A 40,483-nucleotide genomic window follows, 5' to 3' on the forward strand; every position below is an offset into this window, starting at 1 on the left:
CTGGGAGTTATGGGTGTGGCTCTGGCGACTGTGAGCTGCCAGGGAATCAGCTCCTGCCTGGTAACTATTATGCTGATGAAAGAACATCCGTTATTCCAGCTGAAACTCCGGGAGATCCGTTTTTACAGAGTTTCTCTTCAGTCTGTCCTTCGGATTGGGATTCCGGCGGCACTGGAGGCAACGATGTATACGATCGCGAATCTGATCATCCAGGTATTTGTAAATGCACTAGGAACCGATACGGTTGCTGCATGGGGAACCTTTGCAAAGATCGATGCGGTTTACTGGATGGTTGTAAATGCATTTGGCATTTCCATTACAACCTTCGTCGGACAGAACTACGGAGCAGGTAAAGTAAAAAGAATGCGAAAAAGCGTAGGAGTCTGTCTGGGAATGTCGTATGCCGGTGCTTTTCTTGTGAGCGGGACTCTGTATGCACTGGCAGGTCCGCTTTACAGACTGTTTACCACAGATGAAAATGTTGTGCGGATCGGTGTGGATATGATGCACTTCCTTCTTCCGTCTTATTTTATGTATGTAGTCATCGGAATTCTTTCCGGCGCACTTCGCGGAGCGGGCAGAGTTCTGGTTCCGATGCTGCTTACCTGCGGCGGAGTCTGTCTTATCCGTATTATATGGATGTTCGGTGTATTTCCGGGACATCCGGGAATTAATACGATTATGCTGAGTTATCCCGTATCCTGGGGAATCACGGCAGTTTTGTTTGTTATCTACTATTTCAGAAAGTTTCCAAAAGTAAAAAACGTACAGGAGTGATTGAATAGAATGAATGTTTTGAATCTGGAGCACATCAGTAAAGTTTATGGAGATAAAGTGATCTTTGATGATATTTCCTGCGGAATCCATCAGGGAGACAAGATCGGTATCATCGGAATCAACGGAACAGGAAAAACAACGTTTCTCAGGATTCTTGCCGGTCTGGAAGAAGCAGATGAGGGTCAGGTGATCACACAGAACGGACTTCGTATTACCTATCTTCCTCAGCATCCGGAATTTCCGGAGGGTGCGACGATTCTTTCCTATGTGACACAGGGACAGAAAGACAAGAGCTGGAATCCGGAGACAGAGGCGCATATGATCCTCAATAAACTGGGAATCGAAGACCACGAAGAAGAAATCGACCATCTCTCCGGCGGCCAGAAGAAACGTGTCGCACTGGCAGCTGTTCTGGCAAACCCGACGGATGTCCTGATCCTTGACGAGCCGACCAACCATCTGGACAATGAGATGGCATCCTGGCTGGAGGATTATCTGAACCGTTTCAAGGGCGTTGTGATCATGGTGACACATGACCGTTATTTCCTTGACCGTGTGACAAACAAGATTCTGGAGATCAGCCATGGAAAGATTTACAGCTATGAGGCAAAATATTCCGACTTTCTGGAACTCAAGGCGCAGAGAGAAGAGATGGAGATGGCTTCCGAGCGTAAGAAACAGAGCATTCTCCGTATGGAGATCGAGTGGGCGAAACGTGGCTGCCGTGCAAGAAGCACCAAGCAGAGAGCCCGTCTTGACCGTCTGGAAGCAATGAAGAATTCCACAGCCCCGGTACGTGACAAGAATGTGGAGATTGATTCGGTAGAGACCAGAATGGGCAAAAAAACGATCGAGCTTCATCATATTTCCAAGCGTTTTGGTGACAAAGTCTGCATCAATGATTTTGATTATATCGTACTCAAAAATCAGCGCCTTGGTATCATCGGACCAAATGGCTGCGGAAAGTCCACACTTCTCAAGATCATCGCGGGCATCGTACAGCCGGACAGCGGTGAGGTGGAGATCGGGGATACCATCAAACTGGGATATTTTTCTCAGGAGATCGAGGATATGAACAGCAGCCAGAGAGTGATCGACTACATCAAGGATGTGGCAGAATTTATCCCGACCAGGGACGGACTTATCAGTGCATCGAAACTTCTGGAGCAGTTTCTTTTTGATCCGGCCATGCAGTATGCACCAATCGAGAAGCTTTCCGGTGGAGAGAAGAAACGCCTGTATCTTCTCAAAGTGCTGGCAGCAGCACCAAATGTCCTTCTTCTGGATGAGATCACGAACGATATCGATATTCCTACTCTTACGATCCTGGAGGACTATCTGGATTCGTTTGCCGGAATCGTTATTGCGGTGTCTCATGACCGTTATTTTCTTGATAATCTGGCCGACCGTATTTTTGAATTTGACAGAAATGGAAATCTTACCCAATATGAAGGCGGTTATACCGATTATCTGGAGGCAAAGAAACGCAGCGAGGGAATCGATGTCGAAGAAAGTGGAGCTTCCGGAGCAGTAAAAAATGATTCTGAAGCGCCAAAGACAGAGAAAGATTCTGTGAAGACCTGGAAACAGAACCGTCCGGTCAAACTGAAATTCAGCTACAAAGAACAGCGGGAATATGAGACGATCGATGATGATATTGCGGCTCTGGAGGCCCGTATTGAGAAGCTGGATGCGGATATTATGGCAAATGCGACCAATTCCGGCAAATTAAATGAACTTACACAGGAAAAAACACAGGCAGAAGCACAGCTGGAAGAAAAGATGGACCGCTGGGTATATCTGAATGATCTCGCAGAGCAGATCGAGGCGCAGAATAATAATTAATCAGAAAGAGATAATGAATTGCGCGGTTTTTATTGATTTTCACGGTATTCTTTAGTAAGATAAAGAGATAAATCTTTTTCTGCCGTGAGCAGGAATGATTTTTTCAGAACAGATTTGTAGATTTGACATAAAGAAATAAGCAGGAGGACAGATTATGGCAGAATTAGTAAAAGTAGTTGTAGATGCCATGGGCGGCGACTATGCACCGGTGGAACCTGTGAAAGCTGCTGTAGAGGCAGTAAAAGAACGGGATGATATTCAGGTGATCCTGACAGGTGTGGAAGACGTGGTTCAGGCAGAACTTAAGAAATATCCGGATTATCCGAAAGACAGGATCCAGGTGGTGAATGCCACAGAAGTGATCGAAACCGCAGAGCCTCCTGTATTTGCGATCCGCAAGAAAAAAGACTCTTCGATTGTAGTCGGACTTAAGATGGTCAAAGAAAAGAAAGCCGATGCTTTCGTTTCTTCAGGAAGCACAGGTGCTGTTCTGGTCGGAGGCCAGGTACTTGTCGGACGAAGCAAAGGTGTAGAACGTCCGCCTCTTGCCCCGCTGATCCCGACAGCCAAGGGAGTATCCCTCCTGATCGACTGTGGTGCCAATGTAGACGCAAGACCGTCCCATCTGGTACAGTTTGCCAAGATGGGTTCTATCTATATGGAAAATGTAGTAGGCATCAAGAATCCGCGTGTTGCTATCGTAAATAACGGCGCAGAGGAAGAGAAGGGAAATGCACTGGTCAAAGAAACTTTCCCTCTTCTCAAGGAGATCGAAGGCATCAACTTCATCGGAAGCATTGAGGCAAGAGATATTCCGGCAGGTTATGCAGATGTCATCGTCTGCGAGGCTTTTGTCGGAAATGTCATCCTCAAATTGTATGAAGGTGTCAGCTCCGAGCTGATCCACAAGATAAAAGAAGGAATGATGAGCACCTTAAAGAGCAAGATCGGTGCGCTCCTCGTGAAACCGGCACTGAAACAGACACTCAAGAGCTTTGACGCGACAGAGTACGGCGGAGCACCGCTTCTGGGTCTCAAAGGACTTGTAGTCAAGACACATGGAAGTGCGAAATCAGTCGAGATCCGCAATGCGATCTTCCAGTGTGTGCAGTTTAAACAGCAGAAAATAAATGAAAAAATCGCCGAGCGTATTCTTCCGCCTCATTATGAAGCCCCAGAAACACCGGCAGCAGAAAAAGAAGGACAGAAATAATATGGAAGAATTGGAACAGATCATAGGATATACTTTTCAGAATAAGAAACTTTTGAAACAGGCACTGACACACAGCTCCTATGCCAACGAGAAAAAGCTTGGCAAACTTGGGTGTAATGAACGTCTGGAATTCCTGGGCGATGCGGTACTGGAACTTGTCAGCAGTGATTTCCTGTATGCACGTTTTCCGCAGATCCCGGAGGGAGAACTCACCAAAAAGAGAGCCAGCCTTGTGTGCGAGCCGAGCCTTGCCTACTGTGCGAGACAGTTCGGACTCCCGAAATTCCTTCTCCTTGGACGTGGAGAGAACATGACCGGAGGACGAAACAGAGATTCTATCGTATCCGATGCGACCGAGGCACTCCTTGGCGCGATTTACCTTGACGGCGGATTTGAGCCGGCGAGAGAGTTTGTGCTGAATTTTATCCTGAATGATATCGAGAGCAAGCAGCTTTTCTATGACAGCAAGACGATCTTACAGGAGATCGTTCAGGAGAAAGGACTCCAGCCGGTAGAGTATATTCTCACAGAGGAAAAAGGTCCGGATCATGACAAGCAGTTCAGCGTAGAAGTAAGAGTAAACGGTGAAGTGTACGGATGTGGCACCGGCCACACCAAAAAAGCCGCAGAGCAGGCGGCAGCTTACCAGGCGATCCAGGAGAAAAAGCTGGAAGCTGTAAGCGTCAAATGAAATAAATTGCAGGTGAACTATGTATTTAAAAAATATTGAAGTATATGGCTTCAAATCGTTTGCCCAGAAGATCAATTTTGAATTCCACAACGGGATCACCGGTATCGTCGGACCGAACGGAAGTGGAAAGAGCAATGTCGGCGATGCCGTCCGCTGGGTTCTCGGAGAACAGAGCGCGAAGCAGCTTCGAGGCGGCAATATGCAGGATGTCATTTTTTCCGGTACAGAGTCCAGAAAGCCCTTAAGTTTCGCATCGGTGGCGATCACACTGGATAACAGCGACCACAAGCTTCCAGTGGATTTTAATGAAGTGACTGTCGCGAGACGGCTGTACCGTTCCGGGGAAAGTGAGTATCTGATCAATGGCAGCAGTTGTCGCCTGAAGGATATCCAGGAGATGTTTTATGACACCGGTATCGGTAAGGAAGGCTACTCCATCATCGGACAGGGACAGATCGACAAGATCTTAAGCGGCAAGCCAGAGGACCGCAGGGAGCTTTTTGACGAGGCAGCGGGAATCGTAAAATTCAAACGAAGAAAAAATACCACGATCAAGAAGCTGGAAGAAGAACGCCAGAATCTTGTCCGTGTGACAGATATCTTGAGCGAGCTGACCAAACAGCTCGGTCCATTGGAGAAACAGTCCGAGACAGCAAGGATCTATCTTGCCAAGCGGGAGGAACTTAAGACACTGGATGTCAATCTTTTCCTTCTGGAATACGAGCAGAGCGTTCAGAATCTGGAAGAACTGGAGCAGAAACTTTCGAATGCCCAGAGAGAACTTGACGAAGCCCAGAAAGCCTATGACCGCACCAAAACAGAATACGAACGTCTGGAAGAAGAACTGGAAACGCTGAATGAGCGTCTGGATTCTCTTAAAGAGGAACAGCAGCAGAATGCCCTTGGAAAGCAGCAGTTTGAAGGTCAGATGCAGGTCCTCGAGGAGCAGATCCTTGCGGGCAGACAGAGCAGTGAACATTTCAAATCCCGACTGGCAACGCTCAAGGAAGAACTTGCACATCGCCGGGAAGAGCAGGAAAACTTAAGCGAAGAGAAACTGACGATTCACGAAAAGTTAAAAGAGATCCGAAAGAATCTCAAGGAGGAAGAGAAAGAACTCGAAAATATTGCTTCCAATGTAGAAGAATGCACCAGTGCGGTGGAGGACGGCAAGAATGAGATCATCGAGATCCTCAACAGCCGTGCCACGACCAAGGGAAAAGCGCAGCGATTTGATGCGATGATCGAGCAGCTCGATATCCGTAAGGCAGAAGTAAGCCAGAGGATTCTTCGCTTAAAGAGCGAGGAAGAAGTCCTCGAAAATGATCGCAGCCGTTATCAGCAAGCTTATGACGAGATCACAGCTTCGATCCAGGAAGGCAATGAGGAATGTACCCATTTAAGTGGAGAAGTACAGAAACTTCAGACGAAACTGCAGGAACAGAGCAGGGAGATAGAGGCAGGACAGACCGCCTACCACAGAGAGGCATCCCGTCTGGAATCCCTGCGGAATATCACAGAGCGTTATGACGGTTATGGCAACAGTATCCGGAGGGTCATGGAACAGAAGGCAAAAGAACCGGGTATCCGGGGCGTTGTCGCAGATATCGTCCATGTGCAGAAGGATTACGAAGTTGCGATCGAGACAGCACTTGGCGGAAGCATCCAGAATATCGTAACGGACAATGAACAGACGGCGAAGCGGATGATAGGTTTCCTGAAGCAGAACCGTTATGGCCGTGCGACCTTCCTTCCACTGTCGAATATCAGCGGAAGAGGCGGCTTTACACAAAGAGATGCGCTGAAGGAACCGGGAGTGATCGGAACGGCGAACACACTGGTCCAGGCAGATGCAGAATACAGTGAACTGGTACAGTATCTTCTCGGCAGGGTTCTGGTGGTGGACAATATCGACCATGCGATCGCGATCGGCAAGAAATACCGCCACAGTCTCCGAATGGTCACGATCGAAGGTGAATCCTTAAGCCCGGGCGGTTCCATGACCGGTGGTGCGTTCCGTAACAACAGCAATCTCCTCGGCCGCCGCCGTGAGATAGAGGAGCTGGAAAAAAACGTCGCACTTCGTAAGAAAGAACTGGAAACGACCCAGCGATCGATCCTTAAAAACCGTGAACAGCGAAATAAACTCCGTGACACGATAAACGAACTCCAGCAGAAGCTCCGTGGACAGTACATCGAGCAGAATACCGCGAAGATGAACCTCGAACAGCTTCAGGAAAAGGCACAGGAGATCCAGAAAAATTACCGTCAGATCGACCGCGATCAGGATGAGCTGAGACATCAGGCATCGGAGATCCGTGAGGATCATAAGAATATTGCAAAAGAGCTCGAAGATTCCCAGAAAGACGAGAAAGAGCTGGAAACCTTTATCGAGACGAAGCAGGCCGAGCTGGATGAATGGAAAGCAGAAGAGACTGCCAAACAGAAGAAACTGGAGCAGATTCGTCTGGATTCTTCCGCGCTGGAACAGCAGGAACATTTCCTTCAGGAAAACTTAAGCCGACTGCAGTCAGAGATCGAGGCTTTTGAAAGGGAATCCGAGGACCTGCTTACCAGTCTCGCCCAGAGCGGAGATGAGATCACCCGAAAAGAAGGCGGCATCCAGGACCTCAAAAAAGCGATCGAAGACTGCCGCAAAAAAGACGAACAGCTTCTTGTACAGAGACAAAAATGCGAGGCAGAGAAGGAAGAGAGAACCGAAAGCCACAAGGCATTTTTTGAAAAAAGAGACCGTCTTTCTGAGAAAACCACACTTCTGGACAAAGAATGTTTCCGTCTGCGCAGTCAGGCAGAAAAGGTCGAAGAACAGCGGGAAGGACGGATCTCCTACATGTGGGAAGAGTATGAGATCACTCCAAATAACGCGCTTTCTTACAAAAAAGAAGAGCTCGATGATTTTCAGGAGATCAAAAAAGACGTTACCCGCATCAAAGAGGAGATCCGCAGGCTCGGTTCCGTCAACGTCAATGCGATCGAAGATTACAAAGAACTTCTCGAACGTCACACTTTCCTGACGACCCAGTATACGGATCTTGTCAAGGCAGAGGAGACACTGGAGAATATCATCCAGGAACTGGATGAGGGAATGCGGAAGCAGTTTGCCGAGAAATTCCAGGATATCCAGAGGGAATTTGACAAGGCATTTAAGGAACTGTTCGGTGGAGGAAAGGGAACGCTGGAACTGGCAGAGGGAGAAGATATCCTCGAAGCCGGTATCCGGATCATCTCACAGCCGCCGGGCAAAAAACTTCAGAATATGATGCAGCTTTCCGGTGGAGAGAAAGCTCTGACCGCGATCGCGCTTCTGTTTGCGATCCAGAACCTGAAACCGTCCCCGTTCTGTCTTCTCGATGAGATCGAGGCGGCACTGGATGACTCCAACGTTGGACGCTTCGCATCTTATCTTCAGAAGTTGACGAAAAATACACAATTTATTATAATAACACATAGACGCGGCACGATGAATGCCGCAGACCGGTTATATGGTATCACCATGCAGGAGAAGGGCATATCCACCCTGGTTTCCGTAGACCTGGTCGAGAACCAGTTAACCAGATAACGAGGAGGTATGAAAATGGCTGAAGAAAAAAAAGGATTTTTTAAACGTCTGGTCAGCGGCCTTACCAAAACAAGAGACAATATCGTTGCCGGATTTGATTCGATTTTCAGTGGTTATTCCAGCATTGATGAGGATTTTTATGAGGAACTCGAAGAAATCCTTATCATGGGAGATATCGGGATCAACGCAACATCAGCAATCATAGAGAAACTGAAAGAACAGGTTTCCGAACAGCATATCAAGAACCCGGCAGAGTGCAAGCAGCTTTTGATCGACGGGATCAAAGAGCAGATGCGTGTTGACAGTACAGAATACGCATTCGAAAACCAGAAATCTGTGATCCTTGTGATCGGTGTCAACGGAGTAGGAAAGACAACTTCTGTTGGTAAACTTGCCGGCAAACTCAAAGATCAGGGAAAGAAAGTCATCCTTGCAGCAGCAGATACCTTCCGTGCGGCAGCAGGTGAGCAGCTTGCACAGTGGGCAAACCGTGCAGGTGTCGACCTTATCGGCGGACAGGCAGGAGCAGACCCGGCATCTATCGTATATGATGCGGTGGCAGCAGCCAAGGCAAGAAATGCAGATGTCCTGATCTGTGACACCGCAGGAAGACTTCACAATAAGAAAAACCTTATGGAAGAACTCCGCAAGATCTACAGGATCCTTGAGAGAGAATATCCGGAGGCATATCTGGAAACGCTGGTCGTTCTCGACGGAACAACAGGACAGAATGCCTTGGCACAGGCAAAGCAGTTTGCAGAAGTTGCCAACGTAAACGGAATCATCCTTACCAAACTGGATGGCACAGCAAAAGGTGGTATTGCAGTGGCGATCCAGTCAGAGCTTGATATTCCGGTCAAATACATCGGTGTCGGCGAGCAGATCGATGACCTGCAGAAATTCGATGCAGATGTGTTTGTCAATGCACTGTTTGACGTAGACGAGAAAGATCTTGATACAGAAGAATAAATAAACTGTTCACAGAAACAGAACGAGGAGGAGCAAAAGATGCTTACATTAGAGAGCTTTGAAGAGGCAGCAGAGATCGTAAAACAGGTAACACAGGAAACAAAGCTGATCAAGAGTGCATATTTTTCAGAACTGACAGGAAACAAGGTTTTCCTGAAACCGGAGAACATGCAGCGTACCGGCGCATACAAAGTGCGTGGCGCATACTACAAGATCAGCACACTTTCCGAAGAAGAGAGAGCGAAGGGACTGATCGCTGCATCCGCAGGAAACCATGCACAGGGTGTTGCTTATGCAGCACATAAATTCGGTGCAAAGGCAGTCATCGTTATGCCGACTACCACACCGCTTATCAAAGTAGAGCGTACCAAGAGCTACGGCGCAGAAGTCATCCTCAAAGGGGATGTTTACGACGAAGCCTGTGCTTACGCGCTGGAACTGGCAGAAAAAGAAGGATACACTTTCATCCATCCATTCGATGATCCGGCTGTTGCAACAGGACAGGGAACCATCGCCATGGAGATCGTTCAGGAGCTGCCGCTGGTAGATTATATCCTGGTTCCAATTGGAGGAGGCGGACTGGCAACAGGTGTTTCCACTCTTGCCAAGCTTCTGAACCCGCACATCAAAGTCATCGGTGTAGAGCCATCCGGAGCTGCCTGCATGAAAGCTTCCATTGAGAAAGGCGAAGTTGTCACTCTTCCTCATGTAAATACCATTGCAGATGGTACTGCAGTACAGACACCGGGCGAGCACATCTTCTCGTACATCCAGGAGAATCTGGATGACATCATCACGATCGACGATGATGAGCTGATCGTTGCTTTCCTTGATATGGTAGAAAACCACAAGATGATCGTTGAGAACTCTGGACTTCTGACAGTTGCAGCACTCCGTCATCTGAACTTCACTGGCAAGAAAGTCGTATCCATCTTAAGTGGTGGAAATATGGACGTGATCACCATGTCTTCTGTTGTTCAGCATGGTCTGATCCAGAGAGACAGAATCTTTACTGTTTCTGTCCTGATCCCGGACAAGCCGGGTGAACTGGTACGTGTTGCATCCATCATTGCAGAAAACCAGGGCAACGTCATCAAACTGGATCACAATCAGTTTATCAGCACCAACCGTAACGAGGCAGTGGAACTTAAGGTAACACTGGAAGCATACGGAACAGAGCACAAGAATAAGATCGTTCAGGCTCTGGAAAAAGCAGGATGCAGACCGAAAGTGATTCGCGCAAGTCTGTAAAGTATAAGAAATTCTGATAAAAGAAAAGCAGGGGATTCAGACCGGGGAGGTCCGGATCCCCTTTTGGCCAAATAGAATAACCACTTAAAAAGGGGGTAATTTTTTATGACATATGTATCAGAAGATTATATAAAAGCATATAAAATGGGCAAAAAAGATTATCAGGCAAGGATGATGCGAGGCGAAGTCCCGACGCTTAAAGTCCTTGATGATATCCTCCCGTCCAGAGGTTCTTATTCTGAAGTTCCGCTGGGACTTGTCCAGATCCCGATCGATCAGATCGTAGGAACAAAGAGCGGCGGCAGAAGCAGTGCGTTTTCCGGAAATTTCATGCCGATCCTCAGGGAAAACACGGAGTTTGCCTACAAATGGAGTGTACTGATCGACAGTCACCTCAAAGAAGGAATCCATGACCCGGTCAAAGCTTATGAGTACATGAATAAGTTCTATATCGAAGAGGGAAACAAGCGTGTCAGCGTCCTGAAATACTGTGATGCTGTCTCTGTTCCTGGAAACGTGACAAGGATCCTTCCTGCAAGGACTGACCAGAAGGAAAACAAGATCTACTATGAATTTGTGGATTTTTATGCGCTTTCTCAGATCAATTATATTTATTTTTCCAAACTGGGAAGTTTTGCGAAGCTGCAGGAAGCAGTAGGAAAAGGCCCGAAGGAACTCTGGACGGACGATGACAAGCTGAATTTCAGTTCTGTATATTCCAGGTTTGCAGCAGAATATGAGGCTGCCGGCGGTAAGAAGCTTTCGATCACGACGGGGGATGCATTCCTGGCATTTCTAACAGTTTATGGTTATGAAGCGCTCTGCCAGAAGACAGTAAGCGAACTCAAGACCCTGGTCGCAAAGAGCTGGGAAGAGTTTGAACTTCTCGAACATGACAATGTCATTGACCTGAAACTTGACCCGAACAAGGAGAAAAAGCCTCTGCTCAACCGCCTGCTTCCACTCAGTGCACCGAAACTTAAGATCGCTTTTCTCTATGCAAAGACACCGGGAACTTCCGCATGGACTTATGCACATGAACTGGGAAGGCTTCATCTGGAGCAGACTTTCCCAGAGGAAGTTACGACCATGTGCTATGAGAATCTGACACCGGAACTTGCAGAAAAAGCGATCTCCGATGCGATCCAGAAGGGCTGCAATATCATTTTCACAACGACACCGGAGTTTGTACAGGCAAGTGTGCAGGCCGCGATCGCCAATCCGAATGTAAGGATCCTGAACTGTTCGCTGAACACTTCCCACCGTTACATCCGTACCTATTATGCGCGTATGCATGAAGCGAAATTCCTGATGGGAGCGATCGCCGGTGCGATGGCGGAGAATGGCCAGCTTGCGTACATTGCAGATTATCCGATCTTTGGAACGATCGCAAATATCAATGCCTTTGCCCTGGGCGCCAAGATGGTGAACCCGAGAGCAAAGATCTATCTGGAATGGTCCACGCTTAAGGATGTTGACCTGGGACGTACAATGGAAAATGTGCAGAAAAAGGGTGTGACTGTCGTTTCCGGTAAAGATATGGTGATCCCGGAAGAGACTTCCAGATATTTTGGACTTTATCATCTGGAAAACGGCGAGCCGCACAATATCGCCATGCCTCTGTGGCACTGGGGTAAATTTTATGAGCAGCTGATCCGCACGATCATGGATGGAACCTGGAAATATGACGATAATTATGAAACAAAAGCGATCAACTACTGGTGGGGACTTTCTGCTGGCGTTGTAGATGTCATCCACTCCCAGAATCTGCCGATCGGAACGAGACGTCTGATCCAGCTTCTCAAAGACAATATCACAAGGGGAGAATTCAATCCGTTCTCGGGAGTTCTGTACTCTCAGGATGGAATGGTACAGTCAGATCCGAACAAGGCTCTTTCGCCGGAAGAGATCATCACCATGGACTGGCTGGCAGAAAACGTTGTCGGCTCGATCCCGACACGCAAAGAATTAACAGATCAGGCCAAACCGGTTACACAGCAGTCTGGCCTTGAGAATTAGAGGGGAAACGCAAATAAATGAAAATACTTGCCATAGCAGATGAAGAATCCAAGTATCTGTGGGACTATTTCGAAAAAAGCAAACTGGAAGGAATCGATCTTATCATTTCCTGCGGAGATCTGGACCCGAGATACCTTTCCTTCCTTGCCACATTTACATCGGCACCGGTGCTCTATGTTCACGGAAACCATGATGACAAATACGAAAAGATCCCACCGGAAGGCTGCATCTGCATTGACGACAAACTTTTTGTCTATGAAGGAATAAGGATTCTGGGGCTTGGCGGCTCCATGAGATACAAACCAGGTGTCCATCAGTACACGGAATGGGAAATGCAAAAAAGGGTGCTGAAACTCTACCCGAAGATTTGGTTTCGGGGAGGTTTCGATATCCTCGTGACCCATTCCCCTGCCTACCAGCTAAACGACGGCAGAGACCTCCCGCACCAGGGCTTCAAGATCTTCCGCCGCCTTATGGGAAAATACCACCCCAAATACTTCCTCCACGGACACGTCCACATGTCATACGGAAGAAAACACAAACGCTACGACAAATACGAAGAAACCAACGTGATCAACGCCTTCGACCGCTGCGTCTTCGAATTCGAAGCCGAAGAACCCGGGAAGGAGCTGGAATAAAGAGATTATTTGTCAAGAAAAAACACTTGATATAGATTCCTGAGAAAGGCAGGAAATACAAGGCTTTGCGGGAGATGGAATTTGATTCTGTGACAAATTTGTGACAAATGGAGAAAAATTCATAGAAATACCGAGATCAGGCATATTGATTTCCAGAAATACATATGCTATAATTGCCATAGGCAAAAAAAGAAGTAATAATGTTCAATGCAAAGCGAAAGCCCTCAGTACTGGGAATACTGGGGGCTTTCTTTTTGTGCTTTTAGGGTGCGCTAACCGAGGCTAGTTGCTGTTGTTATCGCTTGTCTAACCATTTGTTGATGAGGTGGCAAACCACACCAGCCGCAACAGCGATTAAAAAAGAAGTAATTGGATCCAATACAAAGCACCTCCCCTCTGTTGCCAGATTTGGGAGCAGTAACGTATATAGTATAGCATAAATAAGAACAAATTGCTCTTTGGCGCGTGAGCTAAAATCATAACAGCAAGAAAAATACTATGAGAAGGCTGGTGAAATTATGTTAGCAGTAACTTATTCTATAATCAGAAATAAGTTAAAGGATTATTGCAATCAGGCAACAGACAATCACGAGACAGTCATTGTTACTCGTAAAGGTGAAAAGAACGTTGTAATCATGAGTCTTGAAAAATATAATCAGTTCGAAAAGGCTGCCCGCAATGCAGAATATCTTGCCATGATAGATCGAGGAATTACTCAGTTGTTAGCAGGAAAAGGCCAGGAGCATGAACTAATTGAGGCGGATGAATGAGTTCTGATTAATGTTCAATGCAAAGCAAAATCCCTCAGAGTGGCAGATCTGAGAGACTTTTTTGGGGGAGGATTTTGAGAAAGAATGGGATAAAGGTTATCTGGTTGTAATGGCGAAGTACAAAAATCTGAATGAGGTAGAGTAGTATATTGATCTTGTTCCGATTCTTCAAAATTTATATTATGATGTAGATGAATTCCTTACACCGGTAAAGGAGGTTCAGATTGACTATGCAGCTTGATATTAAAAAGATAGCAGATGCAGCAGATATGATCATTAATGGGTATGCGTATACTCAAGAGGGAAAATATATTCGTATGCTTAATCTGAATAAACCAAACCATGCAGCGGTTATATATGATAATAAGATAGTGGAAACTAATATGGATGATATCGAAAATCAGATAGTACTGGATTATTATTTGAACAATAAGCAGTTTATGGAGGATTAGCCATGCCCAAACAGGCAAGTTATTTAGCGAAATGTCAATGATACAGTACACTAGTGACAGAAAACTGACAGAAGCAGGATCAGCGAAATTCTTTGTAAAAAATAATGGAGATACAACTTTAGAAAGACAGGGAAGTTTGACTGACCGTGAAGTAAGAAAAATCAGAGCTTTTATTAAAGAACACTATAAAGAAATGTACCTGAAATGGATTGAGATTGCTGATACCGGTTTTTATGGTGAAAAATAGTAAACATTAAGCAATTATAAAAAGATATGTGAATTTTGTGGTAAAGATGAAATAAGAAAAATTAACTTTGTCAAGAAAAAACACTTGACACCCGCACCAAAATAAGTTATGATACCCAAGGTGGTTACAAATGGAAAAAATTGTGGAACAGACATTGTTATATGATTTTTATGGAGAATTGCTTACAGAGCGGCAGCAGCAGGTATATGAGAGCGTTGTTCTGGAGGATTATTCTCTGAGTGAGGTGGCAGAGGAACTAGGGATCAGCCGCCAGGGTGTTCATGATATGATCAAGCGCTGCAATCATACACTGGAAGAATACGAGGGCAAGCTTCATCTGGTAGAGAAGTTCCTGAGTATCAGAGAGCAGGTCCGTCGGATCAAACAGATCGCAGCCACTTATCAGGCACAGGAGATCACAGAGATCTCCAATGAAATTTTAGAGGAGTTATAACGCATGGCATTTGAAAGCTTGACGGAAAAATTGCAAAATGTATTCAAAAAGCTGAGAAGTAAAGGCCGACTTACAGAGGAAGATGTTAAGATTGCTCTGAAAGAAGTCAAGATGGCTCTTCTTGAGGCGGATGTAAACTTTAAGGTCGTGAAGCAGTTCACGAAATCTGTACAGGAACGTGCAGTCGGACAGGATGTAATGAACGGACTGAATCCTGGACAGATGGTGATCAAGATCGTTAATGACGAACTTGTAAGCCTGATGGGAAGCGAGACAACAGAGCTTCCACTGAAACAGGGAAATGAGATTACCGTACTGATGATGGCAGGTCTTCAGGGTGCAGGTAAGACAACCACAGTTGCCAAACTTGCAGGCAAGCTCAAATCCAAGGGAAAACGACCGCTCCTAGTCGCATGTGACGTCTATCGTCCGGCAGCGATCACACAGCTTCAGGTCAATGGCGAGAAGCAGGGCGTAGAAGTTTTTTCCATGGGAGACAAGCAGAACCCGGTTGACATTGCAAAGGCAGCAATCGAGCATGCCAAAGCCAATCAGCAGAATGTAGTTCTTCTCGATACCGCAGGCCGTCTTCATGTTGATGAAAACATGATGCAGGAACTTGCAGATATCAAGGCGAACATACAGGTAGATGCAACACTTCTCATTGTAGATGCAATGACAGGTCAGGATGCGGTAAACGTAGCCAAGACTTTTGTTGATAAGGTCGGGATCGATGGTGTGATCCTTACCAAGATGGATGGCGACACCCGAGGCGGTGCGGCACTTTCCATCAAAGCAGTAACCGGAAAGCCGATCCTCTATGTAGGTATGGGTGAGAAGCTTTCAGATCTGGAGCAGTTCTATCCGGAACGTATGGCTTCCAGAATCCTGGGAATGGGAGATGTGATGAGCCTCATCGAGAAAGCAGAGGCGGCACTCGACCAGGATCAGGCAGCAGAAATGCAGAAGAAGCTCAAAAAGATGGACTTCGACTTCAACGACTATCTGACCAGTATGGAGCAGATGAACAAGATGGGCGGTATCGGCAGCATCCTCAACATGCTCCCGGGAATCGGCAACAAGGCCAAGGATCTCGAGGACATGATCGATGAGAAAGCACTTGACCGTACCAAAGCGATCATCCTTTCCATGACACCGGCAGAGCGGACCAATCCGGGAATCCTCAATGTATCCCGCAAGAACCGCATCGCCAGAGGCGCAGGAGTTGACATCGCAGAAGTCAATCGTCTGGTCAAACAGTTTGAGCAGAGTAAGAAACTCATGAAACAGATGCCTGGAATGATGGGCGGTAAAATGGGTAAAAGAGGCGGCTTCAAGCTTCCTTTTTAAATAAATCAACCAATAAAAATACAAAGATATCATAATGGAGGAAACAAAAAATGGCAGTTAAAATCAGATTAAGAAGAATGGGACAGAAAAAAGCACCTTTTTATAGAATCGTAGTTGCAGATTCCCGCAGTAAACGTGACGGAAAATGCATCGCTGAGATCGGAACATACGACCCGAACATCGAGCCAAGCGCATACAAAGTAAACGAAGAAGAAGCTAAAAAATGGCTTGCTGCTGGTGCTCAGCCAACAGACGTTGTTGCAAGAATCTTCAAAGAGGCCGGAATCGAGAAATAAGAAATACTTTACGGAAGGTATTTCTAAAGTCCTGTCATAGACAGTACAGGGAGGTATGTAATGAAAGAATTAGTTGAAGTAATTGCAAAATCTCTTGTCGAGCATCCGGATGAGGTGGTAGTCACCGAAAACGAAAAAGAAGATGCAGTTATCATTGAACTGAAAGTAGGCCCTTCCGACATGGGAAAGGTCATCGGAAGACAGGGACGTATTGCCAAGGCAATCCGTACAGTAGTTAAGGCGGCTTCTTCAAAGAGCAGCAAAAAAGTAATTGTAGACATTCTGCAATAAAGAAAGAATCGGAGCTGTGGAAACATAGCTCCTTTTTACATCTTAAAGGGAGTTTTTTATGGAAGATTTATTAAAGGTCGGAGTGATCACTACCACACATGGAGTGAGAGGCGAAGTAAAGGTATATCCTACCACAGACGATGCAGAGCGTTTTCTGGATCTGGATTATGTGATGCTGGATACAGGAAAAGAATACCGCAGACTGGATATCAAGAACGTAAGATTTTTCAAAAACCTTGCGATCCTCAAATTTGACGGCATCGACAATATCAATGATATCGAGAAATACAAAGGATGCAGTCTCTGGATCCCGAGAGAAGAAGGCCAGGAGCTCGGAGAGGATGAGTACTATATTGCGGATCTTCTGGGAATGAATGTGGTATTAGAAGACGGAACAGAATTCGGGACACTCAAAGATGTCATGGAGACAGGAGCAAATGATGTCTATATCATCAACTCCAAAGAACACGGCGAAGTGCTCCTTCCGGCGATCAAAGAGTGCATTTTGAATGTAGATCTGGAAAGCAATACAATGACCATACATTTGATGAAGGGACTTATATAAATGAATTTTCATGTTTTGACACTTTTTCCGGAAATGATCCAGCAGGGAATGAACACCAGCATCATCGGACGCGCAATCACAGGAGGCTATCTTTCTGTGGAAGCCATCAACATCCGCGATTATGCGTTCAACAAACACCAGAAAGTCGATGATTATCCTTACGGCGGCGGCGCAGGTATGCTGATGCAGGCAGAGCCTGTCTACCTCGCTTACCAGTCCATCGAGGAAAAAATCGGCTACAGACCGCGCGTGGTCTACCTGACTCCACAGGGCAGCGTCTTTAACCAGACTATGGCGAAAGACTTTGCCAAAGAAAAGGATCTGGTTTTCCTGTGCGGACATTACGAAGGGATCGATGAGCGTGTACTTGAAGAAGTAGTCACAGATTTGGTTTCCATCGGCGATTACGTGCTCACAGGCGGCGAGCTTCCGGCAATGGTCATGATGGATTCCATTTCCAGAATGGTCCCGGGAGTCTTAAGCAACCAGGAATCCGGCGAGACGGAATCTTTTGCCGGAAATCTTCTTGAATATCCACAGTACAGCCGTCCAGAAGAATGGCACGGCAAAAAAGTCCCTCCTGTCCTTTTATCGGGACACCATGCCAATATCGAAGCATGGCGGAGAGAGCAGTCCATCCTGCGCACGGCGAAAAACCGACCGGATCTTCTCAAGAAGGCAGACCTCACCAACAAAGAATGGAACCAGGTCCGCCAGTGGAGAAAACAATGGAAAGAAGAAAAAGAACAGAACGATAAGGAGTAATTATGAAAACATCAGATTTTTATTATGATCTTCCGAAGGAACTGATCGCACAGGATCCGCTGGAAGACCGCAGTTCTTCCAGGCTTCTTCATCTTTCTATGAAAGACGGATCCATGGAACACAGACATTTTACAGACATTCTGGACTATCTGAATGAGGGAGACTGTCTGGTCATCAACGATACGAGAGTTATCCCGGCGCGTCTGTACGGACACAAGGAAGAGACAGGAGCCCTGATCGAGATCCTGCTTCTGAAACGCCGCGAGAATGACATCTGGGAATGTCTCGTAAAACCAGGCAAGAAAGCAAGACCGGGCGCAAAGATCACTTTTGGAGACGGAATCTTAAAGGGTGAGATCATCGACATCGTTGATGAAGGAAACCGCCTGATCCAGTTCCACTATGACGGAATCTTTGAGGAGATCCTGGATCAGCTTGGCGAGATGCCTCTGCCTCCGTACATCACACATAAATTAAAAGACAAGAACCGTTATCAGACCGTATATGCCAAGAACGACGGCTCCGCAGCAGCACCGACAGCCGGACTTCACTTCACGAAAGAACTTCTGGAGCAGGTGAAGGCAAAGGGCGTCAAGATCGCACATGTGACACTTCACGTAGGACTTGGAACCTTCCGTCCGGTCAAAGTAGATGATGTAGAACAGCATCATATGCATTCAGAATTCTATATGGTAGAAGAAGATCAGGCAAAACTCATCAACGATACCAAGAAAGCAGGCGGACGTGTGATCTCCGTAGGAACCACAAGCTGCCGTACCCTGGAATCAGCAACCGGTGAGGACGGGATCCTTCTCGCAGGAAGCGGCTGGACAGAGATCTTTATCTATCCGGGCTACAGATTCAAGATGATCGACGGACTAATCACCAACTTCCACCTGCCGGAATCCACCCTGATGATGCTGGTTTCCGCTCTTGCAGGCAAGGAAAACATTATGGCAGCTTATGAGGAAGCAGTACGCCAGAAGTATCGCTTTTTCTCCTTCGGCGACGCCATGCTCATCCTGTAAATCTTGACAAATTAGGGACAAGCTATTTCTCACAAAGAGGACTACCCTTTTTTCTCCATATTTGCTATAATAGGCATATTGGAGGAAAGAGGGTTTTATTTTTTTATCTTCTAACACCGTGGCAGAATAAAATACCAAAAGGAGAAGGATATATATGGATACACCAACAATCGCACAATATTATAGAGAAACAGACCCGGCTAAACGTAAGGAACTTCTGGAGCAGGCAATTGCCGAGGAAGGCGCTACAGAGGAGAATCAGGCCCGCAGGGAGATCTGGGATGCCCGCTACAGCATGAAATCTGATCTTGGAGGTCAGGCAGATGGTTATCTGAAGTTCTGGATGACGATCGAATTCAACCGTACTTCCGGAAACAGATGGTTTACTTCCAAAGGTGCGCGTAAGGGACTTCAGAAGGAACTGGATCAGGTGCACTTTCATGAACTTGCAGCGAAAAGTGAACTGCACAGAGAACTCATTTATCGGGAGTGCGAACACCTTGTGAAGTTGTACATGGATCTCTGCCAGACAGACAAGAGTTATAATACAATACTCTGCGGACTTGTGACAATGAAGAAGGATGATGTCAAATCAAAACTTCAGAGAGATATTTATGAGACTGCTGTCAAAGTACCGAGAGAACTTGATATGGAACAAGAACTGGCACTGCTCACTAGAGCTGCCCGCAAAGTCTACGAGGATTATTTCCCGGGCGAGGGCGGACTGCCGGAATAAATTCCGCAAAATAACAAATACTACATATAAAAAACGGAGGCATCAATGAATTTAAACGAAGTGACTGCATACGAAGTCATCCAGAAAAAAAAATTAACTGATATCCGTTCTACAGGCTACCTGCTCCGGCACATCAAGACCGGAGCGAGGGTAATGCTCATTGAGAACGATGACGAAAACAAAGTGTTCAATATCGCTTTTCGAACTCCGCCGAAGAACAGCACAGGCGTTGCCCACATTCTGGAGCACAGCGTGCTTTGCGGATCCAGAGAATTTCCACTGAAGGATCCTTTTGTGGAACTGGTCAAAGGCTCTTTGAACACTTTTTTGAATGCCATGACTTATCCGGACAAAACCTGCTACCCGGTGGCAAGCTGCAACGATCAGGATTTCCAGAACCTGATGCATGTTTACCTGGACGCAGTTTTTTACCCGAATATTTACAAGAAAGAAGAGATCTTTCGCCAGGAAGGATGGAGCTACCATCTGGAACAGCCGGAAGGACCACTGACATACAACGGGGTTGTTTACAACGAAATGAAGGGAGCTTTTTCCTCTCCGGACGATGTCCTGGAGCGTGACATCATGAACTCTTTGTTCCCGGATATCACCTATGGCTGTGAATCCGGCGGAGATCCTGACAATATCCCGGATTTAAGCTACGAGGAGTTTCTTGATTTCCACAGAACGTATTATCACCCATCCAACAGCTATATTTATCTGTACGGAAATATGGACATGGTGGAGAAACTTGACTTTATCGACAAACATTATCTTTCCGCTTATGACAGCCTAAACGTAGATTCCGAGATCAGAGAGCAGAAGCCTTTTGCCGCAATGCAGGATCTGACCATGGAATATCCAGTTGCAGAGAGCGAGGGTGAGGAGGACAATGCATACCTTTCTTACAACGTTGTAGTGGGAACTGCTATGGACAGCCTCACCAGCATTGCATTTGAAGTCCTGGATTATGCACTCTTAAGTGCGCCGGGCGCACCGCTCAAGCAGGCACTTCTTGATGTCGGCATCGGTAAGGATATCTACGGTGCTTATGAGGATGGTATCCGTCAGCCATATTTTGACATTATCGCAAAGGGCGCAAATGCGGACAAAAAAGACGAATTTGTTTCCGTTATCCGCAAAGTCCTTCAGGATGTCATCACATCCGGAATTGACAAGAAAGCTCTGGAAGCCGGAATCAACTGCATGGAATTCCGCTACAGAGAGGCAGATTTCTCTTCCTATCCGAAGGGGCTGATCTATGGACTCGATATCCTTGGCAACTGGCTCTATGACGATGAACATCCATTTGCACAGGTAGAACTGATCCCGGTATTTGAGAAGCTGAAATCCCTCAAGAACACAGGATACTTCGAAGAACTGATCCGGAAATATCTCCTCGATAATCCACACGGATCTGTACTGACCCTTGTACCATCCAGAGGTCTTGCTGCAAGAAAGGCAAAAGCCCTGGAGGACAAACTTGCTGACTACCTGAATGGAATTTCCGAGGAAGAAAAACAGCAGATGGTACAGCGCACGAAGGATCTTGAGGCATACCAGGAAGCTGAGGAAGATCCGGAAGCAGCCAAATGCATTCCGATGCTTAAGCGCGAGGATATTCGCAAGGAAGCAGATAAATTCTACAATGAAGAACTGGATGTGGACGGAAGTCTTTTCCTGTATCACGACGTTCCGACCAATGGAATCGGCTATCTGGATCTGATGTTTGACCTTAAGAGCCTTTCACCGGACAAAGTACTATATCTCGGACTCCTGAAATCCGTACTCGGTTATGTGAATACTGCACATTACACCTATGGAGAACTTTCAAATGAGATCAATGCCGAGACAGGCGGGATCGTGTGCGGCGTGGAAGTGTTTGATCGCGCAGACTCTGTCGATGAATACCGTGCATTCTTCGGAGTGAAGGGCAAGGTAATGTACCCTAGGACAGATGTTATGTTCCGCATGATCCGTGAGATCCTCAATACCTCTGATGTGACAGACACCCGCAGACTTCATGAGATCATCTCAAGAGTCAAATCAAGAGCACAGTCAAGTCTGGTGAGTGCAGGACATTCCACAGCTGTACTCCGTGCTGCATCCTATGGTTCACCGATGGCTGCGTTCCAGGATGCGATGGCAGGAATCGCTTACTACCAGTTCATCGAAAAACTGGATAAGGAATTTGAAGAGCGCAAGGATGAGATCATTGAGAACCTTAAATCCCTGATGACTGAGATCCTCCGCCCGGAAAACTTAAGCGTCAGCTACACCGGCGAGAGAGAATCTCTGGAAACGATGCAGAAACAAGTCAGAGAATTAAAGAAAACTCTTCATCAGGAAGCAGTCGAAACTTCTCCGGCACCGATGATCTGCGAGAAAAAGAACGAAGGCTTCATGACCTCCGGACAGGTACAGTACGCGGCACAGGCAGGAAACTTCCGCAAGAAAGGCTTTGCATACACAGGTGCACTCAATATCCTCAAAGTCGCTTTAAGCTACGATTATCTCTGGATCAACATCCGTGTCAAAGGCGGCGCTTATGGCTGCATGAGCGGATTCAAATACAGTGGCGAGAGCTTCTTCGTATCTTACCGTGATCCGCATCTGAAACGCACTTACGATGTTTTTGCAGGAATCCCGGATTATGTACGTGGATTTAAGGCTGACGAGCGTGAGATGACAAAATACATCATCGGAACGATCAGCGGCAAAGACGTACCGAAGACTCCGCAGATGAAAGGCAATGCATCCAAGGGAGCATACTTCTGCGGCGTGACAGAAGAGATGATGCAGAAAGAACGTGACGAGATCCTGAATGCACAGGCAGAAGACATCCAGGCACTGGCTCCGCTGATCGAGGCGATCCTGTCCGATGAAGAGATCTGTGTTGTAGGAAGTGAACCAAAAGTACAGAAAGAAGAGACACTCTTTGGAAGCATCAGCCCGCTGATCAACGGCTGATCCAGGGAGCAGTTTAGGAGTAAATATGAAAGATAATTTTAAATCCGGATTTACAGCGATCATCGGTCGTCCAAATGTCGGAAAATCCACATTGATGAACCATCTGATCGGTCAGAAGATCGCGATCACATCCAAGAAACCGCAGACGACCAGAAACCGTATCCAGACCGTATATACCTGTGAGGACGGTCAGATCGTCTTCCTCGATACCCCTGGTATCCACAAGGCAAAAAACAAGCTGGGCGAGTACATGGTCCAGGTAGCAGAGAGAACACTCAAAGATGTCGATGTGATCCTCTGGCTGGTAGAGCCGACGACCTTTATCGGCGCAGGAGAACGTCACATTGCAGAGCAGCTTAAGGGCTTACATCTGCCGGTCATCCTTGTGATCAACAAAGTCGATACCGTTGACAAGGACGAGATCCTCAAGGCGATCGACACCTACCGCAAACTTTATGAATTTGATGAGATCATTCCATGCTCTGCACTGCGCAACCAGAACACAGAGGATATCGTCCCGTGCATTCTGAAATACCTGCCATACGGACCGATGTTCTACGATGAGGACACCGTAACAGACCAGCCGCAGAGACAGATTGCCGCAGAGATCATCCGTGAGAAGGCACTTCACGCGCTTGATGCTGAGATCCCGCACGGAATCGCAGTCGCTATCGACAGCATGAAAGAGCGTCCTGGCAAAAATAACCTCGTAGACATCGAAGCAACGATCATCTGCGAGAGAGACTCTCACAAAGGAATCATTATCGGCAAACAGGGTGCCATGCTCAAAAAGATCGGCAGCAATGCCCGCTATGAGCTGGAACGCATGCTGGATGCCAAGGTCAACCTGAAGATCTGGGTCAAAGTCCGCAAAGACTGGCGTGACAGTGACTTTATGATTAAAAACTTTGGTTACGACAAGAAGGAAATCTGATAAATGAGTGATCTGATCACCGTGCAGGGAGTTGTGATCTCTGCGATGCCGATCGGCGAATATGACAAGAGAATCGTTCTGCTGACCAGAGAGAGGGGCAAGATCTCCGCTTTTGCCAAAGGTGCAAGACGGCCGAACAGCCCGTTTCTGGCAGCAGCAGATCCTTTTGTGTTTGGAACTTTTACCCTGTTTGAAGGCAGGAGCAGCTATAATCTGAACCAGGTGTCCGTATCCCACCATTTCGTAGAACTGGCGGCGATGCAGCCTGGGGTCTATTATGGCTATTACTTCCTGGAACTGGCAGATTACTTCGGGCGTGAGGGGACGGACGAGAGGGAGATGATGAACCTTCTCTATGTCACAGTCAAAGCCCTTTTGAATCCGAAGATGGACAACCGTCTGATCCGCTGCATCTTTGAACTGCGGACGATGGTAGAGGAGGGACTCTGCCCGGAGCTTTTTCAGTGCGCGCAGTGCGGGCGTGAGGAGATTTCGGAAGGACAGGTGTTTTTTTCGCAGGATCTCCACGGCATCCTGTGCCAGAAATGCGCATCCGGACAGAAAGGAACTCTTCGGATTTCGCCTTCGGCACTTTATGCCATGCGCTTTATAGCGACAGCACTGATGGGAAAGCTGTATACTTTTACTGTGAAGGATGAAGTGCTTCTGGAACTGGAGCACATCATACATAGATATACGGCTGTAAACACGGACAAAAGGTTCCGAAGTCTCCAGATTCTGGAGGTTATGAAATAAAAAAGTTGAAATATATTGAAAATGCGGTATAATGAGAACACTTAGGTTTTCACCAATAAAACAATGAGGAGAGATATCATGGAAAAAACAATGGAGAAAATTGTTGCTCTGGCAAAAGCCAGAGGATTCGTTTATCCTGGTTCAGAAATTTATGGAGGTCTTGCAAATACCTGGGACTACGGTAACCTTGGCGTTGAACTCAAGAACAACGTAAAGCGCGCATGGTGGCAGAAATTTGTTCAGGAATCCCCGTACAATGTCGGTGTAGACTGTGCGATCCTGATGAATCCGCAGACATGGGTAGCATCCGGTCATCTTGGCGGATTCTCCGATCCTCTGATGGACTGTAAGGAATGCCACGAGCGTTTCCGTGCAGACAAGCTGATCGAGGATTTCTGCGGAGAGCATGACATTGCGATCGAAGGAAGCGTAGATGCATGGTCCCAGGAGCAGATGATGAACTTCATCAAGGATCACGAAGTTCCGTGTCCGTCCTGCGGCAAGCACAACTTCACAGATATCCGTCAGTTCAACCTGATGTTTAAGACATTCCAGGGTGTAACTGAGGACGCCAAGAACACTGTTTACTTAAGACCTGAAACAGCACAGGGTATCTTTGTAAACTTCAAGAACGTACAGAGAACATCCCGTAAGAAGATTCCGTTTGGTATCGGCCAGATCGGTAAATCTTTCCGTAACGAGATCACACCGGGTAACTTCACATTCCGTACCCGTGAGTTCGAGCAGATGGAACTTGAATTCTTCTGCGAGCCGGATACAGACCTTGAGTGGTTTGCATACTGGAAGAAATTCTGTCTTGACTGGCTGAGCTCCCTTGGCCTTAAGGATGACGAAGTCCGTTACCGTGACCATGACAAGGAAGAACTGAGCTTCTACAGCAAGGCTACTACAGACGTAGAGTTCCTGTTCCCGTTCGGATGGGGCGAGCTGTGGGGAATCGCTGACAGAACAGACTATGACTTGACACAGCATCAGAATGTATCCGGTCAGGATCTGACATACTTCGACGATGAGAAGAAACAGAAATACATTCCTTACGTTATCGAGCCTTCACTTGGTGCTGACCGTATGGTACTTGCATTCCTGTGCAGCGCATACGATGAGGAAGTTCTGGATGCAGAGAAGAACGACGTTCGTACAGTCCTTCACTTCCATCCGGTACTGGCTCCGGTCAAGATCGGTGTCCTTCCGCTTTCCAAGAAGCTGAACGATGGTGCAGAGAAAATCTTCCAGCAGTTAAGCAAGAAATACAACTGCGAGTACGATGACCGTGGAAACATCGGTAAACGTTACAGAAGACAGGATGAGATCGGTACTCCGTACTGCATCACTTACGACTTCGAATCTGAGAATGACGGAGCAGTTACTGTCCGTGACCGTGACACCATGGAGCAGGTTCGTGTCAAGATCGATGAGTTGGAAGCATACTTTGCTGACAAATTTACATTCTAAGTTCTGAGGACTCAGAAACTTTCATAAGAGAATGACGACAGGCATTCGCTGTGCACTGCGCTGATACGCAGACACGGCAGATGCCTGATTTTTTTGTGGCATTCTTCTATTTCTTTTATAATCCATACAGCATATACAAACAAAACTATACAAAATAGATAATAAAAACAAAAGATATATACAAAAACATATAAAAATACACAAATCTTCTTGACGAAAACGGATAATATTGGTAAAATTTAACTATTATATATCCGACAACAAAAAAGGAGATGACAGTATGGCAAAAAAACGCAATATCATTGTAGGACAGTCCGGAGGTCCTACCGCAGTAATCAATTCCAGTCTTGCAGGTGTGTACAAGAACGCCATTGAGCGAGGTTTCGACAAGGTATATGGAATGCTGCACGGAATTCAGGGACTTCTGGATGAACAGTATATCGATCTTTCCACACAGATCCACTCAGAGCTGGACATTGAGCTTCTCAAGAGAACCCCGTCCGCGTTCTTAGGTTCCTGTCGTTTTAAACTTCCTGAGATCCACGAAGATAAGACCATCTATGAGAAGATCTTTGGTATACTGAACCGTCTTGATATTGATGCGTTTATCTATATTGGCGGAAATGACTCCATGGACACTATCAAGAAACTTTCTGATTTCGCGATCCTGACCGGCCAGAAACAGAAATTCCTTGGCGTACCGAAGACCATTGACAATGACCTTGCACTGACCGACCATACACCTGGTTTTGGAAGTGCAGCCAAATACATCGGAGCTTCCACCAAGGAAGTGATCCGTGACGCACAGGGTCTTACCTACAAGAAAAGCATGATCACAATCATGGAAGTCATGGGACGAAATGCAGGATGGCTCACCGGCGCAACAGCACTTGCAAGAACAGAGGACTGCGACGGACCGGACCTTATCTACCTTCCGGAAGTTGCATTTGACATTGAGAAATTCCTTGTCAAAGTCAAAGATCTCCTCAAGAAGAAATCTTCCGTTGTGATCGCCGTATCCGAGGGAATCCGCCTCGCTGACGGACGCTACGTCTGCGAACTTGGAAGCTCCGGAGATTACGTGGATGCATTCGGCCACAAACAGCTCGCAGGAACCGCGACATACCTTGCCAACTTCCTGGCAGCAGAGTGCGGCTGCAAGACAAGGGCCGTAGAGCTTTCTACCTTACAGAGAAGTGCTTCCCATATGGCATCCCGTGTCGATATCGACGAGGCATTTATGGTAGGCGGTGCTGCAGTGAAGGCCGCAGATGAAGGCGACACCGGCAAGATGATCGTCATCGACCGTGTTTCCGATGATCCGTACATGGCAAAAACAGGCATCTATGACGTGCACAGGATCGCCAACGAAGAGAAGGTCGTTCCGAGAAACTGGATGAACAAAGATGCGACTTATGTGACCAAGGATTTTGTCGATTATATCAGCCCGCTGATCCAGGGAGACTACCAGCCGATCATGGTAAACGGTCTCCCGAGACACCTTGTGCTCAACCTTAAGAAGAAACGTTAAAGTAAAATATGAAATGGGGAAAGGTTTTTACATATTATGACAAAAACTTTCCCCATTTTTTGACAGTTTAACCTTGACTATTTGTACTAAAGTCTATACAATAATTATGTGCGTAAAACATAATTTTTTTATGTAAAAGAACAAATAATTAGGAGGAAATGTAAAAATGGCAAAATGGGTTTACATGTTTACAGAAGGTAACGCTGATATGAGAAACCTTCTGGGTGGTAAAGGTGCTAACCTTGCTGAAATGACAAACCTTGGTCTTCCGGTACCGCAGGGCTTCACAATCACAACAGAAGCTTGTACTCAGTACTATGAAGATGGAAGACAGATCAACGACGAGATCATGGGTCAGATCATGGAAGCAATCACCAAAATGGAAGGAGTTACCGGTAAGAAATTCGGTGACAAAGAAAATCCTCTGCTTGTTTCCGTTCGTTCTGGTGCCAGAGCATCCATGCCTGGTATGATGGATACTATCCTGAACCTTGGCTTAAATGAAGAAGTAGTTAATACTCTTGCTGAAAAATCAAACAACCCACGTTGGGCTTGGGACTGCTACAGAAGATTCATCCAGATGTACTCTGACGTAGTTATGGAAGTTGGTAAGAAATATTTCGAAGAGCTGATCGACGAAATGAAAGCTAAGAGAGGCGTTAAACAGGACGTTGAGCTTACAGCTGAAGACCTCAAAGAACTTGCAGAACAGTTCAAAGCTGAATATAAAGAAAAAATCGGTGCTGAATTCCCAACTGATCCGAAGGAACAGTTAATGGGTGCTATCAAAGCCGTATTCCGTTCTTGGGACAACCCGCGTGCAAACGTATATCGTCGTGACAACGATATCCCATATTCCTGGGGAACCGCTGTTAACGTACAGATGATGGCATTCGGTAACATGGGAGATGACTGTGGTACAGGTGTTGCCTTCACACGTGACCCTGCTACAGGAGCTAACGGTCTGTTCGGTGAATTCCTGACAAACGCTCAGGGTGAAGACGTTGTTGCTGGTGTTCGTACACCTATGCACATCACCGAAATGGAACAGAAATTCCCGGAAGCATTCGTACAGTTCAAACAGGTTTGCAAAACTCTGGAAGACCACTACAGAGATATGCAGGACATGGAGTTCACTGTAGAGCACGGTAAACTTTACATGCTGCAGACACGTAATGGTAAGAGAACTGCTCAGGCTGCTCTGAAGATCGCTTGTGACCTTGTTGATGAGGGAATGAGAACAGAAGAAGAAGCTGTAGCAATGATCGACCCACGTAACCTTGATACTCTGCTTCATCCGCAGTTCGATGCAGCTGCTCTGAAAGCTGCTACACCGATGGGCAAAGGTCTTGGAGCTTCTCCAGGAGCTGCTTGCGGTAAGATCGTATTCACAGCTGATGACGCTGTTGAATGGGCAGAAAGAGGAGAGAAAGTCGTTCTGGTTCGTCTTGAGACATCTCCAGAAGATATCACAGGTATGAAATCTGCTCAGGGTATCCTGACAGTTCGTGGTGGTATGACTTCTCACGCAGCAGTAGTTGCCCGTGGCATGGGTGAGTGCTGTGTATCCGGATGCGGTGATATCGCTATGGATGAAGAAAACAAGAAATTCACACTGGCTGGTAAAGAGTTCCACGAAGGAGACTTCATCTCCATCGATGGTACAACAGGTAACATCTACGACGGAATCATCCCGACTGTAGACGCTACGATCGCTGGTGAGTTCGGCCGTATCATGGCTTGGGCTGACAAATACAGAACTATGAAAGTTCGTACAAACGCAGATACACCGGCTGACGCTAAGAAAGCAGTTGAGCTTGGTGCAGAAGGTATCGGTCTTTGCCGTACAGAGCATATGTTCTTCGGTGAGGGACGTATCGATGCATTCCGTGAAATGATCTGCTCCACAACAGTAGAAGAAAGAGAAGCAGCACTTGCAAAAGTTCTTCCATATCAGCAGGAAGACTTCGAAGGACTGTTCGAAGCACTGGAAGGCAACCCGGTTACTATCCGTTTCCTGGATCCGCCGCTTCATGAATTCGTTCCTACAGAAGAAGCTGACATCAAGAAACTTGCTGACGCTCAGGGCAAAACTGTTGAAGAGATCAAGACAATCATTGATTCTCTCCATGAGTTCAACCCGATGATGGGTCATCGTGGATGCCGTCTTGCAGTTACCTATCCGGAAATTGCCAAGATGCAGACAACAGCTGTTATCCGTGCAGCAATCAAAGTTCAGAACGCTCATCCGGATTGGACAATCAAACCGGAGATCATGATCCCGCTTGTTGGCGATATCAAAGAGCTTAAATATGTTAAGAAATTCGTAGTAGAAACAGCAGACGCTGAGATCAAAGCAGCTGGTTCCAACCTTGAGTACGAAGTTGGTACTATGATCGAGATCCCGAGAGCAGCTCTTACAGCTGATGATATCGCTAAAGAAGCTGACTTCTTCTGCTTCGGTACAAACGACCTTACACAGATGACATACGGCTTCTCCCGTGACGATGCAGGTAAATTCCTGAACGCTTACTACGATGCTAAGATCTTCGAGAACGATCCATTCGCTAAACTTGATCAGGTTGGCGTTGGTAAACTCATGAAGATGGCAATCGAGCTCGGAAGACCGGTTAACCCGAACCTTCATGTAGGTATCTGTGGAGAGCACGGTGGAGATCCGTCCTCTGTAGAATTCTGCCACAAGATCGGTCTTAACTATGTATCCTGCTCACCGTTCCGTGTACCGATCGCTCGTCTGGCAGCAGCTCAGGCAGCAATCGCTGAGAAGAATGCATAAGGAATAGATTGTTCTAAATTAGTATAGATTCTAAATTTATACATTGTGTCCAAACGGAGTAATACCGACCCCCACAGATTCATTCTGTGGGGGTCTTTTAAACTCATTAACATAAAATGGGGGGAGTAATCTTGAAAAATAACAAATACGAAATCGACATGTGCAATGGCTCAATCATGGACAAGCTGATCTCGTTTTCGCTGCCATTGATGCTGTCCGGTATTTTACAGCTGATGTTCAATGCTGTGGACATCATTGTTGTGGGGCAGTTTGCGGGAAGCGAATCGCTTGCTGCGGTTGGCTCGACGACAGCTCTGATCGCTGTTTTTACGAATTTATTTATTGGAGTCTCTCTTGGAGCGAATGTACTTGCTGCACGTTTCTATGCTTCCGGCAAGCATAAGGAGATGTCTGAGACCGTGCATACCGCCATTACACTTGCTCTGGTAAGCGGTATTATTATGGCGTTCGTCGGACTGATCTTTTCCAGGCTGGCACTTGAGATCATGGGTACGCCGGATAACGTTATTGCTCATTCGACGCTGTACATGCGTATTTATTTCCTGGGAATGCCATTTTTCATGCTTTACAATTACGGTGCAGCTATTCTGAGAGCGGTTGGAGACACAAAGCGTCCGCTGTTTTATCTGATCATATCAGGGGTTGCAAATGCCTGCCTGAATATGCTTCTTGTCATTGTTTTTCACATGGACGTGGCTGGTGTTGCAATCGGAACAGTAGTTTCCCAGTGCATTTCCTGTATTCTGGTACTGCGCTGTCTGTATCGTTCGGAAGGAAGCTATCAGCTTCGTTTCTCGAAACTCACGATCAAAAGTTTTTATCTGAAACAGATCTTTCAGGTAGGGATCCCGGCAGGAATCCAGAGCACAGTCATCAATATTTCCAATGCACTGCTGCAGTCTTCCGTAAATTCCTTTGGATCGATCGCCATGGCAGGTTATACGGCAGCCAATAATATCTTTGGATTTCTGTATGTGTCTGTCAATGCGGTTACGCAGTCCTGCATGAGTTTTACAAGCCAGAATTATGGCGTACGCAAGACGAAGCGTATGGACAAAGTCCTGATGGACTGTATCATTTTGTCTTTTGCAGTTTCTTTTACCCTGGGATGCGGCGCGTATTTCTTTGGCGATAAATTGCTGAGACTGTATACAAGTGACCCGGATGTTATCCAGTGCGGTATTGAAATCCTTGCATACACAACAGTTCCTTATTTCTGCTGTGGTATCATGGATCTGATCCCGGGAGCACTCCGCGGAATGGGTCGCTCCGGTGTACCGATGATCCTGTCGATTATAGGAACCGTAGGAACACGTATCGTGTGGATCTTCGGATTATTTCCACACTACAGAAGCCTGTCGTTCCTCTTTATATCTTATCCGGTATCCTGGATCATCACGATCATTCTGCAGGTGATCTGCTATTATTTTGTAAGGAAAAAAGTACATAAGACGATATTAGGAATGTGACGGACCGATTAAGTCCGTCACGTTTGTTTATCAGGGAATCTCAAAAAAAGCTGCGGTCGGAGCCGGACGATGGTAGAAGTAGCCCTGGGCGTAACGACAGCCCATGGAGGTGAGAATATCTGCCTGTTCCTGTGTTTCCACACCTTCGGCAAGGATTTCGATGGTAAGTGCTTAAATCTTGGGTAGCTTTACTATCTGCGTTTTGAGCCTCATAATGATAGCAAATAGGTTTTTACTACACTCCGTTTGATAGGAGATAGAATTTTACTATATTTGGAGGTTTCATTATGAGTAATAAACGTGCTCCAGGGCGCTCCCTGGACGAATGGATGGAACTGGTAACTGAATGCAGGCAAAGCGGTCTGACAGATGCTGCATGGTGCAATGAGCATGGGATATCACCCAGCTGTTTTTACAATGCAGTTACCCGTCTCCGAAAGAGGGCCTGTCAGATACCTGATCCGGCTGGAAAAGCCAGCACGGTTGATCTTACATCCCATAAACAGGATGTGGTCCAGATTGCGATAGAACCAGAGTCTTCTCCGGCAGAGCTGATTCCTGATAACAGGAGCGGCTCTATGCATCTTGACAATTCACATACGATTGAAATCAAGGCAGACGGCTTACTTATTCGAATGAGTAATGAAATCAAGCCAGTGCTTCTGAAAGTACTTATGGATGCGCTGAGGGATTCCTTATGTTAGCCGATATCTCAAGTGTTGATGCAATCTATATCGTTTGCGGCAGAACGGATATGCGCAAGTCCATTGACGGATTATGTGCAATCATTCAGGAACAGTTTTCGATGGAGATCGACCATGCACTCTTTCTTTTCTGCGGCCGCAAATGTGACCGGATCAAAGCCATTTTAAAAGAACCTGACGGGATCGTTATGATCTACAAAAGACTGACCGCCCAGGGATCTTACCGGTGGCCCAGGAATAAATCTGAGGTCCGGAATCTTACATGGCGGGAGTTCGACTGGCTGATGTCTGGCATTGATATTGAGCAGCCCAAAGCGATCAAGGCAACGTAAAAAAGGTGCACATAAAACTCTTGCTTTTTGCTGTATTTTCGGCACTTTTAAGGTCTGGTAAATCCGCTGTTTTGCTGGGAAAAGCCACTGTTTTCTGGTATAATGGAAACATCAGAAACAGGAGGAAAAAGCAGTGGCAGACAGTTCCAAAGATATCCAGCTCCGTGAGCTGAAGGACATGATAAGCGATCTGAAAAAAATGATAAAAACGCTTCAGGCAACTGTCGACGCTGCTAATAAACGGGAAGAAGCTCTCACCCAGGAACGCGATAACCTGAAAGAAGAAATAGATCTTCTTCGAAAAAAACTGTTTGGCACCTCCAGCGAAAAAAAGAACTCTCGATATTCCAGGACAGTTAAACTTTTTCAACGAGGCTGAACTGGAACAGGATCCGGAGGCTGCAAAAGCAGAGGATCTTGAAACAATTCTTCCGGAAAAAACAGCAAAAAAGCGAAAAGCAAGAGCTACAGATGCGGAGCGTTTTAAGGGAGTTCCTATTGAAAAAAAGTATCTGGAACTTTCTGAGGAAGAGAAACTCTGCCCTGTCTGTGGTACCCCACTGAAAGAAATCGGGGAAGAGTTTGTCCGCCGGGAACTGGTTTTTGTACCGGCAAAACTGAAAGTATATGAATACTACAGTAAGAGCTATGAGTGCCCGCAGTGCAGGCTTCAGGATATTCCGGTTATCAAAAAAGGAAAAGATGGTAGAGCTCATATGCTTTATGGAATGGCTTCTGCCGGAACGGTTGCCTGGGTAATGTACCAGAAGTTTTGTAATGGTCTTCCATACTACCGTCAGGAAAAAGACTGGAAATAGTATGGCGTAGAGATCACCAGAGCTACTATGGCAAACTGGGTGATCCGAAATTCTGAAGCATTTTTTCTTCCTATGTATGAATACTTCCACAGGAAACTTCTGGAACGATGATTCGCGATGGCAGATGAAACGCCACTTCAGGTTCTGCATGAACCGGAACGCCGTGCACAGACCAAGTCATATATGTGGCTGTTCCGCAGCGGTGAAGACGGAGGACCACCTATTATCCTCTATAAATACTCGGAGACCCGAGCCGGAGATAATGCCGTAGATTTTCTTCACGGCTTCAAGGGTTATCTGATGTGTGATGGCTATAGTGGATACAATAAAGTTCCAGATGCCAAACGCACAGCCTGCTGGGCACACATCAGAAGATATCTGACAGATGCCATTCCCAAGGGAAAGGCTCTGGATTATACCCAGCCATCCGTACAGGGAATGCTGTACATTAACCAGCTCTTCCACCTGGAAGATGTGATCAGATCAAAGTATTCTTCCTTCGATGCTATCAAAAAGGTTCGTCTTGAAAAAGGAAAGCCGATAGTAGAAGGCTTTTTGTCGTGGCTTGATCAGCAAAGCCCTATCCGTGGAAGCAGAATGGATAAAGCTGTCACCTACATTCAGAATCGCCGCTCCTATCTGTCCACCTATCTGGAAGACGGCCGCTGCAGTTTTTCTAATAATCTCAGCGAAAATGCGATCCGCCCGTTTACAGTAGGCCGTAAAAACTGGCTGTTCTGTGATACACCAAACGGAGCCCAGGCCAGTGCCATCGTGTACACAATGGTAGAAATGGCAAAGGCCAATGGAGTAAACGTCTATCACTATCTTACCTATCTGCTTGAAAAACTTCCTGGCAGTAAGATGAGTGATGATGAATTAGAACTTCTGTCGCCGTGGAATGAGAGTGTCAAAGTGGAGATCGAACATCGTGTAAACGACTCAGATCAATCATATGTGAATTGTCAAGGTGCTCCGACTACTGAAAAGTAGTCGGGGAATTTTTTATCATACCGGAAATTTAAGCGCTTACGTTTTTTAGTCATTCCCTTAACAATGATGTGGGATCCAATGACCTCATCGCAGTATGCGAAAGCATTATCCCGGTTAAATTCATGGATGCCGTTATCATCAAACCATTGGGATACCGCATCCCATTCTGATGTGAGAGCATTTGCATGGTGAGCGTGATACTCTCTGTCATGCACTTCATCCTTACATAATCGTATAAGTTCTTTTAGATTTGTAATCATGGAACAATCCTCCTTTCAGTTCCATGATACAATACCTGATTGTTATGTAAAGAAATCTATGCTGAAGTTCAACGTATATGGGTTTTAGCAGACATTTCTTTACATAAAAAATATCTTGTCATAACCTTTTGATTTCCCGCTCCGGACAGGGGCATGACGGATTGTGATCCCAAGCCTGGACAGGGAAAACCTCAGTTGTCTGGCAATGTACTGTGAACCGTTATCAAAGTAGCAGGCATCAAATTTTCCTGCCTTGAGTATGGCTTTATGGAAAGTATCTTCCACGATGGATTCTTCCTGGTTATCGTAAAACCTTGAATGGAGTACGTAACGGGAATGGTCATCAATGGCTGAGGACAGATACGTCTGTACCATTGCGCCGTTTTTTCCAATGGGGAGTTTGATCCCATATTTGATGTCCCCCTGTATCAGCATCATCCGGTGTGGTTTACAGAAACGTTTGGATGAACTGTTCCGGGCATCCCGGTACATCTGCATCTGTTTCTGACCGAATCCGGCATTATAGAGATGCCTCTGCATGGTGGAGCGTTTCAGTGTCCCCACAGGTGCCCAGCCTTCCAGTTCCAGGATGTAAATGATCTGGTTTACAGACCGTGTCGGCACTTCCCTTTTCAGCTGGACTGCCTGTTCCAGGATCTCCTTAAAGTTATCCGGCAGCTTTGCGGAATGCTGTTTCGGACGCTCTGCCGGTTTCAGTCCGGAAAACCCCTCTTTTTTGAAAGCAGCTTCATAACGGTACAGGCTCCGCAGGGAGATCCCGTTCCTGGATGCGATGCCCTCCCTCATCTGGAGACGTTTTGCCGGATCAAGGGAGCCTTCCAGTAATGGTGCGATCAGCATGTAGCGTTCCAGGGCTTTCCCGTCGCGCCATTGGTTATCTTTTGTTATATTCATGGTCATTATTCCTCCTTTGAGAGGAACTTACCATATCTTATGAATGACAGCAAAACAAAGCCGGTGCATAGGGAAAACTGTATCACGGGACAAGAAAACCGCCGGAATCATAGATGAATTTCAGTATCGTTTCCAGCCAGTTATACAGGGAACTGCGAAGCATTTCAAGCAGCGGCACGCCGGACATCAGCAGTTCCTCACTGAATCCCGGCAGACGGTGGCCGACAGACCTTAAATAACCATCTATCCTTAACGTATTTTTCATCAGTCAGTGATGCCAACGGTGCATAGTCATCTCACAGGGATAATCCGCAGAATCTTCATCATATGGAGTAACCTGCCCATCCAGGACACCGGATATGACTTCAGCAGTGTAATGTTTGTATGGGACCAGAAAATCCGGCAGTTCCCGGTGAAAGATCCCACATTTCGTGCATTTCATCCGGCGGATGATACAGATATGACGTTCATGCCCTTCCTGTAGCAGGATCCTTTTGCAGGAATCCCTGTAGGAGAGCTCTTCCATACAGACTGGACAGTAGGATATGGCGCTGCTCTTAATTAAAAATATCGTCTTCCTCATTGTACGAAACGGAATAATCTGATATAATAATCATGGTTTCAAAACCATGATCCCAGAGTATACGTCTTGTCAGGAAGGATGCTCTGGGATCCCTTTCTTTACTGTATTAATGACAGTATACAGGGTAAATCAGAGACAGGCAACAAGGTCTTTGTATTGACATCTAAAGTTAGCATCAACAATGGATAAGAAAGAGTAATCTATTTCATAATGATAAAAGGTAAGAGAATGAATATTATTATATGTGATGATGAAAAAAGTACGTGTGGAGAATTGGAAAGAATGCTAATGGAATATGCACGTAAGAATGGAATCTGCTTCAATATAGAAGTGTTTTTCACTGGTGATAGTTTAGCTGATTATTTGGATAAAGAAGTAGTAGATGTTTTGTTTTTGGATATCGAAATTCCAGGGCTTGATGGAATTATGGTTGGAGATTATATTCGCAGAAAGTTAGAAAATGAATCGATTTTCATTGTGTACATATCTTCAAAGGAACAATATGCATTACAGCTATTCCAAAACAGACCCTTTGATTTCCTGATCAAACCATTAGAGAAGACAAGGATTTTTAATGTTATGGATAACATTTGCCGTATTGCTGGAAAGACGAGCAGAGATTTTGAATATCAAAATAAAGGAACTACATTTCGTATACCTTGTAGAGAAATTCTATATTTTCAGAGCTATGGCCGGAAGATCAATATTGTCATGAGAAATGAATCCAGGAGTTTCTATGGAAAATTAACTGATGTTGAAAAAAATGTACCGTCAGGGCTATTTTTGAATATTCATAAGTCGTATTTAATTAATTTTAATTATGTTGTTGAGTACACATATGAATGGGTAAAAATAATCAATGGGGATATTTTAAATATCAGTAAAGTGAATAGATCTGAAATCCGTAGAAAGATATTGGAGATAGAATGTGATGGACATGGGGAATTTAAATAATATATTACTTGAAATATTAGCTACCGGGGTAAGATTTTATGCCATAAAATGTTTTATAGATATTTTTTTATCGAAAGATGAATATCAATGCAAATATACATGGGTTCTTTATGTAATTGCATGCTTGTGGACAAGTATTATTTATGAAATATTTAAAATGCCTGTATTGAATATAATTTCAAATTTAACAGCAATTTTTTTATTAGTTTGTCTGTACAAGGTGAAAATGTCAAGAAAATTGCTCATTACGGTCATGATATATGCGGTAAATGTATTAGTTGATAGTATTGTAGTGCTTTCGTTTACAAAATATACGGTTGGAGATTCGGTAAATCAGATTTATGAATGTATAACAAGCCTTGTGATTTTGATTATAGCGATCGCACTGGAGCGTACTATTCCTATAGAAAAGGATATTTATCTTCCTGTTGTTTATAGGATTTCTTTAGGTGCCGTACCGGTAATAAGCATTGGGTGTTTGTACTATATGGTCATAACCGGAACGAAATTAAAAATGACAGTCGTTGTTGTTGCTGCCTGCATATTGTTCATTAATATTTTAATTTTCTATTTATATAATTCATTGATTCAGTTTTATTCTGCACATATTGAGAAAAAAATGCTGGAACAGATGGTAGAAGTATATTCTTATCAGCTGGACGTTGCTAGAGAGTCTCAGAAACAGGTGAACTCGCTTAGGCATGACATGAAGCATCATATTATTGAATTGCAGTCTATGTTAAAGAATACTAATAATCCAGAAATAATAAAATATTTGCAGGACATGGAAAAATTTATGTTGAATCCAAAAGAATACGTTTCAACAGGAAATAAAGAGATTGACGGTGTGTTAAATTATCTGTTGAGAAACGCCGAGCAGGTTCTAAAAGATGTGGATATTAAAATAAGGGTACCGGAAAAAATTTACTGGAACGATTTTAATATTTGTGCAATACTTGGAAATTTAGTTGATAATGCAGTACGTGAAGCAAGTAAATCAGAAGAAAAGTATTTAAAAATTGATATTCAGACAAAGAAAGGAATCATGCTGATTCATGTGAAAAATAGTTATTCGGGGAGAATCATTGAGACGGGGAATAAAATTCAAACTTCACAAAAAGAGGTGGCCATTCATGGTATAGGTCTGGAAAATGTGAAAAAAATAGTGAAATCAAATGGTGGAGAAATTGAAATTGGATATACGGAAAATTATTTTGAGGTAAAAATTTTATTGTATTTGTCTAATATTAAATAAGTTTTATTTGAGACTCTTGAGATTGAAAGGAATTCAACGAAAGAGTCTCCTTTTATATAACAACCATTTTTAGCAATAAAAAGTCTATTTTTTACAAGCTTCAAATTGAAAGGAATAAATGTGCTATGATGCAGGTATTAAATAACAAGGAGGTTCACAATATGAACAAGAAAGTAGTTGAATATGGAAAAAAAGTAATTGGTAAATTGGCAAAGACAATTGCGGTTAAAGATGCTAATACAACTTGTCCTTTTCTGGGATATCAGCCAGATCTTCCGGATTCTGTAAAAAAACTAGGTAAAACTAAACCTAGAAAGTGAAATAGTAGAATTATCTTTGGTAAACATCAGAGATTATTACTAGAAGGATAATCATATAAGGACAGGAGACATATATATTGTCGGAGAAAATAGCGAGAAGCATAGGGAAAAATTCAGAGGAAATAGAGATAATTCAGTATGGATTACATCAGGCGTTTTTTATGCTGATTAATTTCATAACAATCATTATATGTGGGCTATTATGGCAGGAACTGATATTTTCTCTGGTTCTTTTTACCGCAATTTATTTTATAAGACCATATGCCGGAGGATATCATGCTGATACAGAGATACGTTGCTACTTTTTGTCGGTAGGTGTTATGAATTTAGCAATGATGTGTAGACATATATGGAGTGGAACAGAAAGCACATTTTATTGTATTTATTGGATTGCGGGTATATTTATATGGATAAATGCTCCTGTTACGAATCCAAGAAATAAATTGAGCGAAACAGAAATAGCAGCATATGCAAACAAAACTAAAATGTATCTGATTATTTTTAGTGTGCTGTTTGTATTAGCTGTTTTTGGGAAGAAACAAATTTTGCTGGATGGGATTTTATACGCAACTCTTTGTATTGCAATGGCTATGATATCAGGAAAAGTGAAATATAGTAGAAAGCTAGAACAGTGAGATGATTTATACGCATACAGATGAAGTGGATATTATTTTAAGCATGAGGAGCATTTTTGTAATTCAAAATGAAGAACGGAAATGATTAAAAAATAATTATATTACAAAGTGTAGAAAGTCAGATTGGATTTGGTGAATTAGAACAAATACAATCGTGCGGAACAGGTGGTTTATGTACTTGTAGAGCTTATGATAATAGTTGTACGGATAAGAAAAGACGAAAGGAGCATATTTATGCAAAATAGAAAATTTAAAAAATTATCAACTTTTATAGCTGTTACAATGCTGTCAGTAGCAACAGTGGGAACAACAGCTTTTGCTAGTCCGCAGATGTTGTTTGATTCTGAAGAAGGAATAGGCATAGAGGTACATTGCTCAAATCCTAATGCTAGAAGTGAAATTAATGATAACCATACCAGTGTTTTGGGCGGGACACTATGGACCACATGGAGAACTAAAACATATAGAGCTAATTATGATCATGCTAAAAAAGAACATAGATGTACAGCTCAAAATGGTAATGGTGTAACATCTCGAAGTGACTGGACTGTTGCAGGAAGGACTGCTCGAACTGACTTCATCTCACAAACACTTGCTAATAATAGAAGCTATGCAAGTACTAAATAAAAAGTTCGTTTCTAAGAAAAATAAACATTTATCTATTTATCCAATTATAAAGCTCCTCACAATTGTACGAAACTGCTATGACTCTCCATTAAATATATGACATTAGAAGAAAGAATTGCTTGATTACCCCTTGTGAAAGCCTTAACTTGACCCATAAGTAATCATAGATATTTATATGTTCCCATGTTATACTAAAGAA

The 40,483-nt window shown here is 45.0% G+C and carries 39 protein-coding genes and 2 pseudogenes (1 of these 41 running past the window's edge); 36 read left to right on the forward strand and 5 right to left on the reverse strand.

Translation table 11 applies throughout. From position 1 onward, the window contains the following. From DWX28_RS08105 to DWX28_RS08235, 28 genes and pseudogenes are all read left to right on the forward strand, one after another. Positions 1-777: the 3' portion of an MATE family efflux transporter gene (locus DWX28_RS08105; protein WP_118252396.1), read on the forward strand. It extends 570 nt beyond the left edge of the window; 777 of the gene's 1,347 nt are visible here — the last part of the coding sequence; the start codon falls outside the window, past its left edge; its stop codon occupies positions 775-777. Between the two features lie 9 nt (positions 778-786). Next, a complete protein-coding gene (locus DWX28_RS08110; RefSeq protein ID WP_118252397.1) occupies positions 787-2,622 on the forward strand; it encodes an ABC-F family ATP-binding cassette domain-containing protein in 1,836 nt (611 codons plus the stop codon). A 154-nt stretch (positions 2,623-2,776) separates the two neighbouring features. After that, complete coding sequence (gene plsX, locus DWX28_RS08115; RefSeq protein ID WP_118252398.1) at positions 2,777-3,835, forward strand: phosphate acyltransferase PlsX; 1,059 nt, start codon at positions 2,777-2,779, stop codon at positions 3,833-3,835. Between the two features lies 1 nt (position 3,836). Next, positions 3,837-4,526, forward strand: coding sequence for a ribonuclease III (gene rnc, locus DWX28_RS08120; RefSeq protein WP_227222598.1), 690 nt, complete (start codon positions 3,837-3,839; stop codon positions 4,524-4,526). Positions 4,527-4,545: 19 nt separating this feature from the next. Then, positions 4,546-8,106: a chromosome segregation protein SMC gene (smc, locus tag DWX28_RS08125; protein ID WP_118252400.1), complete on the forward strand. Its 3,561-nt coding sequence runs from the start codon at positions 4,546-4,548 to the stop codon at positions 8,104-8,106. Between the two features lie 15 nt (positions 8,107-8,121). After that, positions 8,122-9,075, forward strand: coding sequence for a signal recognition particle-docking protein FtsY (gene ftsY, locus DWX28_RS08130; RefSeq protein ID WP_173905703.1), 954 nt, complete (start codon positions 8,122-8,124; stop codon positions 9,073-9,075). Positions 9,076-9,114: 39 nt separating this feature from the next. After that, positions 9,115-10,326 (forward strand): threonine ammonia-lyase, encoded by a 1,212-nt coding sequence (gene ilvA / locus DWX28_RS08135; protein WP_118252402.1) that lies wholly within the window; start codon positions 9,115-9,117, stop codon positions 10,324-10,326. Between the two features lie 105 nt (positions 10,327-10,431). After that, positions 10,432-12,345, forward strand: coding sequence for a BMP family ABC transporter substrate-binding protein (locus DWX28_RS08140; RefSeq protein ID WP_118252403.1), 1,914 nt, complete (start codon positions 10,432-10,434; stop codon positions 12,343-12,345). A 17-nt stretch (positions 12,346-12,362) separates the two neighbouring features. Further along, entirely contained in the window at positions 12,363-12,983 is a 621-nt protein-coding gene (locus DWX28_RS08145) for a metallophosphoesterase family protein (RefSeq protein ID WP_118252404.1), read from the forward strand. A 518-nt stretch (positions 12,984-13,501) separates the two neighbouring features. After that, complete coding sequence (locus DWX28_RS08150) at positions 13,502-13,753, forward strand: type II toxin-antitoxin system Phd/YefM family antitoxin (protein ID WP_118252405.1); 252 nt, start codon at positions 13,502-13,504, stop codon at positions 13,751-13,753. Between the two features lie 145 nt (positions 13,754-13,898). Further along, positions 13,899-13,994 (forward strand): annotated as a pseudogene (locus DWX28_RS20755) (DUF7724 family protein); the annotation flags it as partial. Next, entirely contained in the window at positions 13,984-14,205 is a 222-nt protein-coding gene (locus DWX28_RS08155) for a DUF7723 family protein (protein WP_118252406.1), read from the forward strand. The pseudogene DWX28_RS20755 and the gene DWX28_RS08155, both read left to right, overlap by 11 nt. Positions 14,206-14,236: 31 nt before the next feature. After that, positions 14,237-14,452 (forward strand): DUF4160 domain-containing protein, encoded by a 216-nt coding sequence (locus tag DWX28_RS08160; protein WP_243002381.1) that lies wholly within the window; start codon positions 14,237-14,239, stop codon positions 14,450-14,452. Positions 14,453-14,582: 130 nt separating this feature from the next. Further along, positions 14,583-14,906 (forward strand): YlxM family DNA-binding protein, encoded by a 324-nt coding sequence (gene ylxM, locus DWX28_RS08165; protein ID WP_022215428.1) that lies wholly within the window; start codon positions 14,583-14,585, stop codon positions 14,904-14,906. Positions 14,907-14,909: 3 nt separating this feature from the next. Then, positions 14,910-16,256, forward strand: a complete 1,347-nt coding sequence (ffh, locus tag DWX28_RS08170; protein ID WP_022215427.1) for a signal recognition particle protein — start codon at positions 14,910-14,912, stop codon at positions 16,254-16,256. 50 nt (positions 16,257-16,306) lie between these two features. Continuing rightward, a complete protein-coding gene (gene rpsP, locus DWX28_RS08175; RefSeq protein WP_005424344.1) occupies positions 16,307-16,552 on the forward strand; it encodes a 30S ribosomal protein S16 in 246 nt (81 codons plus the stop codon). A 60-nt stretch (positions 16,553-16,612) separates the two neighbouring features. Beyond that, positions 16,613-16,843: a KH domain-containing protein gene (locus DWX28_RS08180; protein WP_005424345.1), complete on the forward strand. Its 231-nt coding sequence runs from the start codon at positions 16,613-16,615 to the stop codon at positions 16,841-16,843. 58 nt (positions 16,844-16,901) lie between these two features. Then, a complete protein-coding gene (gene rimM, locus DWX28_RS08185; protein ID WP_022215426.1) occupies positions 16,902-17,408 on the forward strand; it encodes a ribosome maturation factor RimM in 507 nt (168 codons plus the stop codon). Then, complete coding sequence (gene trmD, locus DWX28_RS08190) at positions 17,409-18,173, forward strand: tRNA (guanosine(37)-N1)-methyltransferase TrmD (RefSeq protein WP_022215425.1); 765 nt, start codon at positions 17,409-17,411, stop codon at positions 18,171-18,173. A 2-nt stretch (positions 18,174-18,175) separates the two neighbouring features. Beyond that, positions 18,176-19,201, forward strand: a complete 1,026-nt coding sequence (gene queA / locus DWX28_RS08195; protein WP_022215424.1) for a tRNA preQ1(34) S-adenosylmethionine ribosyltransferase-isomerase QueA — start codon at positions 18,176-18,178, stop codon at positions 19,199-19,201. Between the two features lie 154 nt (positions 19,202-19,355). Further along, a complete protein-coding gene (locus DWX28_RS08200) occupies positions 19,356-19,937 on the forward strand; it encodes a DUF6553 family protein (protein ID WP_118252407.1) in 582 nt (193 codons plus the stop codon). A 45-nt stretch (positions 19,938-19,982) separates the two neighbouring features. Next, on the forward strand, positions 19,983-22,907 hold the full coding sequence (locus DWX28_RS08205) for an insulinase family protein (RefSeq protein ID WP_118252408.1): 2,925 nt from the start codon (positions 19,983-19,985) through the stop codon (positions 22,905-22,907). 25 nt (positions 22,908-22,932) lie between these two features. Further along, the gene (gene era / locus DWX28_RS08210; RefSeq protein WP_022215421.1) at positions 22,933-23,841 is read left to right on the forward strand and encodes a GTPase Era; all 909 of its coding nucleotides are present in this window, start codon (positions 22,933-22,935) and stop codon (positions 23,839-23,841) included. 3 nt (positions 23,842-23,844) lie between these two features. After that, positions 23,845-24,597 carry a DNA repair protein RecO gene (gene recO / locus DWX28_RS08215; RefSeq protein ID WP_118252409.1) on the forward strand — a complete coding sequence of 251 codons (753 nt, stop codon included), beginning with the start codon at positions 23,845-23,847 and terminating at the stop codon, positions 24,595-24,597. A gap of 78 nt (positions 24,598-24,675) precedes the next feature. Beyond that, positions 24,676-26,070 carry a glycine--tRNA ligase gene (locus DWX28_RS08220; protein WP_118252410.1) on the forward strand — a complete coding sequence of 465 codons (1,395 nt, stop codon included), beginning with the start codon at positions 24,676-24,678 and terminating at the stop codon, positions 26,068-26,070. A 280-nt stretch (positions 26,071-26,350) separates the two neighbouring features. Further along, on the forward strand, positions 26,351-27,601 hold the full coding sequence (locus tag DWX28_RS08225) for a 6-phosphofructokinase (RefSeq protein WP_118252411.1): 1,251 nt from the start codon (positions 26,351-26,353) through the stop codon (positions 27,599-27,601). A gap of 166 nt (positions 27,602-27,767) precedes the next feature. Continuing rightward, positions 27,768-30,398 (forward strand): pyruvate, phosphate dikinase, encoded by a 2,631-nt coding sequence (ppdK, locus tag DWX28_RS08230; RefSeq protein ID WP_118252412.1) that lies wholly within the window; start codon positions 27,768-27,770, stop codon positions 30,396-30,398. Positions 30,399-30,514: 116 nt separating this feature from the next. Next, positions 30,515-31,888, forward strand: coding sequence for an MATE family efflux transporter (locus tag DWX28_RS08235; protein WP_199611808.1), 1,374 nt, complete (start codon positions 30,515-30,517; stop codon positions 31,886-31,888). Between the two features lie 30 nt (positions 31,889-31,918). Here DWX28_RS08235 and DWX28_RS20760 read toward each other — a convergent pair whose 3' ends face one another. Next, positions 31,919-32,029, reverse strand: coding sequence for a hypothetical protein (locus DWX28_RS20760; RefSeq protein WP_243002383.1), 111 nt, complete (start codon positions 32,027-32,029; stop codon positions 31,919-31,921). Between the two features lie 146 nt (positions 32,030-32,175). On the opposite strand from DWX28_RS20760, the gene tnpA reads away from it, so the two are divergent. From tnpA to tnpC, 3 genes and pseudogenes are all read left to right on the forward strand, one after another. After that, on the forward strand, positions 32,176-32,592 hold the full coding sequence (gene tnpA, locus DWX28_RS08245; RefSeq protein ID WP_118252414.1) for an IS66 family insertion sequence element accessory protein TnpA: 417 nt from the start codon (positions 32,176-32,178) through the stop codon (positions 32,590-32,592). Then, complete coding sequence (gene tnpB, locus DWX28_RS08250) at positions 32,586-32,924, forward strand: IS66 family insertion sequence element accessory protein TnpB (RefSeq protein ID WP_117689872.1); 339 nt, start codon at positions 32,586-32,588, stop codon at positions 32,922-32,924. Before tnpA ends, tnpB begins: the two co-directional genes overlap by 7 nt. A gap of 133 nt (positions 32,925-33,057) precedes the next feature. Next, positions 33,058-34,735, forward strand: a pseudogene (gene tnpC, locus DWX28_RS08255) (IS66 family transposase). On the opposite strand, the gene DWX28_RS08260 reads toward tnpC, so the two are convergent. The 4 genes from DWX28_RS08260 to DWX28_RS20765 all read right to left on the reverse strand — a co-directional run bounded on the left by DWX28_RS08260 (position 34,708) and on the right by DWX28_RS20765 (position 36,493). After that, positions 34,708-34,995 carry a hypothetical protein gene (locus DWX28_RS08260; protein WP_118252415.1) on the reverse strand — a complete coding sequence of 96 codons (288 nt, stop codon included), beginning with the start codon at positions 34,993-34,995 and terminating at the stop codon, positions 34,708-34,710. The pseudogene tnpC and the gene DWX28_RS08260 sit on opposite strands and share 28 nt — an antisense overlap. A 99-nt stretch (positions 34,996-35,094) precedes the next feature. Next, a complete protein-coding gene (locus DWX28_RS08265) occupies positions 35,095-35,910 on the reverse strand; it encodes a DDE-type integrase/transposase/recombinase (protein WP_243002385.1) in 816 nt (271 codons plus the stop codon). A gap of 82 nt (positions 35,911-35,992) precedes the next feature. Next, on the reverse strand, positions 35,993-36,175 hold the full coding sequence (locus DWX28_RS19285) for a hypothetical protein (protein WP_147342090.1): 183 nt from the start codon (positions 36,173-36,175) through the stop codon (positions 35,993-35,995). 3 nt (positions 36,176-36,178) lie between these two features. Beyond that, positions 36,179-36,493 carry a DUF6431 domain-containing protein gene (locus DWX28_RS20765; protein WP_442857732.1) on the reverse strand — a complete coding sequence of 105 codons (315 nt, stop codon included), beginning with the start codon at positions 36,491-36,493 and terminating at the stop codon, positions 36,179-36,181. Between the two features lie 228 nt (positions 36,494-36,721). Here DWX28_RS20765 and DWX28_RS08275 point away from each other — a divergent pair, with 228 nt between their 5' ends. The 5 genes from DWX28_RS08275 to DWX28_RS08295 all read left to right on the forward strand — a co-directional run bounded on the left by DWX28_RS08275 (position 36,722) and on the right by DWX28_RS08295 (position 40,284). Beyond that, the gene (locus tag DWX28_RS08275; RefSeq protein WP_158565296.1) at positions 36,722-37,447 is read left to right on the forward strand and encodes a LytR/AlgR family response regulator transcription factor; all 726 of its coding nucleotides are present in this window, start codon (positions 36,722-36,724) and stop codon (positions 37,445-37,447) included. Beyond that, positions 37,425-38,702, forward strand: a complete 1,278-nt coding sequence (locus DWX28_RS08280; protein WP_118252418.1) for a sensor histidine kinase — start codon at positions 37,425-37,427, stop codon at positions 38,700-38,702. The genes DWX28_RS08275 and DWX28_RS08280 overlap by 23 nt, the downstream gene beginning before the upstream one ends. 161 nt (positions 38,703-38,863) lie before the next feature. Beyond that, positions 38,864-39,022, forward strand: coding sequence for a cyclic lactone autoinducer peptide (locus tag DWX28_RS08285; protein ID WP_118252419.1), 159 nt, complete (start codon positions 38,864-38,866; stop codon positions 39,020-39,022). Between the two features lie 77 nt (positions 39,023-39,099). After that, positions 39,100-39,657 (forward strand): accessory gene regulator B family protein, encoded by a 558-nt coding sequence (locus tag DWX28_RS08290; protein WP_022213711.1) that lies wholly within the window; start codon positions 39,100-39,102, stop codon positions 39,655-39,657. A gap of 234 nt (positions 39,658-39,891) precedes the next feature. After that, positions 39,892-40,284, forward strand: coding sequence for a lactococcin 972 family bacteriocin (locus DWX28_RS08295; protein WP_158565297.1), 393 nt, complete (start codon positions 39,892-39,894; stop codon positions 40,282-40,284). Positions 40,285-40,483: the final 199 nt, after the last annotated feature.

Origin of the sequence: Blautia sp. AF19-10LB (assembly GCF_003461245.1) — a bacterium.
GTDB lineage: Bacteria > Bacillota > Clostridia > Lachnospirales > Lachnospiraceae > Blautia_A > Blautia_A intestinihominis.

What these genes read in the sequence shown, in the direction of transcription:
- DWX28_RS08110 (WP_118252397.1), top strand. Translation starts at nt 787, where the DNA reads ATGAATGTTTTGAATCTGGAGCACATCAGTAAAGTTTATGGAGATAAA.
- plsX (WP_118252398.1), top strand. Translation starts at nt 2,777, where the DNA reads ATGGCAGAATTAGTAAAAGTAGTTGTAGATGCCATGGGCGGCGACTAT.
- rnc (WP_227222598.1), top strand. Translation starts at nt 3,837, where the DNA reads ATGGAAGAATTGGAACAGATCATAGGATATACTTTTCAGAATAAGAAA.
- smc (WP_118252400.1), top strand. Translation starts at nt 4,546, where the DNA reads ATGTATTTAAAAAATATTGAAGTATATGGCTTCAAATCGTTTGCCCAG.
- ftsY (WP_173905703.1), top strand. Translation starts at nt 8,122, where the DNA reads ATGGCTGAAGAAAAAAAAGGATTTTTTAAACGTCTGGTCAGCGGCCTT.
- ilvA (WP_118252402.1), top strand. Translation starts at nt 9,115, where the DNA reads ATGCTTACATTAGAGAGCTTTGAAGAGGCAGCAGAGATCGTAAAACAG.
- DWX28_RS08140 (WP_118252403.1), top strand. Translation starts at nt 10,432, where the DNA reads ATGACATATGTATCAGAAGATTATATAAAAGCATATAAAATGGGCAAA.
- DWX28_RS08145 (WP_118252404.1), top strand. Translation starts at nt 12,363, where the DNA reads ATGAAAATACTTGCCATAGCAGATGAAGAATCCAAGTATCTGTGGGAC.
- DWX28_RS08150 (WP_118252405.1), top strand. Translation starts at nt 13,502, where the DNA reads ATGTTAGCAGTAACTTATTCTATAATCAGAAATAAGTTAAAGGATTAT.
- DWX28_RS08155 (WP_118252406.1), top strand. Translation starts at nt 13,984, where the DNA reads ATGCAGCTTGATATTAAAAAGATAGCAGATGCAGCAGATATGATCATT.
- DWX28_RS08160 (WP_243002381.1), top strand. Translation starts at nt 14,237, where the DNA reads ATGTCAATGATACAGTACACTAGTGACAGAAAACTGACAGAAGCAGGA.
- ylxM (WP_022215428.1), top strand. Translation starts at nt 14,583, where the DNA reads ATGGAAAAAATTGTGGAACAGACATTGTTATATGATTTTTATGGAGAA.
- ffh (WP_022215427.1), top strand. Translation starts at nt 14,910, where the DNA reads ATGGCATTTGAAAGCTTGACGGAAAAATTGCAAAATGTATTCAAAAAG.
- rpsP (WP_005424344.1), top strand. Translation starts at nt 16,307, where the DNA reads ATGGCAGTTAAAATCAGATTAAGAAGAATGGGACAGAAAAAAGCACCT.
- DWX28_RS08180 (WP_005424345.1), top strand. Translation starts at nt 16,613, where the DNA reads ATGAAAGAATTAGTTGAAGTAATTGCAAAATCTCTTGTCGAGCATCCG.
- rimM (WP_022215426.1), top strand. Translation starts at nt 16,902, where the DNA reads ATGGAAGATTTATTAAAGGTCGGAGTGATCACTACCACACATGGAGTG.
- trmD (WP_022215425.1), top strand. Translation starts at nt 17,409, where the DNA reads ATGAATTTTCATGTTTTGACACTTTTTCCGGAAATGATCCAGCAGGGA.
- queA (WP_022215424.1), top strand. Translation starts at nt 18,176, where the DNA reads ATGAAAACATCAGATTTTTATTATGATCTTCCGAAGGAACTGATCGCA.
- DWX28_RS08200 (WP_118252407.1), top strand. Translation starts at nt 19,356, where the DNA reads ATGGATACACCAACAATCGCACAATATTATAGAGAAACAGACCCGGCT.
- DWX28_RS08205 (WP_118252408.1), top strand. Translation starts at nt 19,983, where the DNA reads ATGAATTTAAACGAAGTGACTGCATACGAAGTCATCCAGAAAAAAAAA.
- era (WP_022215421.1), top strand. Translation starts at nt 22,933, where the DNA reads ATGAAAGATAATTTTAAATCCGGATTTACAGCGATCATCGGTCGTCCA.
- recO (WP_118252409.1), top strand. Translation starts at nt 23,845, where the DNA reads ATGAGTGATCTGATCACCGTGCAGGGAGTTGTGATCTCTGCGATGCCG.
- DWX28_RS08220 (WP_118252410.1), top strand. Translation starts at nt 24,676, where the DNA reads ATGGAAAAAACAATGGAGAAAATTGTTGCTCTGGCAAAAGCCAGAGGA.
- DWX28_RS08225 (WP_118252411.1), top strand. Translation starts at nt 26,351, where the DNA reads ATGGCAAAAAAACGCAATATCATTGTAGGACAGTCCGGAGGTCCTACC.
- ppdK (WP_118252412.1), top strand. Translation starts at nt 27,768, where the DNA reads ATGGCAAAATGGGTTTACATGTTTACAGAAGGTAACGCTGATATGAGA.
- DWX28_RS08235 (WP_199611808.1), top strand. Translation starts at nt 30,515, where the DNA reads ATGGGGGGAGTAATCTTGAAAAATAACAAATACGAAATCGACATGTGC.
- tnpA (WP_118252414.1), top strand. Translation starts at nt 32,176, where the DNA reads ATGAGTAATAAACGTGCTCCAGGGCGCTCCCTGGACGAATGGATGGAA.
- tnpB (WP_117689872.1), top strand. Translation starts at nt 32,586, where the DNA reads ATGTTAGCCGATATCTCAAGTGTTGATGCAATCTATATCGTTTGCGGC.
- DWX28_RS08260 (WP_118252415.1), bottom strand. Translation starts at nt 34,995, where the DNA reads ATGATTACAAATCTAAAAGAACTTATACGATTATGTAAGGATGAAGTG.
- DWX28_RS08265 (WP_243002385.1), bottom strand. Translation starts at nt 35,910, where the DNA reads ATGAATATAACAAAAGATAACCAATGGCGCGACGGGAAAGCCCTGGAA.
- DWX28_RS19285 (WP_147342090.1), bottom strand. Translation starts at nt 36,175, where the DNA reads ATGAAAAATACGTTAAGGATAGATGGTTATTTAAGGTCTGTCGGCCAC.
- DWX28_RS20765 (WP_442857732.1), bottom strand. Translation starts at nt 36,493, where the DNA reads ATGAGGAAGACGATATTTTTAATTAAGAGCAGCGCCATATCCTACTGT.
- DWX28_RS08275 (WP_158565296.1), top strand. Translation starts at nt 36,722, where the DNA reads ATGAATATTATTATATGTGATGATGAAAAAAGTACGTGTGGAGAATTG.
- DWX28_RS08280 (WP_118252418.1), top strand. Translation starts at nt 37,425, where the DNA reads ATGGACATGGGGAATTTAAATAATATATTACTTGAAATATTAGCTACC.
- DWX28_RS08285 (WP_118252419.1), top strand. Translation starts at nt 38,864, where the DNA reads ATGAACAAGAAAGTAGTTGAATATGGAAAAAAAGTAATTGGTAAATTG.
- DWX28_RS08295 (WP_158565297.1), top strand. Translation starts at nt 39,892, where the DNA reads ATGCAAAATAGAAAATTTAAAAAATTATCAACTTTTATAGCTGTTACA.